Consider the following 55219-nt stretch of genomic DNA (forward strand, 5'->3'; position numbering starts at 1 on the left):
GCAGCACCGGGGAGTCGGCCGGCAGGTCCGTCAGGACGCTCGGCTCGACCAGATTGCCGACGGCCTTGCCGTGCAGCAGTGCGGTCGCGCCCTCCGCGAGTGCCTGGTCGACGACGCCCGAAACGGCCTCCGCCTGTGTGGAGTTGATGACCGGACCGATGACGGTCGACGGGTCGCGCGGGTCGCCCACCTTGAGGGACCTGACCTTGGCGACGAACTTCTCGGTGAACTCCTTCTCCACCTTGCGGTCGACCAGGATTCGGTTGGCGGCCATGCAGACCTGGCCCTGGTGCACGTACCGGCTGAAGACCGCCGCGTCGACCGCGTAGTCGATGTCCGCGTCGTCGAGCACGGTCAGCGCGCTGTTGCCGCCCAGCTCCAGGACGGCGTGCTTGAACTGGGAGGCGCACACCGTCGCGACGTGCTGGCCCACCGCGTCGGAGCCGGTGAAGGAGATGACCTTCGGCACGGGGTGGGTGAGGAGCGCGTCGCCTATCTCGGCGATGTCGGTGATGACGACGTTGAGCAGACCGCCAGGCAGGCCCGCGTCCTCGAAGATTTTTGCGACCAGGGAGCCACCGCAGATCGGGGTGTTCTGGTGCGGCTTGAGCACCACGCCGTTGCCGAGGGCCAGCGCGGGCGCGACCGACTTCAGCGACAGCAGGAACGGGAAGTTGAAGGGACTGATGACGCCCACGACCCCGACGGGAACGCGGTAGAGCCGGTTCTCCTTGCCGTCGACTGGCGACGGGATGACCCGCCCCTGGGGGCGCAGCGCCAGCTGGATCGACTCGCGCAGGAACTCCTTGGCGAGATGCAGCTCGAACCCGGCCTTGAGCCGCGTACCGCCGAGCTCGTCGACGATCGCGTCGGATATCTCGTCCTCGCGCTCCTCGACCAGGCGCAGCGCCCGCTCGAAGACGAGGCGGCGCGTGTACGCGTTGGTGTCAGCCCAGCTCTTCTGCGCCCGCTCGGCCGCGCGGTAGGCCTCGTCGACCTCGTCGGCCGACGCCACGGTGATGGAGGCCAGCTTGTCACCGTTGTAGGGGTTGAAGTCGATGATGTCCCACGCCCCGTGGCCGGGACGCCATGAACCGTCGATGTATTGCTGGGCCAGTTCGGTGAAGTAGGACATGAGATCCCTTGCTGCTGCGGGCAGACACCTAATGGCTCGTCATCTTACGTCTGTACCAGTCGAGTTGTGGCCTGGCTGGGGCGCCCGCCCGATCGTCATCGATCGCAAGACGCGGCAGAAGCGGTGCTTCTCGGCCAGTCCCGGTCGGCCAGTCCCGGTCAGCCGTTCTTGGCCAGCAGGCCCCGGATGATGTCCACGCTCTCCTCCGGCGTCGGGCACTCCGACTGGAGCTGCTTCATCGACCGCGCGTACTGCGTGACGTCCTCGCGCTTGTCGAGGTAGAGGGCGCTGGTGAGCTGTTCCATGTAGACGATGTCGGAGAGGTCGGACTCCGGGAAGCTGAGCATCGCGAAGGCGCCGGTCTCACCCGAGTGGCCACCGAATCCGAACGGCATGACCTGGAGCGTGACGTTGGGCCGCTCGGAGATGTCGATCAGATGCCGCAGCTGACCCTGCATCACCTTCGGTCCGCCGTGCGGGCGGTGCAGCGCCGCCTCGTCGAGCACCACGTGGAACTCGGGGGCGTGCTCGGAGACGAGGAGCTTCTGCCGCTCGAGGCGCAGCGCCACACGCCGGTCGATGTCCGCCTTCGGCGCGTCCTTCATGCCCCGGGCGACGACCGCGTGCGCGTATCCCTCGGTCTGAAGGAGCCCGTGCACGAACTGCACCTCGTAGGCGCGGATGAGCGACGCGGCGCCCTCCAGGCCGACATAGGTGGGGAACCAGCCGGGCAGGACGTCCGAGTACGTGTGCCACCAGCCCGCGACGTTGGCCTCCTTGACGAGGGAGAGGAGCGCGCCGCGCTCGGCCTCGTCGGCGACGCCGTACAGGGTCAGCAGGTCCTCGACGTCCCTGGCCTTGAAGCTCACCCGTCCCAACTCCATGCGGCTGATCTTCGATTCGGATGCGCGGATCGAGTAGCCGGCCGCTTCCCGGGTGATGCCACGCGACTCGCGCAGACGCCTCAGTTGCGAACCCAGCAGGATGCGTCGCACCACCGAGCCGCTCGACTCTCCCGCACTCACGTCGCTCCACCCTCCCCTTCGCTTCAGAAGCCGAAGTCTGCCATTAAAACGCTCCGGCCCGTACTCGGTCGGTTACAGAAACGGAAAGGTTGCGAAAGGTCTCCACAAGAAGTCGTGGGAATAAATGAGCAGCAAGTGGTACGTGGGGGGACAGGCCGGGCGCGTGCACGTGCATCTGCCCTTGCATCTGCTGTACGCATTCGGAACGATGGCCCACGCACCACCGCTCCAATCGCTATGTACCGCGAATTCCGGGAGTGCCTCGCATGGGGACGAATGGACCGGCCATGCTCGAGCCGTTAAGGCAGGGGCTTCCGCCACTCGACCCTTCAGGCGTCTCCAGCTCCGCCTCCTGCGCACTTCCCGCACGGTATGAAGCGGTGGGCAGCGCCCGTAAGTTCACGCGCGGGACGCTCGACGGCTGGGGCGTGCCGGAGAGATTCGACGACGTCTGCCTCGTCGTCTCCGAACTCGTCACCAATGCCCTGCGGCACGGGCTGCCCTCGGACACCCCGCGCTCACAGGACCCGCCGGTGCGGCTGCACCTGATGCGCTGGACCTCACGCCTGGTGTGCGCGGTGCGCGACCCCAGCGACGAGAGCCCCGTCGCCCGCGAGACGGACGACGACTTCAACGCCGAATCGGGCCGCGGCCTGTTCCTCGTCGACTCGTTCAGCGACAGCTGGGGCTGGCATCCGCTGGCCGGCAGGCTGAACGGGAAAGTGGTGTGGGCGCTGTTCCGGCTGTGAGGGCGGGCGGGCAACTGGCCGCTGGTTACCCGCGACTGACGACTGGTTACCCGCGACTGACCACTGTCATCTGACGGCTGACATTTGTCGTTATCTGTCATCTGTCAGTTGATGTCCGTCAGTTGTTACCTGCCAGCCGTCACCCGTCAGTCGACAGCTGCTGCCCGTCACCGATCGCCCGTCACCGGTCACCCGTCGGCTATCAGATGGTCGAACTCCCCGTCCTTGACGCCCAGCAGCATGGCCTCGATCTCGGCGGGCGTGTAGACGAGTGCCGGGCCCTCCGGGAAGTTCGAGTTTCGCATCGCCACTCGGCCCCCCGGCAATTTCGCGAACTCCACGCAGGAGCCCTGCGAGTTGCTGTGCCTGCTCTTCTGCCAGGCCACACCGTGGAGCTCCGTGGCCGCCATGCCGTTGTACACGTGGTGCACAGGTCGCTCCCCGGTCGTGCTGTGGCCTACGAGGCTCATGTGGCCAGCGAGTCAGGTGTAGTGGTCAACTGTCCTGGATCATAGCTGCGTACACATGCCGATGCATGGGCAGATGCACGTGCACGGGGGGTGTTCCCACGGTTACAGCTCTTCGAGCGCCTGCCCCAGCGTTCGCATGACATGCGAACGCCAGCCCCCGTCCATGATCTTCCGCGCCATCATCTGTGCCGGATCGTCCGGATCGAATCCGTCGTGCACTAGGAAGAGACGCGTGCCACGGCCTTCTGGCTCCAGGTTCCACGTAATGGTCCAGTCCGCAGAATTGGCCGGATCCCGGTCCTGCCACCGGACGCTGAGCATCCGCTCCTCCTCGTACGCGAGGACCTCGACATCGACGGTGCCGGAGAAGCCGGTGTTGGGTCGCGGCACGGTCGTCATCACGTACCGGTGGCCCACCTCGAGGCGGAAGTCCTCACTGCCCGCCATCAGCCACTGGGCGATCAGCTCGGGTTCGGTGAGGGCGCGCCAGACCTTGGCGGGCGAGTGGGGGAAGAACTGGTCGACCGTGATGCTCGTCAGGCTCATGACTCGTCATCGTCGGGCATGCGGTCGAGGAGTCCGGCGAGCCCCTTCAGGCGGTCGCGCCAGAACCGCTCGTACGGATGGAGCCAGTCCTGCACCTCGGCCAGAGGGGATGCCTCGAGCCGGTAGATGCGCTGCCGTCCCGCGCGTTCCTCCGACACGAGGCCGGCCTCGCGCAGCACCTTGAGGTGCTCCGAGAGGCTGGGCCGGCGCATCGCGAAGTGGTCGGCCAGGGCCTGGACGGGCTGCGGGCCCTCGTCCCTGAGGAGGCGGAGCACCTCGCGCCGTGTCCCGTTGGCGAGCGCGGCGAACAGCCGGTCCTGGCCGGCGGTGTCGGTCGCGCTCGTCGTCGCCATCGGCGTCAGAAGCCTTCCTTCTCCGTGATGAGCATCAGCGAGTTGCCGTCCGGGTCGCTGAAGGCGGCCATGCGTCCCCACGGCACGTCGTCGGGGCCGGTGACCTCGGCTCCGGCGGCAGTGAGCCGCGCGCAGTCGGCGTCGACGTCGGTCGTCACCAACATGATCCCCCGCGTCGAACCGGGGGTGAAATCGCCCATGCCCGGACCGGACAGCGTGAAGACGGTCTGGGCGCCCGCCGGTGCGACCTGGAGCCAGCGGCCCGGTGGCATCTCGCGGTCGACGATGACGTCAAAGCCGAGTACGTCGACGTAGAAGCGCAGGGCGCGGTCCTGGTCGGAGACGGGGAGTGTGATGAAGGAGGCGTGCGTGATGTTCGTGTGGCTGCTCATGCCCGGACTATAGGTAGGGATTTCCCTACGCGTCAACGGTAGGGAAATCCCTACGCGACACGTTCCCGAGTTCGGGGTCCGGGTCGTGCCACTTGAGACGGGAGCTGACCGCAAGCGCCTCTACCTTCGTCAGTACAGGCAGCGAAAGACCTCAGGCAGCGAAACCGACGGAAGGCGGCTCACGATGACGGCTCACGGGAACGCGGAGGTCCGCGGCGACGAACGCGGCACCCTCCTGATCTGCCTCGCCGGGCAGCGCGGCGCCATCCGCCGGGCCGTGCTCGGGCTGAGTGACGAGCAGGCCGCGGCGACACCGAGCGCCAGCGCGCTGTCGCTGTCCGGGCTGATCAAGCACGTCGCCGAGACCGAGCAGGGCTGGGTGGCGCGGGCCGGGCAGGTCGCGCCCGACGCGCAGCGCACCGAGGCGAACTGGGCCGACAGCTTCCGGCTCGTGGGCGACGAGAGCGTCGAGTCGGCGCTCGCCTACTGGGACAAGGTGGCGCTGGCCACCGAGGAGTTCATCCGGTCGGTGCCGAGCCTCGACAACACGTTCCCGCTGCCCCGCCATGACTGGTCCCCGCACGAGGGCGAGGCGTCCATGCGGTGGATGCTGCTCCATCTGATCCGGGAGGCGGCCCGGCACGCGGGGCATGCGGACATCATCCGCGAGTCCCTCGACGGGAAGACGGCGTACGAGCTGGCCGCGATGGCTCAGGAGTGACGTCCTACGCTGGGGCCCATGTCAGCGATCCGTCTCCTGGTCCTCGGGGCCGTACGCCAGCACGGCCGCGCGCACGGTTACCAGGTGCGCAACGACCTCGAGTACTGGGGCGCTCACGAGTGGTCGAACGCCAAGCCCGGGTCGATCTATCACGCGCTCAAGCAGATGGCGAAGCAGGGATTCCTCGTCGCGCACGAGATCGCGCCGTCCACGGCCGGCGGCCCGCCGCGTACCGAGTACGAGATCACGGACAAGGGCACCGAGGAGTTCCATACGCTGCTGCGTGAGGCGCTCGTGACGTACGACCAGAAGCCGGACATCCTCTCGGCCGCGCTCGGCTTCATCGTCGATCTGCCGCGGCAGGAGGCGGTGGAGTTGCTGCGGCGGCGCGTGGACGGCATCGAGGAGTGGCGGCGCGCGGTCACCGAGTACTACACGCCCGAGGGCGGGACCGAACGGCTCGGGCACATCGGCGAGATCATGAATTTCTGGGTGCACTCGGCCGACGCGGGCGCGGAGTGGACGCGGGGCCTGATCGGCCGGATCGAGGGCGGCGCCTACACGTTCGCGGGCGAGGGTGAGCCCTTTGTCGGAGTGCTCGCCGAGGGGCAGGAGAACCCCTACGCCACGGGCGAGGCGCACCCCGGGGACCCTCGTTAGTCATCGCCGGCCTTCGCCGGTCATGTCATTGCCAGGCATCGTCAATTTTCGTTAATCAAGTTTGACTAATGGCCGGAGGCGGAGCTACCTTCGCGTTGTAGTCAAATTTGAGTACCGAGGTTCTCGGTGGGAGGAGCCGGATGACCGACGCGATCATCGTCGAGGGCGCACGGAAGAGGTACGGGGACAAACAGGCGCTGGACGGGCTCGACCTCGCGGTCGCCCGCGGCACCGTGCACGGGCTGCTCGGGCCGAACGGGGCGGGCAAGACGACGGCCGTCCGCACCATGACGACGCTGCTGCGGGCCGACGAGGGCCGGGTCGAGGTGGCGGGTTACGACGTGCGGCGGCAGGCGGGCGAGGTGCGCCGCCGCATCGGGCTCCTCGGCCAGCACGCGGCGGTGGACGAGGAGCTGGGCGGCTGGCAGAACCTGGAGATGTTCGGACGCCTCCACCATCTGGGTGCCCGGCGCGCGCGGGTGCGGGCCGACGAACTCCTTGAGCGCTTCGGGCTCGCCGGGACCGGGCGCAAGGCGGTCAGGCAGTACAGCGGCGGCATGCGGCGCCGCCTGGACCTGGCCGCCTCGCTCATCACGGACCCGGAGGTGCTCTTCCTGGACGAGCCGACGACGGGCCTCGATCCGCGCGGGCGCGCCGAGGTGTGGGGCGCGGTGCGCTCCCTCGTCGGGGGCGGTACGACGGTGCTGCTGACGACGCAGTATCTGGAGGAGGCCGACCAGCTCGCCGACCGCATCTCGGTCGTGGACCGGGGCCGGGTCGTCGCCGGGGGCACCGGCGACGAGCTCAAGGCCCGGCTCGGCGGTGACCGGATCGACGTCGTCGTGCGGGACGGGTCCCAACTGGACGAAGCGGCAAGGCTGTTGCCGGACGGTGCCACGGTCGACGCGGACCGCCGGCTGGTCAGCGCGCCCGTCGCCGACCGGATGGCCGCGCTCACGGAGGTCGTGCGGGCGCTCCAGGGCGCGGGTGTTGAGGCGGAGGACATCGTGGTGCGCAGACCGACCCTGGACGAGGTGTTCCTGCATCTGACGGGATCGGGACAGCCGGGACAGCCGGGACAGAAGGACACTGCGGAGCGCGGACACGTATCGGACCGGCCGGAGGTGAAGGCATGAGTACGCCGATGAGCTGGGCCGTCGCCGATTCGTGGACCATGACGCGGCGCGAGCTGGCGCACTGGGCGCGGCAGCCCACGCAGATCGTGGTCGGGCTGGTCTTCCCGGTGATGCTGCTGCTGATGTTCGGCTTCCTGATCGGCGGCGGCAAGGGAGTCGAGGGCGAGTACGTCGACTATCTGGTGCCGGGCATGCTCGCGCTGACCATGGCGTTCGGGCTCGAGGCGACGATGCTGGCGGTGACGCAGGATCTGAACAAGGGGGTGATCGACCGGTTCAGGTCGATGCCGATGGTCAACGGCGCGGTGCTGGTGGGCCGTTCGGCCGCCGACATGCTCCAGTCGGCCGCCGCGCTCCTCGTGATGGCCGGCGTCGGTTACGTGATCGGCTGGCGCCCACACGGCTCGGCCGGGACGTTCCTGGGCGCGCTCGGCCTGCTGCTCCTCTTCCGGTTCGCGATGCTGTGGATCGGCATCCACCTGGCGATGGTGGCGGGGAAGCCGGAGCTGGTGCAGGCCGTGCAGATCCTCGTGTGGCCGGTCGGATTCCTGTCGAACGCGCTCGCCGAGCCCGGCTCGATGCCCGGCTGGCTGGGCACGGTCGTCGAGTGGAACCCGATGTCGCACACGGCGACTGCCGTACGGGACCTGTTCGGCGGGCCCGGCGGGGAGCCGGGGCACCTGTGGGCGGCGGCGCTGTGGCCGCTCGCGCTGCTCGCGGTGTTCTTCCCGCTGGCGGTCCGGAAGTTCGCGGCACTCAGTAAGTAGAGGCCCATACGTAGAGGCCCGTAAGCAGTGTCAGTGGTGGAAGCTGGTCGCCGCGTCTTTGTCGCGGGTCAACGGGTGGGACTGCTGCCGCAGTTCGGGCAGCAGCCGCCCGAGGTCGGCGAGGAAGAGCGCGGCCAGGTCGGCAGAGAAGCCGTTGCGGCACACCAGCCGCAGCACGGCCAGGTCCTGGCGGTGCGCGGGGAAGGTGTACGCGGGTACGAGCCAGCCGTATTCGCGCAGGCGGCGAGATACGTCGAAGACGTCGTACGCCTTCACGTCGGGTGCTGTCGTGAAGGCGATGACGGGCAGTTGGTCGCCGCGCGTGATGAGCTGGAAGTCGCCGAGGGTCTCGATGCGTTCGGAGAGGCCCCGGGCGACGTCCCGCGTCGACTGCTGCACGGCGCGGTAGCCCTCGCGGCCCAGGCGCAGGAACGTGTAGTACTGCGCGACGACCTGGGCGCCGGGCCGGGAGAAGTTCAGGGCGAAGGTCGGCATGTCGCCGCCCAGGTAGTTGACCCGGAAGACCAGATCCTCCGGCAGATCGTCCGCCGTACGCCACAGGGCCCATCCGACGCCCGGGTAGACGAGGCCGTACTTGTGGCCCGACGTATTGATGGACGACACCCGCGGCAGGCGGAAGTCCCAGACCAGTTCGGGGTCGATGAAGGGCGCGATCATGCCGCCGGAGGCGCCATCGACGTGGACGGGGATGTCGAGACCTGTCTTCTCCTGGAGGGTGTCGAGGGCGGCGCACAGTTCCTCGATCGGCTCGTACGATCCGTCGAACGTCGAGCCGAGGATGCCGACGACACCGATGGTGTTCTCGTCGCACAGCTCGGCGGCGGCCTGCGGGTCGAGGTGGAAACGGTCGCCCTCCATGGGGACCTGGCGCGCCTCGACCTCCCAGAAGTTGCAGAACTTCTCCCAGCAGACCTGGACGTTGATGCCCATGACGAGGTTCGGGCGGGCCTGCTTGGACGGATAGCGGTCGGCGTTCCGCTTCATCCAGCGGCGCTTGAGGGCCATCCCGGCGAGCATGCACGCCTCGCTCGACCCGGTGGTCGAGCAGCCGACCGCGCCGTCCGGATCGGGCGCGTTCCACAGGTGGGCGAGCATCGACACGCAGCGCCGCTCCAGCTCCGCGGTGCGCGGATACTCGTCCTTGTCGATCATGTTCTTGTCGCGGCACTCGCCCATCAGGACGCCGGCCTGCGGTTCCATCCAGGTGGTGACGAACGTGGCGAGGTTGAGCCGTGCGTTGCCGTCGAGCATCAGCTCGTCGTGGACCAGCTGGTAGGCCGTGGAGGGCGGCATGGGGTTGCCGGGCAGCCGGTGCTTGGGCGGGGCGTCGGTCATGCCGCCGACCGGATCGGCCTCGCCGTAGAAGGGGTTGACGGCCATCGGGCTTTTGTCGTGCTGGTGGGGACCGTGGTGCAGCGGCATGGTCGCGGGCTCCCTCGATGCGCGGTCGTGGCCTCATCGCGAGGATGTCGTGGCCTCATCGCGAGGATACGGAGGAGTGGGGCGTACCGCCCGGCGACAGATCGGCGGACGGGCAGGGGCGGCCGCTCTCAGCGGACGGCCGTGCCGTCGTGGTGGAGCTGCATCTGGGGGCGTCCGGTGACCAGGAGCCAGGCCGGCAGCGAGGCGATGCACAGCAGGACGAGGATCGGCGGGGACGCGACGAGGACGGCCGCGATGAACAGGCTGACCCAGCCCTGCCGTGTGATGGCGAGCAGGATGCCGAGGACGCCCGCCGCGACGCCGACGGCGGGGTGCACGCCCGGCACGAGCGCGTGGGCGAGGAGGCCGAAGGCCGTCCCGATGAAGACCGCGGGGAAGATCCGGCCGCCGCGGAAGCCGCAGGAGGCGGCGATCAGCAGGGCCGCCAGCTTCACCACCGTCATCAGGGCGAACTGCCCGGCCGACCAGCCCTCGGGGTCCTGGGCCAGCGCGGCGACCTCATGGAGGCCCTTGAACAGCGTGAGATGTCCGCCGAGCGCGCCGAGCAGACCGAGCACGAGCCCGCCGACGGGCAGCATCAGCATGGGGTGCTTGAGGCGTCCGAACGCGGCGTGCGTGTAAGGGAAGGCGTAGACGGCCGCCATGCCGAGGACCGCGGCCGCGGAGGCGACCACCAGGACGCAGAGGAGGTCGCCCCAGCCCGGCCGGGGGAAGGCGGGCAGGCCGAGGTCGAAGCTGGGATGTCCGACGAGGGTCGTGGTCAGCGCGCCGGTGGCCGCCGCGATGAGCGGCGCGAACAGGGCGTCCCACAGCAAGCCCTTGATCGGCTTGCCCGCGAGGGCCTCGGAGATGACGAGGGCGGCGGCGACGGGCGTGCCGAACAGCGCGCCGAGCGTAGCCGCCTCGGCCAGGGTGCCCCACAGGACGGCGGGCATCGCGGGCAGGGCCTTCGAGCCGAGCCAGAACGCGAGGCCGACGTTGGCCGCGATGATCGGGTTCTCCGGGCCGAGGCTGGGCCCGCCGGCCAGCATCAGCGCGGTCGCGACGAGCAGCCCGGGCAGCACATAGGGCGGCAGCGGGTCGCTCTCGAGCCCGACGGTGGCCGGGTCGGGCCCTGCGTGACCGGGCGCCTTCCACACGACGAGGCCTACGAGGATGCCGGTCGCGGTCAGCATGACGATCATCCAGGCGGAGGAGTACCCGCCGATGCCGAGCGCGTCGGGCAGGTCCTCCCACAGCACGTGCTGGAGCTGCTCGGCGAGCTCGCTCACGCCGAGGAACAGCAGGCTGCACACGACGCCCACGACGAGCGCGGGGACGACCAGCGGCAGCAACGTCCGTGCCGGGGTGGTCTCCTGGGGCTCGGCCTGCGCGTCGGTGCTCACCGGCACACCATAAGCGGACGAAAGCCGCACAACACCCGGAGAAATTCCCGCTTGCACCTCACGTGGCGTGAGGCCGCACGCTGGGACCCGTACCGAACACGACAGGGAGGGGGCTGGAGCCGTGAGCTACTCCGTGGGGCAGGTCGCCGGGTTCGCCGGCGTCACGGTGCGCACGTTGCACCACTACGACGAGATCGGCCTGCTCACGCCGGTCGGGCGCAGTCGCGCGGGTCACCGGCGCTACAGCGACGCCGACCTGGACCGGCTCCAGCAGATCCTGTTCTACCGGGAACTCGGCTTCCCCCTCGACGAGGTCGCGGCCCTTCTCGACGACCCGGACGCGGACCCGCGCGCGCATCTGCGCCGCCAGCACGAACTGCTGACCGCCCGGATCGGCGAGCTCCAGAAGATGGCCGAGGCCGTGGAACACGCCATGGAGGCACGCAAGATGGGCATCAACCTCACGCCCGAGGAGAAGTTCGAGGTCTTCGGGGACAAGGATCCGGAACAGTACGCCGACGAGGCGCGGGAGCGCTGGGGCGGCACGGACTCGTACGCCGAGTCGCAGCGCCGCGCCGCCCGTTACACCAAGGACGACTGGAAGCGGATGCAGGCCGAGGTCGCGGACTGGAGCGAGCGCTACGACTCCCTGATGGCGGCCGGCGAGCCCCCGACCGGTGAGCGGGCCATGGACATGGCCGAGGAACACCGGCAGCACATCACCAAGTGGTTCTACGAGTGCGGCTTCGAGACCCACTGCGGGCTCGGCGAGATGTACGTGGCCGACGAACGCTTCAAGGAGTTCTACGAGTCCATGCGGCCGGGCCTCGCCGAACATCTGCGCGACGCGATCCTCGCCAACGCCGTCCGCCACGCCTGACGGGCGCCTGGCCCGGGGTCACTCCCGGGCCAGGACCACGGCCGTGCCGTACGCGCACACCTCGGTGCCCACGTCCGCCGCCTCGGTGACGTCGAAGCGGAACATCAGCACCCCGTTGGCGCCGCGGGAGCGGGCCTGCTCGACGAGCCGCTCCATCGCCTGGTTACGGGTCTCCACCAGTGTCTTGGTGAGGCCCTTCAGCTCGCCGCCGATCATCGATTTGAGGCCGGCGCCGATCTGGCTGCCGAGGTGCCTGGAGCGGACCGTGAGACCGAAGACCTCGCCGATCACCTTCTCCACCCGGTGGCCGGGCACGTCGTTCGTGGTGACGACGAGCACATCCGTCTGCGGATTCTGGCCGCCGCCGTAGTCTTCGATACCCATACACACAGGTTTGCCACAGTTGACGCACAGTGCATCCTGAGAGGGCCGCTGGAACCTGGTGCCGTCATCCGGCGTTGATAACTTTGCACCGCCATTGCCCTTGCTTCACCACCCCTCAGGAGTCCGGAACCGTGACGACGCTTGCTCTCGGACCAAGCTGGCTGGACCCGGACCACCTGCTCAACACGTTCGGCATCTGGGGCCTGCTCCTGATCGTGTTCGCGGAGTCCGGCCTGCTCATCGGCTTCTTCCTGCCGGGCGACTCCCTGCTGTTCACGTGCGGACTGCTGATCACCGCCGGCACGCTGGACTTCCCCCTGTGGGGTGCCGTCGGTCTGATCTGCGTCGCCGCGATCCTCGGTGACCAGGCGGGTTACCTCTTCGGCAAGAAGGTCGGCCCCTCGCTGTTCAACCGCCCGGACTCCCGCCTCTTCAAGCAGGAGAACGTGGTCAAGGCCCACGAGTTCTTCGAGAAGTACGGCCCGAAGTCCCTGGTCCTGGCGCGCTTCGTGCCCATCGTGCGTACGTTCACGCCGATCATCGCGGGCGTCAGCGGCATGAAGTACCGCTCGTTCATCACGTTCAACATCATCGGCGGCGTGCTCTGGGGCGCGGGCGTCACGCTCCTCGGCTCCTGGCTGGGCAACATCGAGTTCGTCCACAAGAACATCGAGGCGATCCTGATCCTGATCGTCCTGATCTCGGTGGTCCCCATCGCGATCGAGTTCCTGCGGGCGCGCAGCAAGTCGAAGAAGGCCGCGGCGTCGACGCCCCAGCCGCAGACGCCGGCGCCGGGCCAGCGCGGCCGCCACGCGAAGCGCTAGAACGCCACGGCCCCTTTTGCATGGAAGGCGGGCCCTAGAAGCCTCGGGTCCGCTTCGCCGCCCGGCGCCCTTCCGCGCCGGGCGAGCGCAGGAACAGCCGCGCGATCTCGGACCCGAGGTTCACCCCGATCGCGATGGCCATGGCGAGAGCCGCCGCCTTCGTGAGCGACACCAGGCCCGCGTCCACGTCGTTCTGCGCGATGGCAAGGAGACCGAAGTACGTCGCGGAACCCGGCAGCAGCGGCCCGATCGCCGCCGTCACGTACGGCAGCGCGGACGCGAACCGGTAACGCGAGAAGAGCTGCCCGAACAGGCCGACGAGCCCGGCCGCCGCCGCCGTCGAGGCGACCGGCGAGATCCCGCCGACGACGTGCATGGCCCCGTACACGACCCACGCCACACCGCCGTTCAGTGTCACCGCGAGCACGGTGGAGCGTTCCTGCTGGAGCAGGATGGCGAAGGCGAGCGAGAGCGCCATCGAGGCCGCGATCTGCCAGTAGGGGCGGTCGAGGACCTGGAGGGCCGCTTCCGGGTTCAGCTGCGCGTGCAGCTGCACGCCGAGATAGAGCACGACCAGGACGCCGATGACGATGCCGACGAAGAAGTACATGACTTCGAGCAGGCGCGCGGCCGCGGTGATGTAGTAGCCGGTCAGGCCGTCCTGCACGCCCGCCACGAGGGCCCGCCCCGGCAGCAGCGCGAACAGCCCACCGGTGATCACCGCGGAGGCGCGTACGTCCACGAGGTTGTGCGCGAGGGTCAGCAGGATCCCTATGGCGGCGGGCGGCATCGCGGCGACGGTGAACTGGTAGAACTCCGGCAGACCGCGCCCGGCGCACAGCCAGGCCAGCCGGTCGCCGAGGATCGCGCCGAGCGCCGCCGCGACGAAGACGATCAGGTCACCGCCGACGAGGATCGAGGCGCCGCCCGCGAGGAGCCCGGTCGCCGCGGAGAGCACCCAGCCCGGGTAGGGGTGGCGGTTGCGGCGGATCTCGGCGAGGCGCCGGTAGGCCTCCTCCAGGGAGACGTCGACCTCCGCGTCGCTGATGTCGTACACCAGCTGGAACACGGCCGCGAGGCGCGTGTAGTCGGTGCCGCGCCGGCGCACGGTGCGCGAGGAGGTCACCGGGTCGTCGACCAGGGACGGCTGGTACGAGATCGACAACAGCGTGAACGTCACCGTCGGCTCGCAGCGGTCGAGGCCGTAGGAGCGGCACACGGCGAACATCGCCGCCTCCACGTCCTCGGCGCCCTCACCGCCCGCGAGGAGCAGCTCGCCGATACGCAGGGTCAGGTCGAGGACGCGCGGAACGGCCGGCCCCTCCTCGTCGTGCTTCTGCACAGGCTCGGCCGCCGGGCGCTCGGCGACCGGCATGCGCAGCATCGTGCGCATCCGGTCCTGCCAGGGCGCCTCCTTGGTCAGTTTGACCATGGGGATGCCGTGCGCGGGGGTGAACGCGGGGGGCGCGTGCCGGGAGCTGTAGGTCTGCGGGGGAGTGAAGGCCGAACCGCTGGTCTCGGCGGGCGCGGCGGCCGGTGTGCTGAACCCGTCCGGGAGCGCGAACTCGGACGTCGTCTGCGACTCGTCCTGCTCGGGCACCGGGGTCTGCGGCACCACTCCCTGCGGCGGGGTGAAGGCGCTGCGTGCCTCGTCCGACTGCGGTTTGCGGTCTTCGGCCGCCTCCGGCTCCCGCTCCGTCACCAACTCGCCCTTCGTATGACGCTTGCGCACCTCCCGTACGCCTCAGTATGAGCACAGATACGCGAACGGGCCGCCCCGCCCCCGAAGGAGTCGGACGGCCCGTGCGTGGCGGGGGAGGTCAGTGACCGCCCTCGTCCTTGAAGCGCTTGTAGGACCGCTCGATCTCGGCCTCGGCCTCGGTGCGGCCGACCCAGTCGGCGCCCTCGACGGACTTGCCGGGCTCCAGGTCCTTGTAGACCTCGAAGAAGTGCTGGATCTCCAGGCGGTCGAACTCGGAGACGTGGTGGATGTCCCGCAGGTGCTCCACGCGGGGGTCCGAGGCGGGGACGCACAGCAGCTTGTCGTCGCCGCCGGCCTCGTCCGTCATACGGAACATGCCGATGGCGCGGCACTTGATGAGGCAGCCGGGGAAGGTCGGCTCCTCCAGGATGACCAGCGCGTCCAGCGGGTCCCCGTCCTCACCGAGCGTGTTCTCGACGAATCCGTAGTCGGCCGGGTAACTGGTCGAGGTGAAGAGTCGACGGTCCAGGCGGATCCGACCGGTCTCGTGGTCCACCTCGTACTTGTTCCGCGAACCCTTCGGAATCTCGATCGTGACGTCGAACTCCACCGGTGGCTCCTCCATGATCAACACATACGACTGGTGGTTAAGTGTCCCTCACGCAGGTGTGTGATCGCGAAAGGGGCTGGTCCGTGGTGCCCGAGCTCAAGGCTTCGCAGGCAGTTTCACAGGCAGTGAAGGTGCTTACGAAGGTCAAGACCTGGCAGCTCACAGCGGGCGCTGCCACCCTGGGCCTGGCGCTCTCGGCCGTGGCGGTGGCCTCGGCCGGTCCGTGGGACTCCAGCGGTCAGCGTACGGCGGAGGCGCGCCGGGCTGCCGCCCAGGAGGCCGGGGGTGGCGCAGATCACGGCCGCGACGGGCGCTCCGGGGAGCCGGACGCGGCCCCGAGCGCCCGTGCGGTGCTCGCGGCGCCGGGCGGCTCGGTCCCCGGCCCCACGAAGGGCGCGCTCGCCGACGTGCTCGACCCGCTCCTGAACGACCCGGCCCTCGGCAAGCGGCGCACCGCGGCCGTCGTCGACGCGGCCACCGGTCAGCGGCTGTACGGCAGGAGCTCCGGCGACGCACTGACTCCCGCCTCGACCACGAAGCTCGCCACGGCCGTCGCCGCCCTGTCGATGCCGGGGTCCGACCACCGCATCGACACGAAGACCGTCATCGAGCCCGACTCGCACGAGGTCGTCCTCGTCGGCGGCGGCGACCCCACGCTCACCGCCCGCAAGGACGCAGGACCGAACGCGAGCCTGCGCGCCCTCGCCGACGCCACCGCCAAGGAGCTCAAGGGCCGGGACACGGACGAGATCACCCTCTCCTACGACACCTCGCTCTACTCGGGGCCGCTCCTGCACCCCATCGGGCCGAACGAGAACATCGCGCCGGTCAGCGCTCTCATGGCCGACGAGGCGCGCACGGACGACTCGTCGAGCGGTCCGGCTCCCCGCGAGTCCGACCCCGCCGCGGCCGCCGCGCGGAAGTTCGCGGATCTGCTGCACGACCGCGGCATCAGGACGAAGGGCGAGCCGGGCCCCCGCCATGCCTCGGGCGACGCCGAGAAGCTGGCCAAGGTGTCGTCGCCGCCCGTATCGGCCCTGGTCGAGCGCATGCTGACGCACAGTGACAACGACATCGCGGAGGCCCTGGCCCGCCAGGTGGCCCTCGCCACGGACGGGACCGCGAGCTTCGAGGGCGGGGGCGAGGGGATCCGCAAGGAGCTGGAAAAGCTTCGACTCCCGCTCTCCGGAAGCCACTTCGCGGACGGCAGCGGTCTCGACCGCGCCGACAAGGTCTCCGCCGACCTGCTCACCCAGGTTCTCGCCCACGCCGTCGAGCGGGAGCGCCCGGGGCTGCGTCCCGTCCTCACCGGACTGCCCGTCGCCGGCTTCACGGGCACGCTGAGCAAGCGCTACACCGACGAGGCCGACGCGGCGGGCATCGGCCTCGTACGGGCCAAGACCGGCACGCTGACCGGGGTGAACACGCTGGCCGGCACGGTCGTGGACGCGGACGGGCGGCTCCTGGTCTTCGCGTTCATGACGGACGGCACGGTGAACCCGGGACAGGCCCAGGCGGCCCTGGACCGGCTCGCGTCGACGGTCGCGAACTGCGGCTGCCGCTGACCCGTCCCGGCCGCGTCCCCTAGGGGGCACAACCCGGGCGCCGTCCGGGGCCAAGGCCCTGTGCACCAGGACCCGAGCACGTACGGTTGACGCATGACGAGCATCGGTGGCGCTTCTGGGATGGTCGACTGGAATCTCGCGGTGGCGACCGCGACCCGACTCGTGCGGCCGGGCCCGGAGGTGAGCCGGGACGAGGCGCGGGCGATCGTCGCGGAGCTGCGCCGCCACGCCAAGGCCTCCGAGGAACATGTCCGCGGGTTCACGCGGATGGCCACCGAGGAGGTGCACGACACGCCCGTCCTCGTCGTCGACCGCCCCGGCTGGGTCCGGGCGAACGTGGCGGGGTTCAGGGAACTCCTCAAGCCCCTCCTGGACAAGATGGAGGAGCGGCGCGGCTCCGGCCCCGGCGGAGCGGTCCTCGGCGCCGTCGGCGGCAAGGTCACGGGCGTCGAGCTCGGGATGCTGCTGTCGTTCCTGTCCTCCCGAGTCCTCGGGCAGTACGAGACCTTCGCCCCCGCCACCCGGGACCTGCCGGCCGCGCCGAACGGCGGCGGAAGACTGCTCCTCGTCGCGCCGAACATCGTGCACGTGGAGCGCGAACTCGATGTGGACCCGCACGACTTCAGGCTCTGGGTGTGCCTGCACGAGGAGACGCACCGCACGCAGTTCACGGCCGTGCCCTGGCTGCGCGACCACCTCGAGGGCGAGATCCAGTCATTCCTCGCCGAGACCGATGTCGACCCCATGACGTTCCTGGAGCGCATTCGGGAGGCCGCCCAGTCTCTGGCGGGCGCGCGCCCCGAGGGCGAGCGGGGCGAGGGCGACGACGGCGGGCGTTCCCTGGTCGAGCTCGTGCAGTCCCCGGCCCAGCGCGAGATCCTCGCCCGGCTCACGGCCGTGATGTCACTGCTCGAAGGGCACGCGGACTTCGTGATGGACGGGGTCGGGCCCGCGGTGGTGCCGTCGGTGGGCGAGATCAGGGAGAAGTTCAAGGAGCGCCGCCAGAAGGGCGCGTCCCGCCTGGACCTGGCGCTGCGCAAGCTCCTGGGCCTCGACGCCAAGCTGCGCCAGTACCGCGACGGCGAGCGATTCGTGAGGACCGTGGTGAACGAGGTGGGTATGGACGGATTCAATCGCGTATGGACATCGCCGAACACGCTCCCTACCAAGGCGGAGATCACCAAACCGGCGGACTGGGTCGCGCGGGTGCACCGCAAGTCCGAGGGTGCACCGTAAGGCAGGGTCGTGAAACAAATACGGCCAACGGCAGGAGAACGCCCCCGTAATCACCCATCCGAGGGACCGTGGGCCGTGGGTAGGCGTGCAATGCTCGGGGAACGGCTCGGCTCTGTCACCATCGACACACTCTGAGTGACTGATATCGACGAGTCGCTGTTGAGTCACTGTCCGAGCCACACCCCCACCGAAAATTTCATGAAGGGAACCGGACATGGGTCCCCATCCTGCGGTCGCGGCGATACGCCTGGCGGTCCGCCGCGTACTCCACGACGTACTCAACGACCACAGCGCCCCCCGCAGGGCGCCAAAAGCCCCGCGCACCCCGCCCCTGGTGCTGGTTGCCTGCTCCGGGGGTGCCGACTCCATGGCGCTCGCCTCCGCACTCGCCTTCGAGGCCCCCAAGCTCGGCATCCGCGCCGGTGGCGTGACCGTGGACCACGGTCTGCAGCCCGGCTCCGATCTCCGCGCCGCCGAAGTCGTCGCGCGGCTCACCGCCCTGCGCCTCGACCCCGTCGAGTCCGCGGTCGTGCAGGTCGGCCGCGACGGCGGACCCGAAGCCGCGGCGAGGGACGCCAGATACGCCGCGCTCGACGCCGCCGCGGAACGCCACGGCGCCGCCGCGATCCTGCTCGGCCACACCCGCGACGACCAGGCAGAGACGGTCCTGCTCGGCCTCGCCCGCGGCTCGGGTATCCGTTCCCTGTCGGGAATGGCCGCGACCTCGGGGGTCGACGGCCGTTACCGCAGGCCCTTCCTCCGCCTCGACCGCCAGACCGCCCGCAAGGCGTGCATGGCCCAGTCGCTGCCCGTCTGGGACGACCCCCACAACACCGATCCGGCGTACACGCGCTCCCGGCTGCGCCACGAGGGGCTGCCCGCCCTGGAGAAGGCGCTCGGCAAGGGTGTCGTCGAGGCGCTCGCCCGTACGGCCCAGTTGTCCCGGGACGACGCCGACGCCCTGGACACGTGGGCCGCGCAGGCCGAAGCCGTGGTGCGGGACCCCGCAGGGCTCCTGGAGTGCGCCAAGCTCTACGCGCTGCCGCCCGCCGTACGCCGCCGTGTACTGCGCCGCGCGGCCATCGAGGCCGGCGCTCCGGCGGGCGCTCTGTTCGCCCGGCACATCGAAGAGGTCGACCGTCTGATCACCGGCTGGCGCGGCCAGGGGGAGATCAACCTCCCCGGCAAGGTCGTGGCTCAGCGGCAGGGTGGCAGACTGGTCATCCGGCAAGGCTGACGCGGGACGAGAGTCCTTGAGCGGCCGGTGGGACGACCGAAAGTGATGCGGGTGGACGCGAAAGACATGGGCACCGACCTCCAGTCGGTACTCATCACCAAGGAAGAGATCGACGCGAAGCTGGCAGAGCTGGCCGCGAAGATCGATGCGGAATACGCGGGCAAGGACCTGCTGATCGTCGGTGTCCTCAAGGGCGCCGTGATGGTCATGGCGGACCTGGCGCGTGCGCTGTCCACCCCCGTCACGATGGACTGGATGGCAGTGTCCTCGTACGGCGCGGGCACCCAGTCGTCCGGCGTCGTGCGGATCCTCAAGGACCTCGACACCGACATCAAGGGCAAGCACGTCCTGATCGTCGAGGACATCATCGACTCCGGCCTGACGCTGTCGTGGCTGCTCACCAACCTCGGCACCCGCGAGCCCGCGAGCCTCGAGGTCTGCACGCTGCTGCGCAAGCCGGAGGCGGCGAAGGTGGCCATCGACGTGAAGTGGACCGGGTTCGAGATCCCGAACGAGTTCGTCGTCGGGTACGGCCTGGACTACGCGGAGAAGTACCGGAACCTGCCGTTCGTCGGCACTCTGGCCCCGCACGTCTACGGCGGCTGAACCGTCGCCGAAGCGATGTGAGACGGTCGGGAACCCCTGCGGGTTCCCCGCCGTTGGAGCATGCGTAGGCGAGATTCCCAGTCGCCCGCTGCGGCTTCGGGTGACAATGCTGGGGTACCGTCCGAAGAACAGTCTTCAAAACAGCCTTTATCAAACTCACTATGGCAGGAGGGACGGGGCGTCATCGCTCCGTATGGATGGACGTGAAGCGATACTTCCGTGGGCCGGTCATGTGGATCGTGCTGGCCGTCCTTGCCGTGGTCGTGTTGATGCAGGTCGTCGGTTCGTCCGGTGGCTACAAGACGGTGGACACCGGCCAGGTCATTCAGGCCATCAACGACAACAAGGTGCAGTCGGCCAAGCTGACCACCGGCGACGAAAACAACATCAAGGTCGAGCTCAAGAACGACCAGAAGGTCCAGGGCAGCAGCAAGATCCAGGCGAGCTACATCGGCGACCAGGGCGTCGATGTGGCCAAGGATCTGCAGGCCAAGTTCGAGGACAAGCAGATCCCCGACGGGTACACCGTCGCCCCGACGAAGCAGAACGCCTTCGTGGGGATCCTGCTCTCCCTGCTCCCCTTCGTCCTGATCGTCGTCGTCTTCCTGTTCCTGATGAATCAGATGCAGGGCGGCGGCTCCCGAGTCATGCAGTTCGGGAAGTCCAAGGCGAAGCTCATCACCAAGGACACCCCGAAGACGACGTTCGCCGATGTGGCGGGCTCGGACGAGGCCGTCGAGGAGCTCCACGAGATCAAGGAGTTCCTCCAGGAGCCGGCGAAGTTCCAGGCCGTCGGCGCCAAGATCCCCAAGGGTGTGCTGCTCTACGGCCCGCCCGGAACCGGTAAGACGCTGCTCGCGCGCGCCGTCGCCGGTGAGGCGGGGGTCCCCTTCTACTCGATCTCGGGTTCCGACTTCGTCGAGATGTTCGTCGGTGTCGGTGCCTCCCGAGTCCGTGACCTGTTCGAGCAGGCCAAGGCGAACGCCCCGGCGATCGTCTTCGTCGACGAGATCGACGCCGTCGGTCGGCACCGCGGTGCGGGTCTCGGCGGCGGTCACGACGAGCGCGAGCAGACGCTCAACCAGCTGCTCGTCGAGATGGACGGCTTCGACGTGAAGGGCGGCGTCATCCTGATCGCCGCCACGAACCGGCCCGACATCCTCGACCCGGCGCTGCTGCGCCCGGGACGTTTCGACCGCCAGATCGCGGTCGACCGCCCGGACATGCAGGGCCGTCTGGAGATCCTCAAGGTTCACCAGAAGGGCAAGCCGGTCGCACCCGATGTCGATCTGTCCGCCGTCGCCCGGCGTACCCCGGGCTTCACCGGCGCCGACCTGGCGAACGTGCTGAACGAAGCGGCGCTCCTCACGGCGCGCAGCGACCTCAAGCTCGTCGACAACTCGATGCTGGACGAGGCGATCGACCGCGTAGTGGCGGGCCCGCAGAAGCGGACCCGGATCATGTCCGACAAGGAGAAGAAGATCACCGCGTACCACGAGGGCGGACACGCCCTGGTCGCGGCGGCTTCGCCCAACTCCGACCCGGTGCACAAGATCACGATCCTGTCCCGTGGACGGGCCCTCGGTTACACGATGGTCCTGCCCGACGAGGACAAGTACTCCACCACGCGGAACGAGATGCTCGACCAGCTCGCGTACATGCTGGGCGGGCGCGCGGCCGAGGAGCTGGTCTTCCACGACCCGACCACGGGCGCGGCGAACGACATCGAGAAGGCGACCACGACCGCGCGGGCCATGGTCACGCAGTACGGCATGACCGAGCGGCTCGGCGCGATCAAGTTCGGCGGCGACAACACCGAGCCGTTCCTCGGCCGGGAGATGGCGCACCAGCGCGACTACTCGGAAGAGGTTGCCGCGCTCGTCGACGAAGAGGTCAAGAAGCTCATCGAGACCGCGCACAACGAGGCCTGGGAGATCCTCGTCGAGAACCGAGACGTTCTCGACAACCTGGTCCTCGCGCTCCTGGAGAAGGAAACGCTGAACAAGGAGCAGATCGCCGAGATCTTCGCTCCGATCGTGAAGCGCCCGGCCCGCCCCGCGTGGACCGGTTCCTCCCGCCGTACTCCGTCGACCCGCCCGCCGGTGCTCTCCCCCAGGGAGCTGTCACTGACGAACGGTTCGAACGGCGCGGCAACGGGCGTCGAGTCCGGGCTGGAGATCGCTCCGACGGACAGCCCCGAGGTCTGATCACCCCGGAATGGATAACCGCGTCCCCCACGCCTTACGGTGTGGGGGACGCGGTTCTTTGTTCAAGGAAGAGGCACAGATGACCGACCCGGTGACGCTGGACGGCGAGGGTCCGATCGGCGAGTTCGACGAGAAGCGGGCCGAGAACGCCGTGCGCGAGCTGCTCATCGCGGTCGGGGAGGACCCGGACCGTGAGGGCCTCAAGCAGACGCCGGCACGGGTGGCGCGGGCGTACAAGGAAATATTCGGGGGCCTGTGGCAGAAGCCCGAGGACGTTCTGACGACGACGTTCGACCTCGGTCACGACGAGATGGTCCTGGTGAAGGACATCGAGGTCCAGAGCAGCTGTGAGCACCATCTGGTGCCGTTCATCGGCGTCGCCCACGTCGGCTACATCCCGTCGATAGACGGCAAGATCACCGGCCTGTCGAAGCTGGCCCGCCTCGTGGACGTCTACGCCCGGCGCCCGCAGGTGCAGGAGCGTCTGACCACGCAGATCGCCGACTCCCTGATGGAGATCCTGGAGCCGCGCGGCGTGATCGTGGTCGTCGAGTGCGAGCACATGTGCATGACGATGCGCGGGGTGCGCAAGCAGGGCGCGAAGACCATCACGTCCGCGGTGCGCGGCCAGCTGCGCGACCCGGCGACGCGCAACGAGGCGATGAGCCTCATCATCGCGCGCTGAGCCCCGGCAGGCGCGCGGCCGGCCCCCCGGCTGGTCAGGCCGCCGGTGCGGCCCCGCTGTGGTCCTCGTCGTCGTCCTCCGGGAGCTTGCAGACGCGCTCCAGGAAGAGGGCGGCCGCTATCACGGCGATGCCGGTGAGGACCGAGAAGCCGGCGTAGATGGCCTGGTCGCGGCGGGCCGGGACATCGAGGTGTTCGAGCAGGAACGCGCCCGTGCCGCCGTACATCCCCGCGACCAGCGCGGCCACCAGCGCGCTGGCCTGGCCGAAGACGAGGGCGCGGGCCGCCATCAGCGGGTCGACTCCCTTGGCGTCGGGGCTCCGCTCGCGCTGGGCGCGCAGCCGGGCCCGGATGGAGAGCGCGGTCGCCAGCAGGATGACGGCGATCACGGCGAGGACGATGGGCGCCGCCAGCGGGACCCGCGGCAGCGTGCCGATCGAGTCCCACAGTCGGGCGCCCGCCCAGCTCAGTACACCGGCGACCAGGAAGAGGCCGGCCAGTGTCCTGATGCGCAGTTGCTTCATTCCGGTGGTCGCCCCTCAGTCCCCGCGCTGTCTTCGTGTGCCCGCATGACCCTAACGACTATTCGGGCAGCTGGAGTTCCAGGTCGGCGCGCGGCGCGACGCCTTCGCGGGTGACCGCGGCGAGCAGCTCGGCCACGGGTCCGTGGCCCGGCAGTTGCGCCTCGGGCTCCACGTCGAACCAGGGGGCGAGGACGAAGGCCCGCTGGTGCGCGCGGGGGTGAGGGAGCGTGAGGACCGGGTCGTCGGAGACGACGTCGGCGTACGTGACGATGTCGACGTCGATGGTGCGGGCACCCCAGCGCTCGTCACGGACGCGGTGGAAGGCCTCCTCGACGGCGTGCGCCCGCTCCAGGAGGGAGGACGGGGGCAGGGTCGTGCGGAGCACGATCACCGCGTTGAAATACGCGGGCTGGCTGCCCGGCTCGACGCCCCACGGCTCGGTCTCGTAGACGGGCGAGACGGCTTTGACGCGGACGCCGGGGGTGTCCTCCAGGGCGTCGATGGCGCCCTGGATCGTCTCGAGGCGGTTCCCCAGATTCGAGCCGAGGGCGATCACCGCGTTCTTGGGGTTGGAGAGTGTGCTGTCGGCCGCGTCCACCTGTTCCACCACGGAGGCGGGCACCGGCTGTACGGTCGGGTCGCTGGGGCCCTCGGTGAAAGATGCAGTCATACTCGGCTCCGGGTGATGGTGACGGTCACATCGTCGAAGGGGACGGTGATCGGGGCGTCCGGCTTGTGGACGCAGACCTCGACCTCCAGGACTCCTTCGTGCTTCAGGCACGTCCCGGCGATGCGCTCGGCGAGCGTCTCGATGAGATCGACCGGATCGCCTTCGACGACGGTCACGACCTCCTCCGCCACGATGCCGTAGTGCACGGTCTTCGCCAGGTCGTCGTCGGCCGCGGCCGCGCGTGTGTCCAGTCCGAGCACCAGGTCCACGATGAAGGTCTGGCCTTCCTCGCGCTCCTTGGGGAAGACGCCATGGTGCCCGCGGGCCTTGAGGCCGCGCAGCGCGACACGATCCACGCGAATCACTCCTGCAATCGTCGGTAGCGGCGGGTTCGTACCGAGTGCGGTCGGCACACCAGCCTCGATCGAATCTACCTGCGGGCACCGACAGCGCTCGCCCGCGGGGGCTATGGACAGGGCGGCCCACCGCTGGTAGCCGCCCCTACCCACCAGCGCGCTCCGGCAATCCCGTGGGTCCCACGTGGACCCGCCTACCCCGTCAGGAGCCACTCAGGAGGGTGTCTCGTCGCTTTCTTCGCGGTCGTCGCCCTCGGTTTCGGACTCGGCGAGTACGGGCGACGCGTGGTGCGACCACAGTTTCCAGCCGTCACGTGTGCGACGGAACACATTCGTGGCGACGACGCGCTGGCCGACGAGCGGGCCGAGTTCGTCGCCCTCCGCGGGGGCCGGGCCGCCGCTGAGGATGTTCTCGGTGCAGGTGATCAGAGCGGTGTCGGCGACGATGCTGATGTGCACATCCGTGAGGAAGAACTGGATGTACTCGGTGTTCGCCATGATCAGCGCGTACGAGCGCAGAACCTCGCCGCGGCCGGTGAGTACGGGCCAGCCGGGGTGCACGCAGCTGATGGATGTGTCCTCGGCCTCGTCGGACTCCTCGCTGTACGAGACGTCCTCGGGGGCGAGCCAGAGCGCCGTCAGCAGTTCGAAGTCTGCTCGCTCCAGAGCCTCGTAGAAGGCGCGGTTGGCGCTGTCCACGGCCTCCGCGTCGGTGCGCCGGCCTGCCGCACCGCGCGGCTCGTCGGGCTCCCTCGGTGGGGTCACTGGGCTCCCTCTACGGCGCGGGCGACACGGACCGCGTCGGCCGTCGCGCGGACCTCGTGGACGCGGACGGCCCAGGCGCCCTGGTGGGCCGCGATGGCGGAGACGGCGGCCGTGGCGGCGTCGCGCTCGCGCGCCGGGGGCGGGGCGCCCTGCTCGCCGGCCAGGACATGGCCGAGGAACCGCTTGCGGGACGCGGCGACCAGCAGGGGGTGGCCGAGCGCGCGCAGCTCCTCCAGGTGGGCCAGGAGCTTCAGGTCGTGGGAGGCCTCCTTGGAGAAGCCGAGGCCCGGGTCGACGACGATGCGCTCGGAGGCGATGCCGCCCTCGACGACGGCCTCCACGCGCGCGTGGAGCTCGGCGACGACTTCGGAGACCACGTCCTCGTACGTGCCCTTGACGTTGCCTCCCTCCAGGAAGCCGCGCCAGTGCATGACGACGAAGGGGGCGCCCGCCGCGGCGACGGCGGGGATCATCGCCGGGTCGGCGAGGCCGCCGCTGACGTCGTTGACGAGGGAGGCACCGGCCGCCAGGGAGCGCTCGGCCACCGAGGCGCGCATCGTGTCCACGGACACGGCGACGCCCTCGGAGGACAGGCCCCGCACGACGGGGATGACGCGCTTGAGCTCCTCGTCCTCGTCGACGCGGGTGGCGCCGGGGCGGGTCGACTCACCGCCGACGTCGATCAGGTCGGCGCCCTGTGCGACCAGGTCGAGGCCGTGTTTCACGGCGGCCGTCGTGTCGAACCAGCGGCCGCCGTCGGAGAAGGAATCGGGCGTCACATTGACGACTCCCATGACCGCGCAGCGGTCCCATTCGGGAAGGCCTGTGACGTGGCCGCGACGGCCCTGCGACGTGCTCATGCCTTCAAGCCTAGGCCCGGCGGCCCGATGGCCGTGCCACGGCCGGACTGCGGACGGGCCTCAGGCGGCCCGCACCCTGCGCCGGCCTCCGTCGTGCGTGCTGTCGTGCCCGGGGTCGGCGGCGCGGTCGCGGCGCATCAGGTCGAGGGAGACGCCGTCGGTGCCCCACGGAACGAAGTGGAGTACGGCCTTCAGGTCGCCGTGCGGGCCGGCCGGGCCGTCGGCCTTGTGAGCCGTGGCGACCAGGCAGTCGCCGTCCGCCGCGTCGCCGATGCGGCCGAGCGCCATGGAGAAGCCGCGTTCGGTATCGGTGCGCGCCAGTCGTCGGCTGCGCGGCGGATCCGCTCCAGTTCCTGGCCGCCGAGGTCACGGATGCGCCGCACCCGGTTCTCGTAGCCATTGCGCGCGATCCTCTTGACCATCTGGCGTACGTTGCGCATCGCACGCCCGGCCAGGGAGAAATCCGCGGTGTCCACCACCGCCTCGTCGCCCAGTTCGAGTGCGCCGAGGCCGGTCTCGCGGGTCCAGACCTCGCCGCCCGTCTCGGAGCAGCCCATGACGGCGGGGGTCCATGAGTGGGCCTTGGCCTCGTCCATGAACCGTTCGATGGCTCCGGGCCACGCCTCCACGTCCCCGACGGGGTCGCCGCTCGCGAGCATCACGCCCGACACGACGCGGTAGCAGACGGCCGCCTTGCCGCTGGGCGAGAAGGCGACCCCCTTGTCGCGGCGGAGCGCGAAATGGCCGAGGGAGTCGCGGGCGCCGTGCTTGTCCAGGAGGGTGCGCAGCCGTGCCTCGTCGTCCTCGGTGAGGCGTGCGGCCGGGTGTTCGGGGCGGAACGCCAGATAGACGGTCGTCAGCGCGGTGAGCAGGCCGAGCGCGCCGAGCGAGCAGGCCACGGTCCAGGAGGTGCGGCCCGCGTAGTCGACGGGTCCGTCCATGCCGAACAGGCCGTACAGGACGTGTTCCAGACGGTCGGACAGGCTCGGGTCGCCCACCAGCTTCTCGGGGTGGGCGCTGACGATGGCGAGGCCGATGACGAGGGAACCGGCGCCCATGAGCACGAAGTTCGCGAGCGCCCGCCAGCGGCTGCGCGGGTCGGGCAGCGCCGCGAACTCACTCCGGTGGCGCAGCAGCAGCGTGAGGAGCACGAGCGGGATCAGCACACCGAACAGGGAGTGCCGGTACGCGAACTGCGCGAGCGCGCCGAGCGGCAGGAGCACCACGGCCGCGCGCCAGGCCCGCCGCTTGCGGCGGCGCAGCCCGTGCGCGACGAGGAGCAGCAGGACACCCGTACTGATGGCGAGCGCGGCCGCGAACGGGCCGAGGGCGCCGGGCAGGACCTCGGCCAGCGCGTGCATGCGGCTGTGCCGGAACCGCGGGAAGACGCCCGCCGCGACGTCGAGGAGTCCGAGGACGACGCAGGCGCGGGCGATCAGGACGGGGACGGCCTCGGGCCGGGGGCCGCGCAGTATCCGGCGAAGGTGCCGCGTCCTGCTCGGAACCCCGCCTGGCATATCGGCATCTATCCTGACAGACATCGCATCCCGTAGTTCCGCGAGAGGGCTCGAAGCCGGCCTCAATTCCGGCATCCGGTCACATTGCGCCCTCTAGGACGGGACTTGTGGGAGGCGGGTTCACTCGGCCAGGTAAACCGGCGGAAAAGGCTCAGTAAGCCAGAAAGCGCAGGCGGGTACAGCACGATGGGTCTCACGAGCAGCAAGGTCCTTGCGCTTGCGGTCTTTCTGGCCGTGCTCCTCTTCGCCGGGACGGTCTGGCTGTGGCCACGCCTGGCGCGCCGCACCTGGGGATCCGTCGCCGGGCGGGTGGGCCTGCTGTTCGCGACGCAGCTCGCGCTGTTCCTCTCGGCCGGACTGGCCGTCAACCAGGCGTTCGGGTTCTACGCCTCGTGGGACGACCTCCTCGGGCGGGAGCAGGGGCAGGGCGTGGTGGCCGACCTCGGAGCGGTCGGCACCCGGGGGCCACTGCAGGTGCTCGGCACGCGGGCCGTGAACGTGCCCGGCGGCTCACGGCCCGAAGTCGGCGGCCAGATCCAGAAGGTCGACATCGTCGGGAAGCGCTCGCACATCGCCACCTCCGCGTACGTCTATCTGCCACCCGAATACTTCAAGGGCCGCCACAAGACCCGTACTTTCCCCGCCTCGGTCGTCCTGACCGGCTACCCCGGCACCGCCGAGGCGCTCATCAAGGGGCTGCACTACCCGACCACCGCCCACGAGCAGGCCAGGGCGGGCGCCATGCGGCCGATGATCCTGGTGATGATGCGCCCGACCGTGGCGCCGCCGCGGGACACGGAGTGCGTGGACGTGCCGAACGGCCCGCAGACGGAGACGTTCTTCGCCCAGGACCTGCCCCGGATCATCTCGGCGCACTACAGGGTCAACAAGAGGCCGGGCGGCTGGGGCATCGTGGGCGACTCCACGGGCGGCTACTGCGCCCTGAAGCTCGCCGTCCACCACCCCCGTCTCTACGGCGCGGGGGCGGGCCTGTCCGCGTACTACAAGTCGCCGACCGACCCCACCACGGGCGACCTGTTCCACGGCGACGAGACGCTGGAGCGGCGCGCCGACCTGATGTGGACCCTGGAACACGGGAAGCCGCCCGCCACGTCGTTGCTGGTCACCACGAGCAAGCACGGCGAGAGCAACTACGGGAACACGATGAGGTTCATCCGCGAGGTGAAGCCGCCCACCGGGATCTCGTCGATCGTCCTGGACAGCGGCGGCCACAACTTCAACACCTGGCGCCGCGAGATCCCGGCCACGCTGGCGTGGCTGAGCGCGCGCATCACGGCGTAGGGGGGGCCGACGGCATCGGGCCTCACGCTCTGGGGCTCACGCGCCCTCAGGCCCCCGTCACCGTCTCCAGTTCGACCTCCGCGCGCGGGATGTCCCGGGCGTCCGCCGCCGTGGAGCGGCGCAGCGCCTCGTGCAGCCGCGCCGGGGTGAGGACGCCGAGGAAGCGACCCTCGCTGTGCTCGTCGATGACGGCGATCCAGCCCGCGTCGTGCTGGAGCATCGTGGCGAACGCCTGCTTGAGGGAGGCGCCGACGGGCAGCCACGCCTCCATGCGGCGGGCGTGCTCGCGGACCGTGCCACTCTGCACGCGCGCGTGCTCCGCGGAGATCCAGCCGTGCAGGTTGTTGTCGCCGTCGAGGACCACCGCCCAGGGGGCGTCGAGCCTCGCCGGCAGCGGGTCGTCGAGATGCACGACCGGCGGCTGCTCCAGGTCGCTCTCCTCGATGGGTGTGACGGACAGACGCTTGAGGCCGCGGTCCGCGCCGACGAAGTCGGCCACGTAGTCGTTCGCGGGCGCGCCCAGGACGGTCGACGGGGTGTCGAACTGCTCGATCCGGCCCTGCCCGTACACGGCGATCCGGTCGCCGAGCCGGACGGCCTCCTCGATGTCGTGCGTGACGAACAGGACCGTCTTGCGCACGGCCTGCTGGAGGCGCAGGAACTCGTTCTGCAGGTGTTCGCGCACGACGGGGTCGACCGCGCCGAACGGCTCGTCCATCAGGAGTACGGGCGGATCCGCCGCCAACGCCCTTGCCACGCCGACACGTTGGCGCTGACCGCCGGAGAGCTGGTCGGGGTAGCGGTCGCCGAAGGTGCGCGGGTCGAGGCCGACGAGGTCGAGGAGTTCGGCGGCGCGCTCGCGGGCCTTGGCGCGCTTGGCGCCGAGGAGGTGCGGGACGGTCGCCGTGTTGTCGAGGACCGTCTTGTGCGGGAAGAGGCCGACCTGCTGGATCACATAGCCGATGCGGCGCCGGAGTTGGACCGGGTCGATGCCGGATATGTCCTCGCCGTCGAGGAATATCCGGCCCTCGCTCGGTTCGATGAGCCGGTTGACCATCTTCATCGTGGTGGTCTTGCCGCAGCCCGACGGGCCGACGAGGGTGACGAGTTCTCCCTCGTTCACCTCGAAGGACAGGTCGTCGACGGCCGTTGTCCCGTCGGCGTAGCGCTTGGTGACGTGCTCGAACCGGATCATGGGTCCCCATTGTGCCGGGCAGCCGCCGCCTGTGGGCGGCCGCTGTGTGAAGGCCATGTTGCGTCGTGACGAGGAGTCTCGGCGATTGTCAGTGGTGGGGGCTAGGGTCGTCGGCAGTCGGAATCAGGCGCTCGCGCGAGCGGTTTCAAGACATATGTACGGGGATTCGGGGGAGGCGGGGCGGGTGAGCAGTCCCAATTGCATGGTGGCCAATGACTGGGTGTGCGGGGAATACCTGCGCACCCGCAGGCAGGAGCTGGTCGACGCCGTCGTCCAGCACATCGGCATCACGGCCGCTTCCGTCGTGATCGGCGTGCTGATCGCCTTCCCGCTGGCCCTCCTCGCCCGGCGCCGGCGCGCCTTCGCCGGCCCGGTGCTCGGGCTGACGACGGTGCTCTACACGATCCCGTCGCTGGCCATGTTCTCGCTGCTGCTCCCGCTGTTCGGGCTCTCCGCCTCGCTCGTGATCACCGGACTCGTCCTCTACACGCTGACGATCCTGGTGCGGAACTTCCTGGCGGGCCTCCAGGCCGTGCCGGACGAGGCGAGAGAAGCGGCCCGCGGCATGGGGTACGGGCCGGTCCGGCTGCTGTGGGAGGTCGAACTGCCGCTGGCGCTGCCCGCGATACTCGCGGGCGTGCGGATCGCCACGGTCTCCACGGTCGCGCTGACGACGGTCGGAGCGATCGTCGACTACGGCGGCCTGGGCACGCTGATCATGGACGGTCTCGACAGCGACTTCAAGGCCCAGGTGCTCACGGCGTCCGTGCTGTGCGTGCTTCTCGCCGTGGGCGCCGATCTGGTGCTGCTCGGCCTCCAGCGGTGGCTGACCCCCTGGACCCGCGTCGCGTCCGGGACGTCTCGGATACGCAGACGCACGGACCGCTCCGGCGGTCCGGACCGCGCGGGTGGCGGCTCCGGCGACGCGGAGCGACGTACGGAGAAGGCGGCGCAGGCGGCATGAGTGCGATATCGGGGGCCTACGACTGGCTGACGACGGAGTCCAACTGGCAGGGCGACAAGGGGGTGTGGCACCGCCTGGCCGAGCACCTGTACTTCAGCGGCGTCACCCTGGCCGTGTCCTGCCTGATCGCCCTGCCGCTCGCGCTGTGGCTCGGGCACATCGGCAAGGGCGGCGGCCTCGCGGTCAACATCTCGAACGCGGGCCGTGCGGTGCCCACGCTCGCGGTGCTCGTCCTGCTCACGCTGACGCCGCTGGGCCGGCACGGGGACCTGCCGACGTTCATCGCGCTCGTGCTGTTCGCGGTGCCGCCGCTGCTGACCAACGCCTACATCGGGATGCGTGAGGTCGACCGGGCCGTCGTGGAGGCGGCGCGGGGGATGGGGATGAGCGGGGGGCAGGTGTTCCGGCGCGTCGAGCTCCCGCTGGCGTACCCGATGGTCGTGACCGGTATCCGGCTGGCGGCGGTGCAGGTGATCGCCACGGCGACGCTCGCCGCGATGGCGGGCAAGGGCGGGCTCGGGCGGATCATCACGGCCGGGTTCAACCTCCAGGACACCCCTCAGGTGGTCGCCGGTGCAGTCCTGGTGGCGTTGCTCGCACTGCTCGTGGAGGGCGTCCTGGCCGGTGCGGGGCGGGTGCTGAATCCGATGAAGGGCCGCTCCGGCGCGGCGGGCTGAATCCCGGCGGGTGCGGCGCGGCGGACGGCACTCCGACGGGCGCCCCGGCGGGCGGGACGCCGACTTGATATCTCGTTACGGCTTTTCGATCATTCCGGCATTCCGGCTTTCGATTGGGTGGACAACGATGAACAGCAGAACGCGAAGGATCGCCGTGGCGGCGGTCGCCGTCGGCGCGCTCACCACCGGGCTCACCGCGTGCGGCGGGGACAGCCTGGAGGGCGGCAAGAGCGACAAGGCGAACTCGGGCTCGGCGGGCGGCGGCAAGAAGGGCACGGTCGTCGTCGGCGCCGCCGGGTTCACCGAGTCGAAGGTGATGGCGGAGCTCTACAAGCAGGTTCTCGCCGACGCCGGATACTCCGCCTCGGTCAAGACCGTCGAGAACCGCGAGATCTACGAGCCGCAGCTCGCCAAGGGCGCGATCGACGTCGTTCCCGAATACGCGGCGACGCTCGCGGAATTCCTCAATCTCAAGAAGAACGGCGCGGACGCCAAGCCCGTCGCCTCAAGTGATCTTGATGCGACGGTCACCGCGCTGCGCGGACTCGCCGGGCCCGAGGGACTGACCGTGCTCGACGCCGGAGAGGCCGTCGACCAGAACGCCTTCGCGGTGAGCGCGGATTACGCGAAGCAGCACAGCCTCAAGACCCTTTCGGACCTCGGCAAGTCCGGCCAGAAGGTCAAGATCGCGGCCGGTGACGAATGCGAGAAGCGGCCCTTCTGCGCCCCGGGTCTCGAGAAGACGTACGGCATCAAGGTCAGCGGGATCGACCCCAAGGGCGTCGGCACCACGCAGGCCAAGCAGGCCGTCAAGAACGGTGAGGACCAGCTGGTCCTGACGACCACCACGGACGCCACGCTGAAGAACTTCGGCCTGGTGCTCCTGGAGGACGACAAGAAGCTCCAGAACGCTGACAACATCGTTCCGGTCGTGAACAGCAAGGACGCGGGCGACAAGGAGATAGCCGCCGCACTCGGGAAGCTGACCAAGACGCTGACGACCGACGATCTCGTCGAGCTCAACCGGAAGGTCGACGCGGAACGCCAGAAGGAAGCCGATGTGGCCAAGGAGTATCTCCAGTCGAAGGGCCTCCTGAAGAACTGAACGGTCCGCGGAGGAGCTGATCGGCAAAGGCGCCGAGTTCAGGGGTGAAGGGGAGTGGCGGGACAGAAGACCACGGGATTTTGGCTGCCGGGGCACCACGATTCGCCTACGCGCGGTAAGTTTCTGGCCATGCCACGTGGACGTCACCGCCATTCCCCACCCCTGCACAGGCTGCTTCCCCCCTCGGCGATCGCAGGCGTCCCGCTCGTCTGCGCGGCCGGCGCCTGGCTGACCGCGGAGCCCCTCGTGCTGCGCGGCCTGGCCGGTGCCGCCGCCTGCGCCGCCGTGGTGGGCGCGGTCGTCATGCGCCGCTGGGACCGGCTCGCGGGCAAGCGCGTCGCCGATCTGAACCGGTCGCGGGCGAGCGACGAGTGGCACCACGACGAGCGGGTCGCCGAACTCGAGACCGACCTCGAGGAGTCGCGTGAGCTGCGCTTCAAGATGGAGGCGAAGCTGCGCGCCAAGCGCACGGAGCTGGCGGCCCTGCGCAACGAGCACGCGGCTCTGCTGCGGCGCTACGCGACCGCGGAGACGGAGCGGGCCACCGCCCTGGAGGGTCGCAGGCAGCTCGCGATAGAGGCCTCGGCCCCGGCGCGTGCGCTGCCCGCGGCCGCCTCCCCGGCACCCGCCGCAGAGCTGGTCCCGGCGCAGCGCGCCACGTCGGCCGGCGCACCGGTGACGTCCCCGGTGCTCTATCTGCGGGCCAACGCCGCGCTCGACCGCATGGCGCGCGCCGCGAACCCCCCGCGGGGCGAAGGCCCGAAGGCCGAGGCTCCCGAGGGCGGTGAGCCGCAGGGGAAGCCCGAGGCGGCCCGCGCACAGGAGCACGAGCACGTGGCCGCCCTGCCGTCCGGCGTCTCCGGTCACTTCACCGTCCCGGCCGCTGCGGCGGTCGTGCCGCCCGCGGCGGTGCGGCGGCCCCTGGTCGAGGGCGGATTCGACTTCTTCGGCACGAAGGGCGTGGCGCCCGCGGCCCTGGAGGCCGTGCAGAACACGGACCTCGCGGACGTCGTCGGCGAGGAGGCGCTAGCGCTCCACAAGGCGGACACGGAGGCCGAGTTCAAGCAGGCCGACGCCACGGCCACGGGCGAGGGCGTCAGCCAGGTCATCGACCTGACCGCGCACGACGAGACGGAACAGATCGACGTGGCGGAGCTGCGATCGGCGATGCGGGCGTAAGTTCCGGCGGCGGGGACGTGGTTCCGGCGGCGGAGACGTCAGCACGTACGACCGACGTAATGGGGCGGGCCTCGGTGTGTCACACACCGAGGCCCGCCCCATCGTCATGCCGTCGCCCTCACGAGGCCATCCAGTCGCCCTCACGAAGCCATCCAGCGGTCCGGCCGTGCCACCTTCCGTCCCGTGCGTGAGCGGTCGGCCTGGGAGCGCAGGAGTTCCGCCGCCTCCCCGGCGTCCCGCAGCCGGGCCGTCACCGTCTTGTCGGCGCCCGTGTCCACATGGACGTCGGCCACGCCCCACAACCGCTCCCAGGGCCCTTGTGTGAGCCGCACACTCTGCACCTTCGCGTGCGGCACCAGCGCGAGCCGCCGCCGCACCAGTCCGTGCCGGGACGCGAACACGGCGTCGGTCGTCGCGAGCCCGTTGCCCCGCCACCACACGGGCATGCACCACGCCGAGCGCTTCAGCGGCCGGATGAACGCCTGCGCACCGGGCACCGTCACCCCCGGAAGCACCCGCTCCACCACGCCCTGGGCGACCTCGCGCGGCGCGACCGGCACGAGCACGGAGTTCGACGAGCCGGCCACGGCCAGTTCCACGCGCACCCAGCCGCGCCGCCGCCACAGCAGCGGCTCCACGATCCGAACGGTCTGCACCCGCCCCGGTGGCACCGTCTCGTGGTCGCGGTCGAGGAGACCGTGGTCGATGCGCAGGCCGTCCGGCGACTCGCCCACCGTCCAGTCGTACTCCTTGATGAAGCGGCCCACGCTGTTCGTGCCCGCGCCGCCCACGAGCGGGATGGCCACCGCGAGCACCGTCCACAGGTTGTGGGTGGCGAACCACAGCAGGGTCGGCACGACGAACGCGGCGAGCAGCATCGCCCAGGGCCCGCCGGTGAGCAGGAGCGCGACGGCGAGCATGCGGGGCGGCACGTGCAGGATCTGCTCGGCCGGTGCCTCGCCGACGTCCCGCACGGTCTCGGGCGCGAACCCGGCGGCGCGGGCGAGCAGTTCGGCGCGCAGTTCGCGGGCCTCCCGCTCGCCGAGATAGGCGAGTTCGTCCTTCTTGTCCGTTCCGACGACGTCCAGTTTGAGCTTGGCGACGCCCACGAAGCGGGCGAGCAGCGGCTGGGTGACGTCCACGGCCTGGATCCGGTCGAGCCGGATGTGGGCGGTGCGCCTGAACAACAGGCCCGTACGGATGCGCAGTTCGGTGTCCGTGACGGAGAAGTGCGTGAACCACCAGGTCAGGAACCCGTAGAGAGCGGCGGCCGGTATCAGTACGGCGACGCCGATGAGGAGGGTGGTCGCGGTGAGCTGGGCGAGCCGGCGCTGCGCCTCGTTCAGGTCGTGGACCGCCCAGCCGAGGACGATCGCGACGGGTGCCCAGGCGCGGCGCAGCGGGGTGACCGGGTGCAGGCGCCGCTCCGGCGCCCCGGCGGTCACGGCCTGGTCCCGTACGCCCTCGTGGACGTCCGGGGCCGTCACAGCCCCGCCGATCGGGCCTCGCCGAGTTCGGTGAGCCGGTCGCGCAGGCGCTCGGCCTCGGCGGGCGTCAGGCCGGGAATCGTGGCGTCGGTCGCCGCGGCCGCCGTGTGCAGCTGCAGGCTCGCGAGCCCGAACTTCCGCTCGAGCGGCCCGGACGTGACCTCGACGAGTTGCATGCGCCCGTACGGCACGATCGTTTCCTCACGCCACAGGACGCCCCGGCTGATCAGCAGGTCGTCGGCGCGCTCGGCGTAGCGCCACGAACGCCAGTTGCGCCCGAGCATCGGCCATCCCCACAGCAGCCCGGCGAGCGGCAGCAGCGCGAACGCCGCCCACCCGCCGCCGGCGAACACCCCGAGCAGCACCCCCACCGCCACCGTCAGCGGCACCAGCCACAGCACGAGCAGCAGCCTGCGTACCTTCAGCAGCCCCCTGGGAAGCCCGGTCCACACCGGCTCCGCCCCGGATCCCGCCTTCGGAACCGCCGTCCCCTCAGTCCCCGTTTCCATGCACCCACCCTACGTACGAGACACTGTTCCCATGACGCCCACGACGGAGACGACGGTCGGCATCGGCGGCGCCGCCGAGACCACCGACATGGTGCTCAACATCGGCCCGCAGCACCCGTCCACGCACGGGGTGCTGCGCCTGCGCCTCGTCCTCGACGGCGAGCGCATCCAGCAGGCCGAGCCGGTCATCGGCTATATGCACCGCGGCGCGGAGAAGCTCTTCGAGGCCCGCGACTACCGGCAGATCGTGATGCTGGCCAACCGCCACGACTGGCTCTCCGCCTTCTCGAGCGAACTCGGGGTGGTCCTCGCCGTCGAGCGGATGCTCGGCATGGAGGTCCCTGAGCGCGCGGTGTGGCTGCGCACCCTGCTCGCGGAGCTGAACCGGGTCCTCAACCACCTGATGTTCCTTGGTTCGTACCCACTCGAACTGGGTGGAATCACCCCGGTGTTCTATGCCTTCCGGGAGCGCGAGGAACTCCAGGGCGTCATGGAGGAGATGTCCGGCGGCCGCATGCACTACATGTTCAACCGCGTCGGCGGCCTCAAGGAGGACGTGCCGGCTGGCTGGACCACCCGCGCGCGTGAGTCGGTCGCCTCGGTGCGCTCGCGCATGGACGTGTACGACGACCTGGTCCTCGGCAACGAGATCTTCCGCGGCCGCACGCGCGACGTGGGCGTGCTGTCCCCGGACGCGGTGCACTCCTACGGAGTGAGCGGTCCGATCGCCCGCGCCTCCGGCGTCGACTTCGACCTGCGCCGCGACGAGCCGTACCTCGCGTACGGGGAGCTCCAGGACACCCTGAAGGTCGTCACGCGCCGCGAGGGCGACTGCCTGGCCCGCTTCGAGGTGCTCCTGGAGCAGACCCACAACGCCCTGGACCTCGCCGACGCCTGCCTGGACCGGCTCGCCGAGCTGCCGCCCGGCCCCGTCAACCAGCGCCTCCCGAAGGTGCTCAAGGCGCCCGAGGGCCACACCTACGCGTGGACCGAGAACCCGCTGGGGATCAACGGCTACTACCTGGTCAGCAAGGGCGAGAAGACGCCGTACCGGCTCAAGCTGCGGTCCGCCTCCTACAACAACATCCAGGCGCTCACCGAGCTGCTGCCCGGCACGCTCGTCTCGGACATGGTGGCGATCCTCGGGTCACTGTTCTTCGTCGTCGGCGACATCGACAAGTAGCAGGTCCCGCGCCCGTACGCCCACCGGCTGCACCAGCCACCCGAAGTCGCCGAGCCCGCCCGCAGCGGTCAGCTCGGCGGCCTCGCCGGCTCCGGAGAGGGCCCGCACATAGGCCGTCGGATCGCTGGAGGCGAGCGACAGCGGCGGACGGCCGCCGCTCACCCCGAGGGCGTGCAGGGCCGCGCGCTGCGTGAGGAGCAGGGCGCCCGGAAGCGCGCACGCGTCGAGCGCCACATGGGCCGTGATGTCGCACGAGCCGTCCGGCACCGGCGGGGTCTCACGGCCCTCACGGAAGCCCGTGAGCGTCCCGAAGGGCGGCCGGGCCTCCCGGGAGTGCGCATAGTCGACGGCGACCGCCGTGCCGCGCTCCAGCGTCCCCGTGGCAGCGGCCCAGGCGGTGTCCCTGGAGAGGCCGATCTCCGCGCGGAGCCCCGGTTCTCCGGCGAGCGGCCACCACCGTGCCAGCCAGTCCGCCTCCGGACCGTCGCCGATGGGCTCCCCGAGCTCCTCGGTCCCGTCCTGGTGTACGAGGACGTGGCGCGGCTCTCCGCAGGCGTCGGCCTCGACGACGTCCAGGGGGACGTTGTCGAGCCACTCGTTCGCGAAGAGGAGTCCGGTGACCCCCTTCGGGGGGTGTGCGCACCACTCGATGCGGTGGTCGAGGCCGGCGGGACGCTCCGCCCGCTCCACCGCGTACGCGCGCGTGCGGGCCGCCACGTCGGCGGGCAGCGCCCCCAGGACGCCCGTCACCAGCTCGCCGCGGCCCGCGCCCATGTCGACGAAGGCGAGCTCCGGCGGGGCCCCGAGCGCCTCGTCCACCCGGCACAGAAGCCGCGCGACGGCCCCGGCGAACAACGGCGACGCATGCACCGAAGTGCGGAAATGCCCCGCGGGTCCCTCGGTCCTGCGATAGAAGCCGCAGGGCCCGTACAGCGCCTCCTCCGTCGCCTCGCGCCACCCACGCCCCGCACCCCACTGCTCGTTCCTCACGCCGAAAGGCTAAGCGGAGGGGAGGGGGCGGCCTCCACCTTGGGGAGTACGCCGGTGGCACTCGGATCGAACCTCCGGTTGACCCCTGCACACTGCACGCTTCTTTACGCTGGGTTACGTGCAGCGCTTCTACGACTTCTTCCGCCGACACCCGACGTGGGTCGACAGCTTCTGGGCCGTCGTCCTCCTCGGGGTCTCCGGCATGAGTCTGGTCGCGGGGCAGCAGGACATGCAGGGCGACGCCCGCCTCCTGGGCATCCCCGTCGTCCTGGCGCTGAGCCTGGCCGTCGCCCTGCGCAGGCGTGTTCCCGAGCGGATGCTGATCCTCATCGCTGTCGTGGGCGTCTTCCAGCTCGTCGCGAACGTCCGCGTGCAGCCGGCCGACTTCGCCATGCTGGTGGTCATCTACACCGTGGCGGCGGACAGCCCGCGCTGGGCGTCCAGATTCGCGCTCGTCGGAGGCCTGTGCGCGGCGCCTCTCTCGCAGTTGCGCTGGCCGATGCACGAGACGAGCAGCGCGGGCAACGTGCTGATCACGGTCTTCCAGATGGTGCCGTTCGCCCTCGCCTGGGTGCTCGGTGACTCCGTCCGCACGCGACGCGCCTACCTGGCGCAGCTGGAGGAGCGCGCCGCCCGTCTGGAGACCGAGCGCGAGGCCCAGTCGAAGGTCGCGGTCGCCGCCGAGCGGGCCCGGATCGCACGCGAACTGCACGACGTCGTCGCGCACAACGTGTCGGTGATGGTGGTGCAGGCGGACGGCGCCGCGTACGTCATGGACACGGCTCCCGAGCAGGCCAGGAAGGCCCTGGAGACGATCTCCGGGACCGGCCGGCAGGCGCTCGCCGAGATGCGGCGCCTCCTCGGAGTGCTGCGCACCGGTGAGCACCAGGAGAGCAGCGAGTACGTGCCGCAGCCCGACGTCGAGCAGCTCGACGAGCTGATAGAGCAGGTGCGCACCGCGGGCCTGCCCGTCGACTTCAAGGTCGAGGGCACCCCGCGCCCCCTGCCCAGCGGCGTGGAACTGACCGCGTACCGCATCGTGCAGGAGGCGCTCACCAACACCCGTAAGCACGGCGGCGCGAACGCGGGCGCGAGCGTCCGGCTCGTCTACTTCGACGACGGCCTCGGCCTGCTCGTCGAGGACGACGGCAAGGGCGCCCCGCACGAGCTGTACGAGGACGGGGGCGCCGACGGCCGCGGGCACGGGCTCATCGGCATGCGGGAGCGCGTCGGTATGGTCGGCGGGACGCTCGACGCGGGACCGCGCCCCGGCGGCGGATTCCGGATCAGCGCGCTGCTGCCGCTCAAGCCCGCCCACTGACGCCGCACACGTACCGAACCCGACCCCGTACACGTACCGAAAGGGACTCCCCTCATGGCGATCCGCGTGATGCTCGTCGACGACCAGGTGCTGCTGCGCACCGGTTTCCGGATGGTGCTCGCCGCCCAGCCGGACATGGAGGTCGTCGCCGAGGCGGGCGACGGGGTCGAGGCCCTTGAGGTGCTGCGCGGCACGGCGGTCGATGTGGTCCTGATGGACGTCCGCATGCCGAAGCTGGACGGCGTGGAGACGACCCGGCGGATCTGCATGGAGGACAGCCCGCCGAAGGTGCTCATCCTGACGACGTTCGACCTCGACGAGTACGCCTTCTCGGGGCTGAAGGCCGGGGCGTCGGGGTTCATGCTCAAGGACGTGCCGCCCGGCGAGCTGCTCGCCGCGATCCGGGCCGTGCACAGCGGCGACGCGGTGGTCGCGCCGTCGACGACGCGGCGGCTGCTCGACCGCTTCGCGCCGATGCTGCCCAGCTCCGGGAAGGAGCCGCAGCTCGCCGAGCTCGGCCGGCTGACCGAGCGCGAGCGCGAGGTCATGATCCTCGTCGCGCAGGGCCTGTCGAACGGCGAGATCGCCGCCCGGCTCGTTCTGTCGGAGGCGACGGTGAAGACGCACGTGGGGCGCATCCTCACCAAGCTGAACCTGCGCGACCGCGTCCAGGTCGTCGTACTCGCCTACGAGACGGGGCTCGTACGGGCCGGCGGCGGGGCAGCCTGACGGCCCATGCGGGTCGGGCCTGATCCAAACGAAAGGCCCTGGGGGTACACCCCCCCCACCCCCTAGCGCAGTACGCCCTCGATGAAGTCGCTGCCCAGGCGGGCGACAGCCGTCAGATCCAGCTGGTGCTGGACGTAGCGGCCCCGGCGGCGCGTGGTGATCAGGCCCGCCTTCTTGAGCACGGTCAGGTGCCGGGATATCTCCGGCGCCGTCATCCCGTGCGCGTCGGAGAGCTCGCTCGTCGTGTACGCGCCGCGGGCGAGGTGGCGGCACAGGCGCATGCGTACGGGATGCGCGAGGGCCGTCATCCGGCGCGTGAGCTGCTCGACGGTGGCGGGTGTGGTGAGGCCGGGTGAGCCGACGGGATACGTGATCGCGGGCTGCCATCCGAAGCGGTGCAGCACCATGAGGTGCGGCCAGCCGAGGCTGGTCGGCACGAGAACGAGGCCGCCGTCCTCCGTGGTCGTACGGCCCACGGTGATCTTGTCGACCGTGATCAGGTTCGCCGGCTCGTCGAGCGTGACGACGGACGACACCGCCGTCAGCGCCTCGGCCAGGCCCTTGCGCCTCAGGAGCTCGGTCTTGTGCCGCGCGTCGGCGGCCAGCTGGTGGTGGATGCGGGCCCAGATGTCTGCGAAGAACGCCTCCTCGCAGTCCTCCACGAGCCTTCGGAACCAGGCGCGCACCGCGGGCGGGTCGTCCAGGAGCCGCTGGGTGAACTGGACCTGGGGCAGGCCGCGCGTGGCCGCGAGGTCCAGGGCGCGGCGGTGCATGTCCGGGTCGTCCAGCGGGTTGGCCTCGCGCAGCGCGTAGCTGTTCTGGCAGGTGAACTCCAGTGCCGCGTCCACGAACTGACGGTCGGTCAGCTTGTCGAGGAGGTCGAGCTCCTTGGCGAGGGTGGCGCCGGGCAGGGCGGCCCGGCCCGGGATCCCGGCGAACGGCGCGAACACGTCCGAGAACGTCGTCCGCCACAGGAAGTCCGCCTCGCACAGCCGGTCCGCGAGGCCGGGGTCGAGGCGCGCGGACACCGCCGTCGTCCAGCCCTGGAGCCCCGGGTGGTGCGCAGGCTCGGCCAGCGCGTGCAGTGCCATGCCCAGCTCGGACAGGGGCGAGGGCACGACGCTGATCCGCTCCGGGGTCAGCCCGCTGATGTCGATGCTCACGCTCATGAACCCATGGTGCACGCAGGGTCCGACAACCGAGTTCTCGATTGACGTCTCCCGTCAATCGACGTGACCGGGCGGGGCCGCCAGGCGGAGTCTTCCTTAGGTCGGACCGAAGCGGCAAAGCGCAATGAATGTCAGGCAGAGCCAATAAAGCCCTGCAAAACAAATAAAGCTCTCTGGACAGCCGCATTCCTGGTCATGACGTGACAATGAGAAGACCAGTGAGGGGTACGTCATGAGCGTCAATCAGCAGTACGCACTGGATGTCTACCGCGCCTCCCTGCACGGGGAGCCCGCCCCGCCGGCGCCGGGCCTCCACGACTGGGGCGCCATCCGCGAGGTGCGCGACTACCGCCGCTTCCGCGCGGTCATCGCCGGCCGCCCGGCACACGGCCGGATCCGGGCGGCCCTGGCCCGCCTGATCCACCCGCAGCGCCGCGCGGCGGGCTGCTGACCCGGCCGACCTCTGACGGACGCAGGCAGGGCGGCGCCGCTCAGGCGTCCCCGTCGGCGGTCTCCGGGGGGATCCGTGCCACGAAGTCCGCGACGGCCGCGCGGACGTCGTCGGCGGTCCATTCGAGCCCCCGCGCGGAGACCGTGACCTCGGTGACCGAAAGCCCCGGGGGACCCTGCTCCCACCAGCGCCGGAACAGCGACGTCCGGGTCTGTTCGGCCTGCGTCACCGACGCCTCGTCGAGCCGTTCCGAGGCGTACGGCAGCCAGAGGTGGAACTCGTGCGTATGCGGTACCTCGGGGTGCACCCGCACCCACGGCACCCCGGCCTCGGCGAACCCTTCGCGCAGTGCCTCGGCGACCACGCGCGCGTGGGCCACGTAGTCGGGCACGCGCGGCAGCTCCCGCTCCAGGCCGACCAGGGCCGAGAGCACCGCGGGGAACTGCTGGAAGAGCTGGCCGCCGTAGCGGTGCCGCCAGGTCTTCGCCTCTTCGACGAACGACCGGGGCCCGGCGAGCGCCGCTCCGCTGAGGCCGCCGAGGGTCTTGTAGAACGACACGTACACGCTGTCGGCGAGATCGGCGATCTCGGCCAGGGAGCGTCCGAAGTGAGTGGTGCACTCCCACAGGCGCGCGCCGTCGAAGTGCACGACGGCGTCCCGTTCCCTGGCCGCCTCGGTGACGGCGACCAGCTCCTCCCAGGTGGGCAGGACATAACCGGCGTCCCGGAGCGGCAGTTCGAGCATCAGCGCGCCGAAGGGCTCGGCGAAGTCGCGCACCTCGTCGGCGTTCGGCAGCCGCGGCTCGCTCGTCGGGTGGACGGTGCGCAGGCCGCTCAGGGCGCCGAAGGCACCGCGCTCGTGCCGCTCGGGGTGTGCCATCGGGTGCAGGGCGACCGTCGGGTTGCCCGTACGGCCCGCCCAGCAGCGCAGCGCGACCTGCTGCGCCATCGTGCCGGTGGGGAAGTAGGCCGCCGCCTCTGTGCCGAGGAGTCCCGCGACGCGCTCCTCCAGGTCGGCGACGATGCCGTCGCCGTACAGATCGCTGGTCTGGCCCGGGTCGGCGACCGACCACGCGGCCTCCGTGAGGGCCGTCAGGCGCTCACCGATGGTGGCGTCGAGGCCGTGCACGCCCAGGATCCGCTCCGCGCCCCGCACAGCCGCGGCGCGGCGGGCCCGCGCCTTCGTCGCGTCGTCCTCTGCGGTGTTCTCCCGCTCTTCGCTCTCCGTCATCCACCGATGATGTCGTACGCGCGTGCGGTTGCCCACAGCCTGTGTGCGGGCCGGAGCCCGCGGAGCAGATCGCGTTAACATGACGAGAAATCGTCCGGTACCCCGAGCGGACTGGAACGGAAGGCCGTCGTCCTGTGAACGCACCTCCTCGACCCGAACCCACCGACCCCAGGGACCGCCCCGCCCGGCTGACCGTCGGAGTGGTCGGCGCGGGCCGTGTCGGCCCCGCCCTCGCGGCCTCTCTGGCCCTCGCGGGACACCGCCCGGTCGCCGTCTCCGCGGTCTCCGAGGGATCCGTGCGCCGGGCCGCCCTCATGCTGCCCGACGTCCCCGTCGTGACGCCCGCCGAGGTCCTCGCGCGCGCCGAACTCGTACTCCTCACGGTGCCCGACGACGCGCTGCCCGGCCTCGTGGAAGGGCTCGTCGAGACCGGTTCCGTACGCCCGGGACAGCTGATCGTGCACACCTCGGGGCGCTACGGCACCAAGGTGCTCGACCCCGCGCTGCGGGCCGGTGCCCTGCCGCTCGCGCTGCACCCCGCGATGACGTTCACCGGCACCCCCGTAGACGTACAGCGGCTGGCCGGCTGCTCCTTCGGCGTGACCGCGCCCGAGGAGCTGCGGCTCGCGGCAGAGGCGCTCGTCATCGAGATGGGCGGGGAGCCCGAGTGGATCCGTGAGGAGTCGCGCCCGCTGTACCACGCGGCGCTCGCCCTCGGCGCGAATCACCTGGTCACGCTGGTCGCCGAGTCCATGGAACTGCTGCGGGCCGCGGGCGTCGAAGCCCCTGACCGGATGCTCGGCCCGCTGCTCGGCGCGGCCCTCGACAACGCCCTCAGGTCCGGTGACGCCGCGCTCACCGGGCCCGTCGCGCGCGGGGACGCGGGCACGGTCGCCGCCCATGTCGCCGAGCTGCGCGAGCACGCGCCCCAGACCGTCGCCGGGTATCTGGCGATGGCCCGCGCCACCGCCGACCGTGCCCTCGCGCACGGCCTGCTCAAGCCCGAACTCGCCGAGGACCTCCTGGGGGTTCTGGCCGACGGTGCCGAGGGAGACCAGCGATGACCACTGTGCTGCACACCGCCGATGAACTCCGCACGCGCGCGCGTGCGGGCCGTCGCGCCGTCGTCATGACCATGGGGGCCCTGCACGACGGCCACGCCGAACTGATCCGCACGGCGCGCTCGATCGCCGGCGCCGACGGCGAAGTGGTGACGACGGTCTTCGTGAACCCGCTCCAGTTCGGCGCGGGCGAGGACCTCGACCGCTATCCGCGCACCCTCGACTCCGACGTCAAGATCGCCGAGCAGGCGGGCGCCGACGTCGTGTTCGCGCCCTCCGTGGACGAGGTCTACCCCGGCGGCGAGCCCCAGGTCCGCGTCAGCGCGGGCCCCATGGGGGAGCGCCTCGAAGGCGCCTCGCGGCCCGGCCACTTCGACGGCATGCTCACTGTCGTCGCCAAGCTGCTCCACCTGACCGCGGCCGACATCGCGCTGTTCGGGCAGAAGGACGCCCAGCAGCTCGCTCTGATCCGCCGCATGGTGCGCGACCTGAACTTCGCCGTGGAGATCGTCGGCGTGCCCACCGTGCGCGAGCACGACGGCCTGGCCCTCTCCAGCCGCAACCGCTACCTCTCCGCCGACGAGCGGCGCACCGCGCTCGCCCTCTCCCAGGCGCTCTTCGCCGGCCGCGACCGGCACGCCGCCCAGGAGGCCCTGCGCGCGCGTGCCCACGAAGCGCCCTCCACGCACGCGCGTGCCGACGCCCTGAACGCGATAGGCGAGGCCCGTGCCGCCGCCGACGCGCACGCCGTCGCGAAGGCCTCGCCCGGCGGCCCCGAAGCCGTCCGCGCCGCGGCCCGCCAGGTCCTCGACGAGGCCGCCCGCGTCCGGCCGCCGCTCACGCTGGACTACCTCGCTCTCGTCGACCCGGCCGACTTCACGGACGTGCAGCGCGGCCACATCGGAGAGGCCGTGCTCGCCGTCGCCGCCAGGGTCGGCTCGACGCGGCTGATCGACAACATCCCCCTGACCTTCGGAGCTCCCGTATGAGTGCCACAGGGACCACAGCCACCGGCACGGCGACCGGCATACGCCTGCACGCGCCCGCGCCCGGCTGGTCCGTCTCCGCCGACGTCGTGGTCGTCGGCTCCGGCGTCGCCGGTCTCACCGCGGCCCTGCGCTGCCAGGCGGCCGGACTGCGGACCGTCGTCGTCACCAAGGCCCGTCTCGACGACGGCTCCACGCGCTGGGCGCAGGGCGGCATCGCCGCGGCGCTCGGCGAGGGCGACACCCCCGAGCAGCACCTCGAAGACACTCTCGTCGCGGGCGTGGGCCTGTGCGACGAGGAGGCGGTCCGCACCCTCGTCACGGAGGGCCCCGACGCCGTACGCCGCCTCATCGCGACCGGCGCCCACTTCGACGAGTCGGAGGACGGCGACCTCGCGCTCACCCGTGAGGGCGGCCACCACCGCCGCCGTATCGCGCACGCGGGCGGCGACGCCACCGGCGCCGAGATCTCCCGCGCCCTCGTCGAGGCGGTTCGCGCGCGGGGCATCAGGACCGTGGAGAACGCCCTGGTCCTCGACCTCCTCACGGACGAGGAGGGCCGCACCGCGGGCGTCTCCCTGCACGTCATGGGAGAGGGCCAGCACGACGGTGTGGGCGCCGCGCTCGCGCCCGCCGTGGTCCTCGCGACCGGCGGCATGGGCCAGGTCTTCTCGGCGACCACGAACCCGCACGTCTCCACCGGCGACGGCGTGGCGCTCGCCCTGCGCGCGGGCGCGGAGGTCTCCGACCTCGAATTCGTGCAGTTCCACCCGACGGTGCTCTTCCTCGGCGCGGACGCGGAGGGCCAGCAGCCCCTGGTCTCCGAGGCCGTACGCGGCGAGGGTGCCCATCTCGTCGACGCCGACGGGGTGCGCTTCATGGTCGGCCAGCACGAACTGGCCGAGCTCGCGCCCCGCGACATCGTCGCCAAGGGCATCACGCGCCGCATGCAGGAGCAGGGCGCCCAGCACATGTACCTGGACGCCCGGCACTTCGGCGCCGACATGTGGGAGAACCGGTTCCCCACGATCCTGGCCGCCTGCCGCGCCCACGGCATCGACCCGGTCACCGAGCCCGTCCCCGTGGCCCCCGCCGCCCACTACGCCTCCGGAGGCGTCCGCACGGACCTCCAGGGCCGCACGACGGTCCCCGGCCTGTACGCGTGCGGAGAGGTCGCCTGCACCGGCGTCCACGGCGCGAACCGGCTCGCCTCCAACTCCCTCCTGGAGGGCCTGGTCTACGCCGAGCGCATCGCGGACGACATCGTCGCGATCCATCGGGAAAACGGCCTCCACGCGCGCGTGCCGGCCCCCGTGCCGCACCCGGAGACCCCGACCCACCCCCTGATGCCGCCCGAGGCACGGTTCGCCATCCAGCGCGTCATGACGCAGGGCGCGGGCGTGCTGCGCTCCGCCGACTCCCTCGCCGAGGCCGCCGCGGGACTCGGCCGCATCCACGCCGAGGCGGCGGGCGCCCTCGCGGAGAACGGCAAGACCGCGGAGCCCGGCGTCGACACCTGGGAGGCCACCAACCTCCTGTGCGTCGCCCGCGTCCTCGTCGCCGCGGCCCGCCGCCGCGCGGAGACCCGCGGCTGCCACTGGCGCGAGGACCACGCCGACCGCGACGACGCACAATGGCGCCGCCACATCGTCGTACGGCTGAATCCCGACCGGACGCTGGCCGCGCACACCACGCCCACCGCAGAATTCCCCCCGACCCGCCCCGAGCGCCGTACACACCAGCAGGAGCAGTGAGAGACGTGAGTACCCCCCCCCTCGCCCAGAGCGGCGGCTGCGGCGACGGCTGCGGCTGCGGCGGAGCCGACGCCGACATGATGGAGTGCGGCCTCGACCCCGCCCTCGCCCAGCTCCTGGCCGACGCGGGGCTCGACCCCGTGGAGGTCGAGGACATCGCGCACATGGCCATCGCCGAAGACCTCGACGTGGCGTCCGGCGGCGTGGACGTCACCACGGTCGCCACCATCCCCGAGGACGCCGTCGCCACCGCTGACTTCACCGCCCGTGAGGACGGCGTCGTGGCGGGCCTGCGCGTCGCCGAGGCCGTGCTCTCCGTGGTCTGCACCGACGAGTTCGAGGTCGAGCGGCACGTGGAGGACGGCGACCGGATCACCGCCGGGCAGAAGCTCCTCAGCGTCACCACCCGCACCCGCGATCTGCTGACCGCCGAGCGCAGCGCCCTCAACATCCTGTGCCGCCTGTCCGGCATCGCGACCGCCACGCGCGCGTGGGCGGACGCGCTGGAGGGGACTACGGCGAAGGTCCGCGACACCCGCAAGACGACGCCCGGCCTGCGCTCCCTGGAGAAGTTCGCCGTCCGCATGGGCAGCGGCGTCAACCACCGGATGTCGCTCTCGGACGCGGCCCTGGTCAAGGACAACCACGTGGTCGCCGCCGGCGGCGTCGCACAGGCCTTCAAGGCCGTACGGGAGTCCTTCCCGGGCCTCGCCGTCGAGGTCGAGGTCGACACCCTGGACCAGTTGCGCGAGGTCGTGGAGGCGGGCGCCGACCTGATCCTCCTGGACAACTTCACGCCGGCCGAGACCCAGGAGGCCGTCGCGATCGTCGCCGGCCGCGCCCTCCTGGAGTCCTCGGGCCGGCTGACCCTGGCGAACGCGCGCGAGTACGCCGCGACGGGCGTCGACTTCCTCGCGGTGGGCGCGCTGACCCACTCGTCACCGATCCTGGACATCGGCCTCGACCTGCGCGCGGCGGAGTAGTCGCCATGCTGCTCACCATCGACGTAGGCAACACGCACACCGTCCTCGGCCTGTTCGACGGGGAGGAGATCGTCGAGCACTGGCGCATCTCCACCGACGCCCGCCGCACCGCCGACGAACTCGCCGTGCTCCTCCAGGGCCTGATGGGCATGCACCCGCTGCTCGGCGACGAGCTCGGCGACGGCATCGACGGCATCGCCATCTGCTCGACCGTCCCCTCGGTCCTGCACGAACTGCGCGAGGTCACCCGCCGCTACTACGGCGACGTCCCCGCCGTCCTGGTCGAACCCGGCATCAAGACCGGCGTCCCGATCCTCATGGACAACCCCAAGGAGGTCGGCGCCGACCGCATCATCAACGCGGTGGCGGCGGTCGAGCTCTACGGGGGGCCCGCCATCGTCGTCGACTTCGGCACGGCGACCACCTTCGACGCGGTCTCCGCGCGCGGGGAGTACGCCGGCGGCGTCATCGCCCCCGGTATCGAGATCTCCGTGGAGGCGCTGGGCGTCAGGGGCGCCCAGCTCCGCAAGATCGAGATCGCCCGTCCGCGCAGCGTCATCGGCAAGAACACCGTCGAGGCCATGCAGTCCGGCATCCTGTACGGCTTCGCGGGCCAGGTCGACGGCGTCGTGACCCGTATGGCGCGCGAACTCGCCGACGACCCGGACGACGTGACCGTCATCGCCACTGGGGGCCTTGCGCCCATGGTGCTCGGGGAGGCCGCGGTGATCGACGAGCACGAGCCGTGGCTCACCCTGATCGGCCTGCGCCTGGTCTACGAGCGGAACGTCTCCCGCTCCTGACGCCCCTTTCGGCGACGCGCCCTTTCGGCGGCGCTCCAACTGCCCCTTCGCGCACGGACTTTCGACAAGGCGTGCGCGAAGGGCGCAACCGTTCGTACGCTTCGCTCGTCTCCGCAGAGACGGGGTACGAGTCGGCATGCGATGGACGTGGGGCGAAATGTGGCGTAAGGGCAGACAGCTGGCGGCTGCGACGGCGGCGATCGCGCTGACCGGGGTCGGTCTCACCGGTGCCACGGCCTGGGCCGCAGACCCCACGCCTCCCACACAGTCCTACGCCGTCATCACGGCGCCCGTACAGATAGCCGTCCCGGCGTCGGGCACGTCCATCGCCCCCGGGGTGGGCTACGGCTTCGCCGACGACGGCGTGGACGGGCTCCCACTGCCGGAGAACGCCAAGCTGGTGATCGACGCGAGCGGCCTCGAGGGCATCGCCACGATCAAGGCCAAGAACGACCAGTGCACGGCGGTCGGCGCCGTCGTCACGTGCCTGGACAACGGCAATCTGCACGGCCCGTTCGAGCCCTTCACGCTCAGCGCGGTCGCGGGCACGAAGCCCGGTGACACCGGAACGCTGCGCTACGAGGTCACCGCGGACAAGGCCACCCCCGACACCGAGACCTCCAAGGTCGTCGTCGGCTCCCCGAAGATCCAGGTCGCCGCACTGCCCGCCAGGTCCGGCCTGACGCCCGGCCAGTCCGTCGGCTACCCCGTGGTCCTGCGCAACACCGGCGACCTGCCCACCGAACAGATCACCGTCCGCCTCACCGGCAGCCCGGGCGTCACGTTCGCGGGGAAGCACACCAACTGCCTCTACCTGCCCGGCGACTTCGGCAGGGACGACGCCGACGTGACCTGCGTGTTCAAGACGGCGATCGCCCCGGGTGACACGGTTGGATTCTCCAACCCGCTCGAAGGGTCCCTCGGCAAGGACGCCTTCCACACCTGGACCGACATCACCGCCGAGGCCCTACCGGCCTCCTCCGGTACGGACACCGGCGGCACCCCCGGCAAGGGCGCCGAGCTCACCCTGACCCCCGCCACCGGCAAGGACTTCGCCGACAGCCACCGGGTGACGTACGACGCCGACAACGCCGCCGACTTCCTCGCGGTCGGCGCCGTCCTCGTTCCCGGCAAGAAGGGCTCCACCCACCCGCTCGCCTTCGGCCTGCGCAACGCGGGCCCCGCCGTGGTCGCCCACCCCGACGGCAAGCCCGTGGCCTACGCCGAGGTGAATCTCCCCAAGGGCGTCGTCGCCAAGAGCGTGCGCGTCGACGAGGAGCCCGACGACCAGGCGAGCGGCGACTGCTACACGTACACCGGCGGCAAGACCTCGCCCTTCGAGCCGGGCCACCGCCGCTACCTCTGCCCGGACACCGTCTCCGAGGAGAGCGGCGACGGCCAGATGTACCGCTTCCAGGTCAGTTACGAGAAGGACCTCGCCGCCGGCGCCGCCCGCGGCACGGTCACCGTGCGCCCCGGCGACGGGATCGTCCTGAACGACCCGGACCAGTCGAACGACGAGGCGGCGATCACCGTCGGTGAGGCGTCCTCCTCCCCGTCTCCGCCACCGTCTCCGTCGGCCTCGGGCGGCACCGCGACCCCCTCGCCCTCCGCTTCCGCCACGGTCTCCGTGACGTCGGGTGGCTCGGGGACCTCGGGCATGTCCGGGTCCATGGCGGCGACGGGTGCCGGGTTCCTGCCGTGGCTGACGGCAGCCGCCGCCGCGGCGCTCGGCGTGGGCGCGATCGTGTTCGCCATGTCACGGCGCCGGGCCGAGTGACCTGGATGCCCAGGGGCGGCTGGCCGCGCCCGGAGCCACGCCGCAAATTGGCGGTTAAGCGGATTTTGTCCGTTGTGCTGCGTATCGTCGGCCCATGCCCACGCCCTACGGAAACCGCGGCGGCATGGCGTTCGGTGCTGAAGAACTGCGTGTGCTCCGACGCGCCCTTGCCCTTGCCCTTCACCCGAGTCCCGTCTCCGCCGAGGACATCCAGGACTGCCTCCGGCTCGCCGAGTCGGTCGCCGAGGCGGCCGACGAAGGCGCCCGTATCCGCGCCTTCCTGCTGGCCGACCTCGCCCGCTACCGGGCCGCCCTGCCCGGCACCGCCACCGGCTACCTGGAGCTGCTGGACGAGTCGCTCGCGGCGGGCTATCAGCCCGGCGCCGACGACCTCGCCGCCCTGCGCGCCCTGCGCGGCAACTCCTCCGCCGCCACCCTCCTCGAACGCTGCCGCACGCTCACCGAGCGCGACGTGCGGGCCAGGCTCGAGGGCACGGTGTCCGTGCGCCGGGAAGTGTGCGTCGCGCAGCCCCGGGTACGGGCCTCCCGTACCCGGCTGCTCGCCCTGCCCGGGGGTCTCGCCGCCGCCGGGAAGCCGGCATCCGCCCCCAGGCCCCCGGCGAACCCCCCGGCCCCGCCGCGCCCCATGCCCACCCCGGCCGAGGTCTTCCCGCCCAAGCGCCGCCCCGCGCCCCCCGCGGCCCCGCCGCAGGAGCTCGCCGTCGGATAGCTACTCTGGGGGGCATGGACTACGTCTCCGCGCTCGTGCCCCCCGTAGTGATGGCCGTCTTCTTCCTCGGTCTCATCGTGACGATCGTGAAGTCCCAGGGCGGCGACAGGAAGGCCAAGGAAGACGCGGCCGTCGACGCGGCGATCGCCCGCGCCGAGGCGGCCCGCCAGGCCGGGCCGCAGCCCAGCGACATCTGAGAAGGGCGCCCCACCGGGCGCCCTTTTTGTCGTTATTGGGCGCTTTTTGCCACGTCCGGCGCCCCATTCCCGACTTCTGCCACTAGTGTGCTGCTCGTGCCGCGCCCATTGGGAGAACTCGAAGACGCAGTGATGACACGGGTGTGGAAGTGGAACCGCCCCGTGACGGTTCGCGAAGTCCTGGAAGACCTCCAGCAGGACCGGTCCATCGCCTACACCACGGTCATGACCGTTCTGGACAATCTCCACCAGAAGGGCTGGGTGCGCCGCGAAGCGGAAGGCCGGGCCTATCGATATGAGGCCGTCTCCACTCGCGCCGCCTACTCCGCCGCGCTGATGAACGACGCATGGTCCCAGAGCGACAACCCGGCGGCGGCTCTCGTCGCCTTCTTCGGCATGATGTCGCCGGAACAGCGCCAAGCACTGAGCGATGCCGTGCGCATGGTGCAGGGACCTCAGGCGCAGACCCCCACGACTCAAGAGCCCGAAGCATCTGAAGACTCCGAAGGGCCCGAAGCATCTGAAGGGCCAGAGGGGCCTCAAGGACCCGAAGGCACTGAAGGACCCGAGGAACCGGACCCGGACGCCGGGCGATAGCGTCCGCTCATGCCAGCACAGCTCCCCGAAGTCACCGCAAAAGCAGTCACCGTGCGCAGGGCGAGGACGGCCGATGTGCCGTCCGTGCGCCGACTCCTCGACGCGTACAGCCGCGAGGGGATCCTGCTCGACAAAGCCACCGTGACGCTTTACGAGGACATCCAGGAGTTCTGGGTCGCGGAACGGGACGACAACGCGGAGGTCGTCGGCTGCGGCGCCCTGCATGTCATGTGGGAAGACCTCGCGGAAGTCCGCACCCTCGCCGTGAATCCGGTGGTCAGGGGCGCGGGCGTCGGTCATCAGCTGCTCCAGAAGTTGCTTCAGACCGCGCGCTGGATCGGTGTTCGCCGGGTTTTCTGTCTCACCTTCGAAGTGGAGTTCTTCGCGAACCACGGCTTCGTGGAGATCGGAGAGGCACCCGTCGATACCATCGACACCGATGTCTACAGCGAGCTCTTGCGTTCCTATGACGAGGGTGTCGCGGAGTTCCTCGGTCTCGAACGAGTGAAACCGAACACCTTGGGCAACAGCCGGATGCTTCTGCATCTGTGATCGCCCCCCCGGTATTACTGAGCAGCTGCCTGCCCAGGTGCCCTATGTCCGAAACGCGCATCTTTCCGGGCTTCTCGGGGCGCTTGATCTCTCCTGGATCTCTCCCAGGGGTTTGTGTTTTTCCAGCAAAAGCGGTTTGCTTTCCGACGTACTGCGTACTGCATATAACAAGGGGACGGCGAATCAACGACTGAGGTCGTGGAGTCCGGCCCTACAGATATCGATGAAAGGAAATCCGGTGGCACAGAAGGTTCAGGTCCTTCTTGTCGACGACCTCGACGGTGGCGAGGCGGACGAGACCGTGACGTTCGCGTTGGACGGCAAGACCTACGAGATCGACCTCACCACCGCCAACGCGGACAAGCTCCGCGGACTTCTTGAGCCGTACCTCAAGGGTGGTCGTCGCACCGGAGGCCGTTCCGCCGGCGGACGCGGCAAGGCGCGCGCAGCGGCGGCCGGCGGCAGCCAGGACACGGCGCAGATCCGCGCCTGGGCCAAGGAGAACGGTTACGAGGTCAACGACCGCGGCCGTGTCCCGGCGTCCATCCGTGAGGCCTACGAGAAGGCCAACGGCTGAGCGCAGGCACGTCGCAGCCGGATCCGGTGGCACTGAGTCGCCGCCGTTTCCACCAGCCGTACGAGACCGGGGGCGCCCCCACCGCCCCCAACGGCCGAAAGCGCCGTCAGGGCCGGAAGTGTCGGCTCGACGTCGCATCCGGGCTCGGGGGGCCGCACCCAGACCGCGGCCTCCTGCGGGTCCGGCACTCCCGGGGGCGCGGGCGCGTCGATCCGCCCGCCCGCACCGGCCACGGTGAGATCGAGGGGCAGCGCCCCCCACTCCAGCCAGTCGAGCAGCCCCGGCAGCTCCTCCGCGCTGCCCGCGGCCACCAGCAGGCGCATCGTCTCCCCTTGCAGGGCCACCGGACACCCGGGGTCCAGCCGCCGCAGCACGGCATGTCCCGCCTCCGCGGGCAACTCCAGTACGTCGAAACGCAGCCCCGTCAGCAGCTGAAGGCCCTCGGGGCCCGGCGCGGTGGCCCAGCCGAGCGCGTTCTCGTACCACTCACGCACCGGGTCGCCCGCGTCGAGCGGCCGACGGGGCAGGGGCACGGTGGGCACGATGGAGACCATGTCCGGAGCAACCGCCGGGAACCCTCGCGGGTTACGCAACGTTGTCAGACGAGTGCACAGAGTTTCTCGAATGGGGGCGCGCGGAGCTTTTCGGGGGCGCAAGGATGTTCGCCCGTAGCGGAGGAAACCAGGGCGCGCCGCATGGACTGTCACTGCTAGCGGGTAAGACATCCCTAGTGAGGAGGGGCGACACGTGGGTTCGGGCCGTCTTGCGTTCGCCATCGGCGTACTGATGGTGGGGGTAACTGCCTGGCCTGCGGGAACATCGTCTCGCACCATCGGTGTTGGAGCAGTTGTCGGCGTTCGGGTCAGGAGAACCTTCGAGATGGGGTCCGGGTGTCGGCAGTTGGAATGAGCGGTCCCCGCTTGCGGGACTAAGCTGCGGAAGGACAGGGAGGGGAGCGTCCCCTTACTGCCTGACCGCTCTGAGGAGCGATTAACGATGTTCGAGAGGTTCACCGACCGCGCGCGGCGGGTTGTCGTCCTGGCTCAGGAAGAAGCCCGGATGCTCAACCACAACTACATCGGCACCGAGCACATCCTCCTGGGCCTGATCCATGAGGGTGAGGGTGTCGCCGCTAAGGCCCTGGAGAGCCTCGGGATTTCGCTCGAGGCGGTCCGCCAGCAGGTGGAGGAGATCATCGGCCAGGGCCAGCAGGCCCCGTCCGGGCACATCCCCTTCACCCCCCGTGCCAAGAAGGTCCTGGAGCTGTCGCTCCGCGAGGCCCTTCAGCTGGGCCACAACTACATCGGCACGGAGCACATCCTGCTCGGCCTGATCCGCGAGGGCGAGGGCGTCGCCGCCCAGGTCCTGGTCAAGCTGGGCGCCGATCTCAACCGGGTGCGGCAGCAGGTCATCCAGCTGCTCTCCGGCTACCAGGGCAAGGAGACCGCCGGCGCCAGTGGCGGTCCTGCCGAGGGCACCCCCTCCACGTCCCTGGTCCTCGACCAGTTCGGCCGGAACCTCACGCAGGCCGCCCGCGAATCCAAGCTCGACCCGGTCATCGGGCGCGAGAAGGAGATCGAGCGGGTCATGCAGGTGCTGTCCCGCCGCACGAAGAACAACCCGGTCCTCATCGGCGAGCCCGGCGTCGGCAAGACCGCCGTCGTCGAGGGCCTCGCACAGGCCATCGTCAAGGGCGAGGTGCCCGAGACCCTCAAGGACAAGCACCTCTACACCCTCGACCTGGGCGCGCTGGTCGCCGGTTCCCGCTACCGCGGTGACTTCGAAGAGCGCCTGAAGAAGGTCCTCAAGGAGATCCGCACCCGCGGCGACATCATCCTGTTCATCGACGAGCTGCACACGCTGGTCGGTGCGGGTGCCGCCGAGGGCGCCATCGACGCCGCTTCGATCCTGAAGCCGATGCTGGCCCGCGGTGAGCTGCAGACCATCGGTGCGACCACGCTCGACGAGTACCGCAAGCACCTGGAGAAGGACGCCGCTCTCGAGCGCCGCTTCCAGCCCATCCAGGTCGCGGAGCCGTCGCTGCCGCACACGATCGAGATCCTCAAGGGTCTGCGCGACCGCTACGAGGCCCACCACCGCGTCTCCATCACGGACGAGGCCCTCGTCCAGGCGGCGACGCTGGCCGACCGGTACATCTCGGACCGCTTCCTGCCGGACAAGGCGATCGACCTGATCGACGAGGCCGGTTCCCGGATGCGCATCCGCCGGATGACCGCGCCGCCGGACCTGCGCGAGTTCGACGAGAAGATCGCGGGT

56 protein-coding genes and 2 pseudogenes (2 of these 58 only partly in view) are annotated in these 55219 nt (G+C 70.6%); 34 read left to right on the forward strand and 24 right to left on the reverse strand.

Annotated elements, in window-relative coordinates:
* Window positions 1-1135, reverse strand: partial view of an aldehyde dehydrogenase family protein gene (locus ACY0PA_RS23875; protein ID WP_473079733.1) — the 5' portion only. It extends 323 nt beyond the left edge of the window; only the first 1135 of its 1458 coding nucleotides appear in the window; it begins with the start codon at window positions 1133-1135; the stop codon falls past the left edge of the window.
* Window positions 1136-1293: 158 nt separating this feature from the next.
* Complete coding sequence (locus tag ACY0PA_RS23880) at window positions 1294-2160, reverse strand: helix-turn-helix domain-containing protein (RefSeq protein WP_473079734.1); 867 nt, start codon at window positions 2158-2160, stop codon at window positions 1294-1296.
* A gap of 266 nt (window positions 2161-2426) precedes the next feature.
* Between ACY0PA_RS23880 and ACY0PA_RS23885 the strand changes: the two genes are divergently transcribed.
* Entirely contained in the window at window positions 2427-2909 is a 483-nt protein-coding gene (locus tag ACY0PA_RS23885) for an ATP-binding protein (RefSeq protein WP_473079735.1), read from the forward strand.
* A 188-nt stretch (window positions 2910-3097) separates the two neighbouring features.
* Here ACY0PA_RS23885 and ACY0PA_RS23890 read toward each other — a convergent pair whose 3' ends face one another.
* The 4 genes from ACY0PA_RS23890 to ACY0PA_RS23905 all read right to left on the reverse strand — a co-directional run bounded on the left by ACY0PA_RS23890 (window position 3098) and on the right by ACY0PA_RS23905 (window position 4670).
* Entirely contained in the window at window positions 3098-3340 is a 243-nt protein-coding gene (locus tag ACY0PA_RS23890; RefSeq protein WP_473086403.1) for a DUF397 domain-containing protein, read from the reverse strand.
* Window positions 3341-3481: 141 nt separating this feature from the next.
* On the reverse strand, window positions 3482-3925 hold the full coding sequence (locus tag ACY0PA_RS23895) for an SRPBCC family protein (protein WP_473079736.1): 444 nt from the start codon (window positions 3923-3925) through the stop codon (window positions 3482-3484).
* Window positions 3922-4278 carry an ArsR/SmtB family transcription factor gene (locus ACY0PA_RS23900; protein ID WP_473079737.1) on the reverse strand — a complete coding sequence of 119 codons (357 nt, stop codon included), beginning with the start codon at window positions 4276-4278 and terminating at the stop codon, window positions 3922-3924. Before ACY0PA_RS23900 ends, ACY0PA_RS23895 begins: the two co-directional genes overlap by 4 nt.
* Before the next feature lie 5 nt (window positions 4279-4283).
* Complete coding sequence (locus tag ACY0PA_RS23905) at window positions 4284-4670, reverse strand: glyoxalase superfamily protein (RefSeq protein WP_473079738.1); 387 nt, start codon at window positions 4668-4670, stop codon at window positions 4284-4286.
* Between the two features lie 184 nt (window positions 4671-4854).
* On the opposite strand from ACY0PA_RS23905, the gene ACY0PA_RS23910 reads away from it, so the two are divergent.
* The 4 genes from ACY0PA_RS23910 to ACY0PA_RS23925 all read left to right on the forward strand — a co-directional run bounded on the left by ACY0PA_RS23910 (window position 4855) and on the right by ACY0PA_RS23925 (window position 7954).
* A complete protein-coding gene (locus ACY0PA_RS23910) occupies window positions 4855-5391 on the forward strand; it encodes a DinB family protein (RefSeq protein ID WP_473079739.1) in 537 nt (178 codons plus the stop codon).
* A gap of 18 nt (window positions 5392-5409) precedes the next feature.
* Entirely contained in the window at window positions 5410-6051 is a 642-nt protein-coding gene (locus ACY0PA_RS23915) for a PadR family transcriptional regulator (RefSeq protein WP_473079740.1), read from the forward strand.
* Between the two features lie 140 nt (window positions 6052-6191).
* A complete protein-coding gene (locus ACY0PA_RS23920) occupies window positions 6192-7187 on the forward strand; it encodes an ATP-binding cassette domain-containing protein (RefSeq protein WP_473079741.1) in 996 nt (331 codons plus the stop codon).
* A complete protein-coding gene (locus ACY0PA_RS23925; RefSeq protein ID WP_473079742.1) occupies window positions 7184-7954 on the forward strand; it encodes an ABC transporter permease in 771 nt (256 codons plus the stop codon). The genes ACY0PA_RS23920 and ACY0PA_RS23925 overlap by 4 nt, the downstream gene beginning before the upstream one ends.
* Window positions 7955-7984: 30 nt before the next feature.
* Here ACY0PA_RS23925 and gad read toward each other — a convergent pair whose 3' ends face one another.
* Window positions 7985-9397 (reverse strand): glutamate decarboxylase, encoded by a 1413-nt coding sequence (gene gad / locus ACY0PA_RS23930; protein ID WP_473079743.1) that lies wholly within the window; start codon window positions 9395-9397, stop codon window positions 7985-7987.
* Between the two features lie 128 nt (window positions 9398-9525).
* Window positions 9526-10803 carry an ion channel protein gene (locus ACY0PA_RS23935; RefSeq protein WP_473079744.1) on the reverse strand — a complete coding sequence of 426 codons (1278 nt, stop codon included), beginning with the start codon at window positions 10801-10803 and terminating at the stop codon, window positions 9526-9528.
* Window positions 10804-10924: 121 nt separating this feature from the next.
* Between ACY0PA_RS23935 and ACY0PA_RS23940 the strand changes: the two genes are divergently transcribed.
* Entirely contained in the window at window positions 10925-11683 is a 759-nt protein-coding gene (locus ACY0PA_RS23940; protein WP_473079745.1) for a MerR family transcriptional regulator, read from the forward strand.
* Window positions 11684-11701: 18 nt separating this feature from the next.
* Here ACY0PA_RS23940 and ACY0PA_RS23945 read toward each other — a convergent pair whose 3' ends face one another.
* Window positions 11702-12067, reverse strand: coding sequence for a YbjQ family protein (locus ACY0PA_RS23945; RefSeq protein ID WP_473079746.1), 366 nt, complete (start codon window positions 12065-12067; stop codon window positions 11702-11704).
* A 131-nt stretch (window positions 12068-12198) separates the two neighbouring features.
* Here ACY0PA_RS23945 and ACY0PA_RS23950 point away from each other — a divergent pair.
* Window positions 12199-12858, forward strand: a pseudogene (locus ACY0PA_RS23950) (DedA family protein); the annotation flags it as partial.
* Between the two features lie 67 nt (window positions 12859-12925).
* Here the strand turns inward: ACY0PA_RS23950 and ACY0PA_RS23955 are convergent.
* Window positions 12926-14623, reverse strand: a complete 1698-nt coding sequence (locus tag ACY0PA_RS23955) for a threonine/serine exporter family protein (protein ID WP_473079747.1) — start codon at window positions 14621-14623, stop codon at window positions 12926-12928.
* Window positions 14624-14711: 88 nt separating this feature from the next.
* On the reverse strand, window positions 14712-15203 hold the full coding sequence (locus ACY0PA_RS23960) for an inorganic diphosphatase (RefSeq protein WP_100597700.1): 492 nt from the start codon (window positions 15201-15203) through the stop codon (window positions 14712-14714).
* Window positions 15204-15289: 86 nt separating this feature from the next.
* Between ACY0PA_RS23960 and dacB the strand changes: the two genes are divergently transcribed.
* From dacB to folE, 6 genes are all read left to right on the forward strand, one after another.
* A complete protein-coding gene (gene dacB, locus ACY0PA_RS23965; protein ID WP_473079748.1) occupies window positions 15290-16768 on the forward strand; it encodes a D-alanyl-D-alanine carboxypeptidase/D-alanyl-D-alanine endopeptidase in 1479 nt (492 codons plus the stop codon).
* A 93-nt stretch (window positions 16769-16861) separates the two neighbouring features.
* Entirely contained in the window at window positions 16862-18004 is a 1143-nt protein-coding gene (locus ACY0PA_RS23970; protein ID WP_473079749.1) for a zinc-dependent metalloprotease, read from the forward strand.
* Window positions 18005-18218: 214 nt separating this feature from the next.
* Window positions 18219-19241 (forward strand): tRNA lysidine(34) synthetase TilS, encoded by a 1023-nt coding sequence (gene tilS, locus ACY0PA_RS23975; protein ID WP_473079750.1) that lies wholly within the window; start codon window positions 18219-18221, stop codon window positions 19239-19241.
* A 45-nt stretch (window positions 19242-19286) separates the two neighbouring features.
* Window positions 19287-19847, forward strand: a complete 561-nt coding sequence (hpt, locus tag ACY0PA_RS23980) for a hypoxanthine phosphoribosyltransferase (protein WP_116511523.1) — start codon at window positions 19287-19289, stop codon at window positions 19845-19847.
* Window positions 19848-20044: 197 nt separating this feature from the next.
* A complete protein-coding gene (ftsH, locus tag ACY0PA_RS23985; protein ID WP_473079751.1) occupies window positions 20045-22054 on the forward strand; it encodes an ATP-dependent zinc metalloprotease FtsH in 2010 nt (669 codons plus the stop codon).
* Window positions 22055-22133: 79 nt separating this feature from the next.
* On the forward strand, window positions 22134-22739 hold the full coding sequence (gene folE / locus ACY0PA_RS23990; RefSeq protein WP_473079752.1) for a GTP cyclohydrolase I FolE: 606 nt from the start codon (window positions 22134-22136) through the stop codon (window positions 22737-22739).
* A gap of 34 nt (window positions 22740-22773) precedes the next feature.
* Here folE and ACY0PA_RS23995 read toward each other — a convergent pair whose 3' ends face one another.
* The 6 genes and pseudogenes from ACY0PA_RS23995 to ACY0PA_RS24020 all read right to left on the reverse strand — a co-directional run.
* Complete coding sequence (locus ACY0PA_RS23995) at window positions 22774-23262, reverse strand: DUF3180 domain-containing protein (protein WP_473079753.1); 489 nt, start codon at window positions 23260-23262, stop codon at window positions 22774-22776.
* 58 nt (window positions 23263-23320) lie between these two features.
* Window positions 23321-23932: a 2-amino-4-hydroxy-6-hydroxymethyldihydropteridine diphosphokinase gene (gene folK, locus ACY0PA_RS24000; RefSeq protein ID WP_473079754.1), complete on the reverse strand. Its 612-nt coding sequence runs from the start codon at window positions 23930-23932 to the stop codon at window positions 23321-23323.
* The gene (folB, locus tag ACY0PA_RS24005; protein WP_473079755.1) at window positions 23929-24288 is read right to left on the reverse strand and encodes a dihydroneopterin aldolase; all 360 of its coding nucleotides are present in this window, start codon (window positions 24286-24288) and stop codon (window positions 23929-23931) included. The genes folK and folB overlap by 4 nt, the downstream gene beginning before the upstream one ends.
* A 213-nt stretch (window positions 24289-24501) precedes the next feature.
* A complete protein-coding gene (locus ACY0PA_RS24010) occupies window positions 24502-25053 on the reverse strand; it encodes a nuclear transport factor 2 family protein (RefSeq protein ID WP_473079756.1) in 552 nt (183 codons plus the stop codon).
* Window positions 25050-25913 (reverse strand): dihydropteroate synthase, encoded by an 864-nt coding sequence (folP, locus tag ACY0PA_RS24015; protein ID WP_473079757.1) that lies wholly within the window; start codon window positions 25911-25913, stop codon window positions 25050-25052. The genes ACY0PA_RS24010 and folP overlap by 4 nt, the downstream gene beginning before the upstream one ends.
* 108 nt (window positions 25914-26021) lie before the next feature.
* Window positions 26022-27430, reverse strand: a pseudogene (locus ACY0PA_RS24020) (phosphatidylglycerol lysyltransferase domain-containing protein); the annotation flags it as partial.
* Between the two features lie 186 nt (window positions 27431-27616).
* Here ACY0PA_RS24020 and ACY0PA_RS24025 point away from each other — a divergent pair.
* Entirely contained in the window at window positions 27617-28732 is a 1116-nt protein-coding gene (locus ACY0PA_RS24025; RefSeq protein ID WP_473079758.1) for an alpha/beta hydrolase, read from the forward strand.
* A gap of 46 nt (window positions 28733-28778) precedes the next feature.
* Here ACY0PA_RS24025 and ACY0PA_RS24030 read toward each other — a convergent pair whose 3' ends face one another.
* Window positions 28779-29927 carry an ABC transporter ATP-binding protein gene (locus ACY0PA_RS24030; protein ID WP_473079759.1) on the reverse strand — a complete coding sequence of 383 codons (1149 nt, stop codon included), beginning with the start codon at window positions 29925-29927 and terminating at the stop codon, window positions 28779-28781.
* Between the two features lie 184 nt (window positions 29928-30111).
* Between ACY0PA_RS24030 and ACY0PA_RS24035 the strand changes: the two genes are divergently transcribed.
* From ACY0PA_RS24035 to ACY0PA_RS24050, 4 genes are all read left to right on the forward strand, one after another.
* Entirely contained in the window at window positions 30112-30891 is a 780-nt protein-coding gene (locus tag ACY0PA_RS24035; protein ID WP_473079760.1) for an ABC transporter permease, read from the forward strand.
* Window positions 30888-31568, forward strand: a complete 681-nt coding sequence (locus ACY0PA_RS24040) for an ABC transporter permease (protein ID WP_473079761.1) — start codon at window positions 30888-30890, stop codon at window positions 31566-31568. The genes ACY0PA_RS24035 and ACY0PA_RS24040 overlap by 4 nt, the downstream gene beginning before the upstream one ends.
* A gap of 127 nt (window positions 31569-31695) precedes the next feature.
* A complete protein-coding gene (locus ACY0PA_RS24045) occupies window positions 31696-32673 on the forward strand; it encodes an ABC transporter substrate-binding protein (RefSeq protein WP_473079762.1) in 978 nt (325 codons plus the stop codon).
* A gap of 129 nt (window positions 32674-32802) precedes the next feature.
* Window positions 32803-33852, forward strand: a complete 1050-nt coding sequence (locus tag ACY0PA_RS24050; protein ID WP_473079763.1) for a hypothetical protein — start codon at window positions 32803-32805, stop codon at window positions 33850-33852.
* A gap of 140 nt (window positions 33853-33992) precedes the next feature.
* Here ACY0PA_RS24050 and ACY0PA_RS24055 read toward each other — a convergent pair whose 3' ends face one another.
* On the reverse strand, window positions 33993-35339 hold the full coding sequence (locus ACY0PA_RS24055) for a PH domain-containing protein (RefSeq protein ID WP_473079764.1): 1347 nt from the start codon (window positions 35337-35339) through the stop codon (window positions 33993-33995).
* Entirely contained in the window at window positions 35336-35848 is a 513-nt protein-coding gene (locus ACY0PA_RS24060) for a PH domain-containing protein (protein WP_473079765.1), read from the reverse strand. Before ACY0PA_RS24060 ends, ACY0PA_RS24055 begins: the two co-directional genes overlap by 4 nt.
* 31 nt (window positions 35849-35879) lie before the next feature.
* Between ACY0PA_RS24060 and ACY0PA_RS24065 the strand changes: the two genes are divergently transcribed.
* Window positions 35880-37031 carry an NADH-quinone oxidoreductase subunit D gene (locus ACY0PA_RS24065; protein WP_473079766.1) on the forward strand — a complete coding sequence of 384 codons (1152 nt, stop codon included), beginning with the start codon at window positions 35880-35882 and terminating at the stop codon, window positions 37029-37031.
* On the opposite strand, the gene ACY0PA_RS24070 is transcribed toward ACY0PA_RS24065, so the two are convergent.
* Window positions 36996-38021, reverse strand: a complete 1026-nt coding sequence (locus tag ACY0PA_RS24070; RefSeq protein WP_473079767.1) for an SAM-dependent methyltransferase — start codon at window positions 38019-38021, stop codon at window positions 36996-36998. The two genes, ACY0PA_RS24065 and ACY0PA_RS24070, sit on opposite strands and share 36 nt — an antisense overlap.
* 118 nt (window positions 38022-38139) lie before the next feature.
* On the opposite strand from ACY0PA_RS24070, the gene ACY0PA_RS24075 reads away from it, so the two are divergent.
* Both ACY0PA_RS24075 and ACY0PA_RS24080 read left to right on the forward strand, forming a co-directional pair.
* A complete protein-coding gene (locus ACY0PA_RS24075; RefSeq protein WP_473079768.1) occupies window positions 38140-39342 on the forward strand; it encodes a sensor histidine kinase in 1203 nt (400 codons plus the stop codon).
* Between the two features lie 54 nt (window positions 39343-39396).
* Window positions 39397-40071 (forward strand): response regulator, encoded by a 675-nt coding sequence (locus ACY0PA_RS24080; protein ID WP_473079769.1) that lies wholly within the window; start codon window positions 39397-39399, stop codon window positions 40069-40071.
* 62 nt (window positions 40072-40133) lie between these two features.
* Here ACY0PA_RS24080 and ACY0PA_RS24085 read toward each other — a convergent pair whose 3' ends face one another.
* Window positions 40134-41240, reverse strand: a complete 1107-nt coding sequence (locus ACY0PA_RS24085; RefSeq protein WP_473079770.1) for a DUF5937 family protein — start codon at window positions 41238-41240, stop codon at window positions 40134-40136.
* A gap of 232 nt (window positions 41241-41472) precedes the next feature.
* Between ACY0PA_RS24085 and ACY0PA_RS24090 the strand changes: the two genes are divergently transcribed.
* Window positions 41473-41691, forward strand: coding sequence for a hypothetical protein (locus tag ACY0PA_RS24090; RefSeq protein ID WP_473079771.1), 219 nt, complete (start codon window positions 41473-41475; stop codon window positions 41689-41691).
* A 40-nt stretch (window positions 41692-41731) separates the two neighbouring features.
* Here ACY0PA_RS24090 and ACY0PA_RS24095 read toward each other — a convergent pair whose 3' ends face one another.
* Complete coding sequence (locus ACY0PA_RS24095) at window positions 41732-42922, reverse strand: threonine aldolase family protein (RefSeq protein ID WP_473079772.1); 1191 nt, start codon at window positions 42920-42922, stop codon at window positions 41732-41734.
* Window positions 42923-43056: 134 nt separating this feature from the next.
* Here ACY0PA_RS24095 and ACY0PA_RS24100 point away from each other — a divergent pair, with 134 nt between their 5' ends.
* The 11 genes from ACY0PA_RS24100 to ACY0PA_RS24150 all read left to right on the forward strand — a co-directional run bounded on the left by ACY0PA_RS24100 (window position 43057) and on the right by ACY0PA_RS24150 (window position 52942).
* Window positions 43057-43986 (forward strand): Rossmann-like and DUF2520 domain-containing protein, encoded by a 930-nt coding sequence (locus ACY0PA_RS24100; RefSeq protein WP_473079773.1) that lies wholly within the window; start codon window positions 43057-43059, stop codon window positions 43984-43986.
* The gene (panC, locus tag ACY0PA_RS24105; protein WP_473079774.1) at window positions 43983-44972 is read left to right on the forward strand and encodes a pantoate--beta-alanine ligase; all 990 of its coding nucleotides are present in this window, start codon (window positions 43983-43985) and stop codon (window positions 44970-44972) included. The genes ACY0PA_RS24100 and panC overlap by 4 nt, the downstream gene beginning before the upstream one ends.
* A complete protein-coding gene (locus ACY0PA_RS24110) occupies window positions 44969-46723 on the forward strand; it encodes an L-aspartate oxidase (RefSeq protein ID WP_473079775.1) in 1755 nt (584 codons plus the stop codon). The genes panC and ACY0PA_RS24110 overlap by 4 nt, the downstream gene beginning before the upstream one ends.
* Before the next feature lie 5 nt (window positions 46724-46728).
* Complete coding sequence (nadC, locus tag ACY0PA_RS24115; RefSeq protein WP_473079776.1) at window positions 46729-47706, forward strand: carboxylating nicotinate-nucleotide diphosphorylase; 978 nt, start codon at window positions 46729-46731, stop codon at window positions 47704-47706.
* A gap of 5 nt (window positions 47707-47711) precedes the next feature.
* Entirely contained in the window at window positions 47712-48509 is a 798-nt protein-coding gene (locus tag ACY0PA_RS24120) for a type III pantothenate kinase (RefSeq protein ID WP_100597731.1), read from the forward strand.
* 136 nt (window positions 48510-48645) lie between these two features.
* Window positions 48646-50289, forward strand: a complete 1644-nt coding sequence (locus ACY0PA_RS24125) for a hypothetical protein (RefSeq protein ID WP_473079777.1) — start codon at window positions 48646-48648, stop codon at window positions 50287-50289.
* A 94-nt stretch (window positions 50290-50383) separates the two neighbouring features.
* A complete protein-coding gene (locus ACY0PA_RS24130) occupies window positions 50384-51019 on the forward strand; it encodes a hypothetical protein (protein WP_473079778.1) in 636 nt (211 codons plus the stop codon).
* Between the two features lie 14 nt (window positions 51020-51033).
* A complete protein-coding gene (locus ACY0PA_RS24135) occupies window positions 51034-51216 on the forward strand; it encodes a hypothetical protein (protein ID WP_473079779.1) in 183 nt (60 codons plus the stop codon).
* A 96-nt stretch (window positions 51217-51312) separates the two neighbouring features.
* Window positions 51313-51813, forward strand: coding sequence for a BlaI/MecI/CopY family transcriptional regulator (locus tag ACY0PA_RS24140; RefSeq protein ID WP_473086404.1), 501 nt, complete (start codon window positions 51313-51315; stop codon window positions 51811-51813).
* Window positions 51814-51822: 9 nt separating this feature from the next.
* Entirely contained in the window at window positions 51823-52365 is a 543-nt protein-coding gene (locus ACY0PA_RS24145; RefSeq protein ID WP_326711808.1) for an amino-acid N-acetyltransferase, read from the forward strand.
* Between the two features lie 238 nt (window positions 52366-52603).
* Complete coding sequence (locus tag ACY0PA_RS24150) at window positions 52604-52942, forward strand: histone-like nucleoid-structuring protein Lsr2 (protein ID WP_399983457.1); 339 nt, start codon at window positions 52604-52606, stop codon at window positions 52940-52942.
* Here ACY0PA_RS24150 and ACY0PA_RS24155 read toward each other — a convergent pair.
* Window positions 52921-53496 (reverse strand): SCO3374 family protein, encoded by a 576-nt coding sequence (locus ACY0PA_RS24155; RefSeq protein WP_473079780.1) that lies wholly within the window; start codon window positions 53494-53496, stop codon window positions 52921-52923. The two genes, ACY0PA_RS24150 and ACY0PA_RS24155, sit on opposite strands and share 22 nt — an antisense overlap.
* Before the next feature lie 442 nt (window positions 53497-53938).
* Here ACY0PA_RS24155 and ACY0PA_RS24160 point away from each other — a divergent pair, with 442 nt between their 5' ends.
* Window positions 53939-55219, forward strand: the 5' portion of a protein-coding gene (locus tag ACY0PA_RS24160) for an ATP-dependent Clp protease ATP-binding subunit (protein ID WP_473079781.1). 1248 nt of this gene lie beyond the right edge of the window; only the first 1281 of its 2529 coding nucleotides appear in the window; its start codon is at window positions 53939-53941; its stop codon lies off the right edge, out of view.

It is taken from the genome of Streptomyces sp. DS1-CR2, assembly GCF_055760475.1.

Coding starts and splice junctions, on each gene's coding strand:
- gad (WP_473079743.1), bottom strand. CDS start 9,397: ATGCCGCTGCACCACGGTCCCCACCAGCACGACAAAAGCCCGATGGCC.
- ACY0PA_RS24120 (WP_100597731.1), top strand. CDS start 47,712: ATGCTGCTCACCATCGACGTAGGCAACACGCACACCGTCCTCGGCCTG.
- ACY0PA_RS23945 (WP_473079746.1), bottom strand. CDS start 12,067: ATGGGTATCGAAGACTACGGCGGCGGCCAGAATCCGCAGACGGATGTG.
- ACY0PA_RS23900 (WP_473079737.1), bottom strand. CDS start 4,278: ATGGCGACGACGAGCGCGACCGACACCGCCGGCCAGGACCGGCTGTTC.
- ACY0PA_RS24045 (WP_473079762.1), top strand. CDS start 31,696: ATGAACAGCAGAACGCGAAGGATCGCCGTGGCGGCGGTCGCCGTCGGC.
- ACY0PA_RS24095 (WP_473079772.1), bottom strand. CDS start 42,922: ATGACGGAGAGCGAAGAGCGGGAGAACACCGCAGAGGACGACGCGACG.
- ACY0PA_RS23995 (WP_473079753.1), bottom strand. CDS start 23,262: ATGAAGCAACTGCGCATCAGGACACTGGCCGGCCTCTTCCTGGTCGCC.
- ACY0PA_RS24060 (WP_473079765.1), bottom strand. CDS start 35,848: ATGGAAACGGGGACTGAGGGGACGGCGGTTCCGAAGGCGGGATCCGGG.
- ACY0PA_RS24030 (WP_473079759.1), bottom strand. CDS start 29,927: ATGATCCGGTTCGAGCACGTCACCAAGCGCTACGCCGACGGGACAACG.
- hpt (WP_116511523.1), top strand. CDS start 19,287: ATGCGGGTGGACGCGAAAGACATGGGCACCGACCTCCAGTCGGTACTC.
- folP (WP_473079757.1), bottom strand. CDS start 25,913: ATGAGCACGTCGCAGGGCCGTCGCGGCCACGTCACAGGCCTTCCCGAA.
- ACY0PA_RS24050 (WP_473079763.1), top strand. CDS start 32,803: ATGCCACGTGGACGTCACCGCCATTCCCCACCCCTGCACAGGCTGCTT.
- panC (WP_473079774.1), top strand. CDS start 43,983: ATGACCACTGTGCTGCACACCGCCGATGAACTCCGCACGCGCGCGCGT.
- ACY0PA_RS24110 (WP_473079775.1), top strand. CDS start 44,969: ATGAGTGCCACAGGGACCACAGCCACCGGCACGGCGACCGGCATACGC.
- ACY0PA_RS24025 (WP_473079758.1), top strand. CDS start 27,617: ATGGGTCTCACGAGCAGCAAGGTCCTTGCGCTTGCGGTCTTTCTGGCC.
- ACY0PA_RS23970 (WP_473079749.1), top strand. CDS start 16,862: ATGACGAGCATCGGTGGCGCTTCTGGGATGGTCGACTGGAATCTCGCG.
- ACY0PA_RS24135 (WP_473079779.1), top strand. CDS start 51,034: ATGGACTACGTCTCCGCGCTCGTGCCCCCCGTAGTGATGGCCGTCTTC.
- ACY0PA_RS24155 (WP_473079780.1), bottom strand. CDS start 53,496: ATGGTCTCCATCGTGCCCACCGTGCCCCTGCCCCGTCGGCCGCTCGAC.
- ACY0PA_RS24040 (WP_473079761.1), top strand. CDS start 30,888: ATGAGTGCGATATCGGGGGCCTACGACTGGCTGACGACGGAGTCCAAC.
- tilS (WP_473079750.1), top strand. CDS start 18,219: ATGGGTCCCCATCCTGCGGTCGCGGCGATACGCCTGGCGGTCCGCCGC.
- folE (WP_473079752.1), top strand. CDS start 22,134: ATGACCGACCCGGTGACGCTGGACGGCGAGGGTCCGATCGGCGAGTTC.
- ACY0PA_RS24085 (WP_473079770.1), bottom strand. CDS start 41,240: ATGAGCGTGAGCATCGACATCAGCGGGCTGACCCCGGAGCGGATCAGC.
- ACY0PA_RS23895 (WP_473079736.1), bottom strand. CDS start 3,925: ATGAGCCTGACGAGCATCACGGTCGACCAGTTCTTCCCCCACTCGCCC.
- ACY0PA_RS24130 (WP_473079778.1), top strand. CDS start 50,384: ATGCCCACGCCCTACGGAAACCGCGGCGGCATGGCGTTCGGTGCTGAA.
- ACY0PA_RS23885 (WP_473079735.1), top strand. CDS start 2,427: ATGGGGACGAATGGACCGGCCATGCTCGAGCCGTTAAGGCAGGGGCTT.
- ACY0PA_RS23915 (WP_473079740.1), top strand. CDS start 5,410: ATGTCAGCGATCCGTCTCCTGGTCCTCGGGGCCGTACGCCAGCACGGC.
- ACY0PA_RS23920 (WP_473079741.1), top strand. CDS start 6,192: ATGACCGACGCGATCATCGTCGAGGGCGCACGGAAGAGGTACGGGGAC.
- ftsH (WP_473079751.1), top strand. CDS start 20,045: ATGGACGTGAAGCGATACTTCCGTGGGCCGGTCATGTGGATCGTGCTG.
- ACY0PA_RS24090 (WP_473079771.1), top strand. CDS start 41,473: ATGAGCGTCAATCAGCAGTACGCACTGGATGTCTACCGCGCCTCCCTG.
- ACY0PA_RS24080 (WP_473079769.1), top strand. CDS start 39,397: ATGGCGATCCGCGTGATGCTCGTCGACGACCAGGTGCTGCTGCGCACC.
- ACY0PA_RS23925 (WP_473079742.1), top strand. CDS start 7,184: ATGAGTACGCCGATGAGCTGGGCCGTCGCCGATTCGTGGACCATGACG.
- folK (WP_473079754.1), bottom strand. CDS start 23,932: ATGACTGCATCTTTCACCGAGGGCCCCAGCGACCCGACCGTACAGCCG.
- ACY0PA_RS24065 (WP_473079766.1), top strand. CDS start 35,880: ATGACGCCCACGACGGAGACGACGGTCGGCATCGGCGGCGCCGCCGAG.
- ACY0PA_RS24125 (WP_473079777.1), top strand. CDS start 48,646: ATGCGATGGACGTGGGGCGAAATGTGGCGTAAGGGCAGACAGCTGGCG.
- ACY0PA_RS23905 (WP_473079738.1), bottom strand. CDS start 4,670: ATGAGCAGCCACACGAACATCACGCACGCCTCCTTCATCACACTCCCC.
- ACY0PA_RS23910 (WP_473079739.1), top strand. CDS start 4,855: ATGACGGCTCACGGGAACGCGGAGGTCCGCGGCGACGAACGCGGCACC.
- ACY0PA_RS24145 (WP_326711808.1), top strand. CDS start 51,823: ATGCCAGCACAGCTCCCCGAAGTCACCGCAAAAGCAGTCACCGTGCGC.